Below are 56,240 nucleotides of genomic sequence, written 5' to 3'. Positions count from 1 at the left end.
AGGCTCCTCGGCGACCGCTCGCCGGCCCTGCCGCCACCGGCTCAGCTGACCCAGTTGCCGGGCGTGCATCGCGATGACGCCCTCGGGGTTGTGGGCGAGCATGACCGCGCCGAAGCCGAACATGATGACCGGGACCTCGGCCCACCGCGTCGGCAGATACGTCTGGAACACGCTGGGCAGCACGGCGAACGCCACCCCGGCGACCAGCGCCCCGACCACCGGCCGCGCGCCGACGGTGACCAGGACGGCCAGCCACACCAGTCCGGTGAACGGGTTGAAGGAGTCGGGCAGCGCCGACTGGTAGGCGAGGGCGAGGAGGCCGCCGCCGACCGCGGCGACGAAGGTGGCGACGGCGGAGACCAGGACCTTGACCGGCACGATGCCGAGACCCAGCGTGCGGGAGCCGGTCTCGCTCCACCGGACCGCCGTCACCGCGAGGCCCGCCGTCGAGCGCCGCAGGTTGACCACGAACAGGCCGAGCACGGCGAAGACCGCGAGCGCGAGCAGCGCGAACGTCCGGTTGTCCAGGGCCCATTCGGGGCGCGGCATGAAGATGCCCTGGCCCGAGTTGTAGAAGCGGTCCCGCATGAAGACCAGGTTCTGCGCGAGGAGCCCGAAGGTGAGGGTCACCAGCGCGACGTACAGGTTGCCCAGGCGGATCGTCAGCAGGCCGAGCACCACGCCGACCGGGACCACGCACAGCGCGGCGACGAGGACCGCCGCCAGCGGCGGCCAGCCGGAGTTCGTGGTCAGGTCGGCGGCGAGCAGGGCGCCGAATCCCGCGAAGGTGATCTGGCACAGCCAGATCATGCCGCCTTCGCCGGTGACCAGCGTGCAGGACAGCAGAGCCGTCGCCATCGCGATGCCCGTGGCCGTCAGCCCCGTCCAGAAGTCGTCGAGGACCAGGGGGAGACAGGCCACGACGGCGAGCGTCAGCAGCGGGGCGGCGAAACCCGTCGAGGTGGCGGCGGTGGGGGCGCCCGTGCTCTCCGTGCGGACCGCGCGGTCCAGCACGGTCCCCGTCGGAGCGTCGCCCGCCCTGCCGCGCAGCGCGTGGGCGAGAAGGAAGACCAGCATGAACAGGAAGGGCACGCTCGGCACGATCTGTGCGGCGAGCGCGCTCTGCGGATCGAGGTAGCGCTGGATCACACTGGTGACGACACCCATGGCCAGGGCCACGCCGACGGCCGTCGGCAGACTGCGCAGCCGGGCCGCCACCACGGCCGCGAAGGCGGCCGCCATCAGGAAGGTCATCCCGTCCACCGACAGCCCGGCGGTGGGCGCGACCAGGACCCCGGCAAGCCCGGCCAGCAGCGCGCTGAACGCCCACACCCCGACCGACACGCGCCCGGGACTGACGCCCGACATCGCGGTCAGGGCCTCGGAGTCCACCAGGGCACGGACCTTGAGGCCGGTGTCGGTGTACCGCAGCAGCACGGTGCCGACGACCAGGACCGCGGCGAGACCGGCGTACGTGATCAGCTGGTTCATGTCGACCACCGCGCCGAACGGCCGGTACACCGCGACCGGTTGGGGCGCGAGGCCCGGCGCGGTGACGTTCACCAGCTGCCCGAGCACCAGGTTCACCAGGGGCGGCAGCGCCACCGACAGACCGATCGTGGCGACGATCTTCACCAGCGGCGAGCGCAGCCGCAGATGCCGGAACAGCACCGCGTACAGCAGCACGCCGAGCCCCGGCCCGAACAGGCCGATCGCGACGACGGCGGCGAGCGGAAGCGGCCAGCCCTGCTCGACGTACAGGAAGTAGTAGAAGCGGGCGACGGCGAACGCCATGGCGCCGAAGGCGAAGTTGAAGACGCCCGACGAGACATGGGTGACGACCAGTGAGGCCGCGGCGATGGCGTAGACGGCCCCGAGGGCGAGGCCGGCGATGACGTAGGAGAGCAACGACGGCCTCCTGGAAGGTCGTGCTCGGAAGAGCAGCGGGTACCGATTAAAGTGCGCTCATAAGGGGGTCACGTCAACCCTCAGAGGGCATTTCGCCGCGCGAAGCGGTGACAAAGGATACTTAATATGCTCCACTGTGCCTCGCGGACCACCTGTCGGAACCGTCGCTCGACGGGCCGGGGACGGAGGAGAGCACATGAGAAGAGTCGGTGCCATCGCAACCTGGACCAGCGCCGCCCTGCTGGTGCTCGCGGCCTGCGGCAAGGGCGGATCGACCGGCGCGGACACGAGCGGGCCGGTCAAGGTGGGTGTGCTGACCTCGCTGAGCGGAGCGGCCGCCGCGCACTACGCCGACACGGAGAGCGGGGTGAAGGCGCGGCTCGCGGCCTACAAGGCGGCGGGCGGCAAGTGCGCCGCGCGCGGCTTCGACGTGGAGATGGGCGACGACCAGTCCACACCCCAGGGCGCGCTCACCGCGGCCCAGCGCCTGGTGCAGCAGAAGCACGTGTACGCCGTGCTGCCGGTGAGCACCTACTTCTACGGCGCCGGGCAGTACGCCGGCAGCCAGGCGTCCGGCACCCCGTTCCTCGGCGGCGCCTTCGACGGCGGCGAGCAGTGGTTCGACCCGAAGTACCACAACCTCTTCCCGGCGATGTCCGGCACCGACTACGACCGCGCCGCGACCACGCTCGGCGCGTACTGGAAGAAGCTCGGCGGCACCAAGGTCGCCGTCGTCGCCTACAACACCCCGAGCTCCGCCAAGGCCGCCGAGGGAGCCGCGGTCTCCGCCGAACACGCAGGCCTGACAAGGGGTTACGTCAACGAGCGCATCCCCTTCGGCAGCAGCGACGTCGGTCCGATCGTCCTCGGCATCAAGAAGTCCGGCGCCGACGTGCTCTACGCGCCCGTCATCCCGGAGACGGGCTTCGCGCTCGCCACCGGCCTGCGCCGGGCGGGCGTCAAGATGAAGTCGATCCTGCTGGCCACCGGTTACGGCGCCGACCTCCTCAAGTCCCCGCCGACGCTGAAGGTCGCGCAGGGCGTCGGCTTCATGACCTCGTACGCGCCCGTCGAGACGGACACCAAGGCGACCGAGGCCTGGTCCGCGGCGCTCAAGAAGTACGCCAAGTCCGCCTCCGGCATCCCCTCCTTCTCCCAGGCGGTCGGCTGGATCAGCGCCGACCTGCTGCTGCACGGCCTGGAGAAGGCGGGCTGCACCGCGAGCCAGGACCAGCTGATGGACGCGCTGCGCACCGACAAGAGCTGGACCGCCGGCGGACTCTTCCCGAAGCCCGCCGACTTCGCGAACAAGGGGACCTATTCGGTCGGCGGCCCCGGCGACTGCACCTTCGTATCGCTCCTGAAGGGCGAGAAGTTCGTGCCGGACCCGGCGGGCGCACCGGCCTGCGGTGAGCAGATACCGGGCGTGAAGGTCAGCATCAAGTAAGCACCGAGGGGCGGCACGCCGACCCGCGTGCCGCCCGCCCGGCCGCTCAGCGCGCGGTCCAGCTCACCGTCTTCGTCTGCAGGTACTCGTCGAGCCCGAACTCGCCCCACTCCCGGCCGAGTCCGCTCTGCTTGTAGCCGCCGAACGCGGCCCGGGGGATCACTCCGGCGCTGCTCGCGTTGACGGCGACCGCGCCGGTCCGGACACGGGACGCCATCTCGTACGCGGCCACGGTGTCGGCGCTCCACACGGCGCCGGCGAGGCCGTACGGGCTGTCGTTCGCGATCCGCACCGCCTCCTCGTCGTCGGCGAAGGGGATGACGACACCGACCGGGCCGAAGAACTCCGTGCGCGCGATGGTCATGGAGTTGTCGACGCCGGTGAAGAGCGTGGGTTCGACGAAGTAGCCGCGGTCGAGACCGGGAGGCCTGCGGCCGCCGCAGACGAGCCGGGCTCCCTCCTCCTCGCCGACGCGGATCAGCTTCTCGACCTTGTCCCGCTGCGCCTCGCTGATCAGCGGACCCATGGTGGTTGCCGGGTCGGCCGGATCGCCGACCTTCACCTTCGCGAGGGCCGCGGTCAGCCGGGAGACGAACTCGTCGTGCGCGGACTCGTGGACGATCGTGCGGGTGAGCAGCGAACAGCCCTGTCCCGCATGGGCGGTGATGCCCATGAGCGCCGCGCGCACCGCGCCGTCGAGGTCGCCGTCGGCACGGACGATGTTGACGGACTTGCCGCCGAGTTCCAGGACGACCTTCTTCAGAGAGGCCGCGGCCTGCGCGTAGACCATGCGCCCGACCGTGTCCGACCCGGTGAAACTGACGAGGTCCACCATGGGGTGGGTGGTCAGCTCACGCCCCGCCTCCACGTCACCGGTCACGATGTTGAGCACTCCCGGCGGCAGCCCGGCCGCGTCCGCGAAGCCGCCGATCAGCAGGGACTCCAGGGGAGTCGTGGGCGCGGGCTTGAGCACGGCGGTGCAGCCCGCCGCGAGGGCCGGGATCACCTTCATCATGCTGAGGAAGAAGGGGAAGTTGTACGCCGATATCAGCGCGCACACCCCGAACGCCTCACGACGCAGCACTCCCTGGGTGATGCCCATGCCCGGCGTGATCGTCGGATCCATCGGCCGCTCCCAGTCGAAGCGGGGCATCACCCGCTCGGCCATGTCCCGCAGATGGGCCACCGGAACCCGCGTCTGCAGCGACTCGGCCAGTGCCCGGACCGAGCCCGCCTCGGCCATGTTCACGGCCACCAGCTCGGGCAGCCTGCGCTCCATCTCCTCGGCCATGCGCAGCAGCACGGCCGCCCGCTCGGCGGGCCGCATCCGAGGCCACGGTCCCTCGTCGAAGGCGCGCCGGGCCGCCTCGACGGCCTGCCGTACGTCCGCCGCCGACGAGCCCGGGACCTCGGCGATCGTCTCCTCGGTCGCGGGGTTGCGGACGAGGACCGGGGTGTCCGCCCGGCCGTCGGTCCGGCGCCCGTCGATGTAGAGCCGCGCGGAGAACGAGTACGCCGTCGCCATGTGCCGTCTCCTGATCACCAGCCGATGCGTCAATTTAAGTGTACTGAATTGCTGCTGCTGGAGAAGGGTGATGCGCGGGTCAGTGTGAGGTCAGGGATCTGTCAGCTTCCTGTAGCAAAGCAACCCGCTATTCCGTATGCGTAATTATTGACTCGACCGGTCGGTACAGCTAACTTCGGGCTCAACTGCGGGTTGGGGTTCTGTCACGGACGACGAGGTTCGAAAGAGGTACCACCTGTGTTCAAGGAATTTGTCGTGTCCGGCGATTCGCACATCATCGAGCCGGCCGATCTCTTCAGGGACCGACTGCCGAAGGCCCTGCGCGAGCGAGCGCTGTGGGAAGAGGAGTTCACCCTCGACGAGCCGATCGTCGAGGGCGGTCACACCGAGTTCAAGAAGCTGCACACCATCGGGTTCGACGGCTGGACCATCTCCAAGTACCGGCAGTTCGGGGGCGAGACCCCGGACGGCGAGCCCGAGCACATCATCCGGGACATGAACCTCGACGGCGTCGACGCCTCCGTCATGTTCCCCAACCTGTCGCTGTTCGTGCTCTTCACCGACGACCACGAACTGTCGATGGCCCACGCGCGGGTGTGGAACGACTACATCGCCGAGCGCTTCCTCCCGTACAAGGACCGGCTGCGGCCGACGGCGGCGATCCCGCTCACCGACGTCCCCGAGGCGGTCGCCGAGATCGAGCGCTGCTCCCGTATGGGGCTCGGCGCGATCCTGCTGCCGGAGATCCCGCCCCTGCCGTACTACTCGCGCGAGTACGACCCGGTGTGGGCCGCCGCGCAGGCGCACGGGATGCCGGTGTTCATCCATGTCGCCACCGGCGGGGTGCAGGTCAAGGAGGCCGTGTCCGAGACGGCCGTCACGGTCCGCGGCATGATGACGGCCGTCAACATGGGCAAGGGCCAGCTGACCGACGACATGGTCTCGGGCCGGCTCCTGGCCGGCGGCGGCGGGGACGGCGGCCCGCGCCGCATCGTCGCCCAGCTCGTGGGCGGCGGCGTCTGCGAGCGCTTCCCGGACCTGCACTTCAACCTGATCGAGTACGGCGCCGGCTGGCTGGTGTCGTTCATGGGCTACATCGACAAGGCCTGGCGGACCGGCACCGGCCAGGACGCCGACTGGTGGCTCGGGTTCTGGGACGACAGTCGCGGGCCCAAGGACCAGCCCGCCATGGGGCGCCTGTTCCTGGTCAACGACAAGTGGCCCTACCCGCTCAAGCCCAGCGAGTACATCCGGCGCCAGATCCACATTCAGTTCGCGGACGACCCGATCGCGGTCCAGGCCCGGCACATCACCGGCCTGTCCACGATCATGTGGGGCAACGACTACCCCCATGCCGAGGGCACCTTCCGCAGCAGCGAGGAGTGCGTCGCCGAGAACATCGACGCGTCCGTCTCCGACGAGGACCGCGCGGCCATCCTGGGCGGAACGCTCGCCAAGGTCGTCGGCTTCGACACGAGCAAGAAGCTGGCCCCGGTCTCCGAAGGGGTCTGACGGGTTCGCATCGGCCTCTGGAACGACGACCGGCCCCGGAGCGCACACCGCTCCGGGGCCGGTTCGTCGAGCCGGCTCGGTTCAGTCCGAATGCGTCGGTACGGCGCCGATCAGCGCGAGGGCGGCCCGGGCGTAGGCGGCCCGGCGCCTGGGGCTCACCATGAAGCTCGGGGGTGCGAAGTAGCCGACGTCGCGCGGGAGCGAGCCCGCTCTGCGCGCGAGGGCGTCCTTCGCGTCCGCGGTCGTGCCGCAGACGGCGATCGCGGTGAGCATCTCGTCGGTGACGGCCCGGCCCATGGCATTCGTGTCGCCGGCCCTGAACGCCGCGCGCAGCCGAGCCACCGGCTCCTCCCAGCAGTGGTGGGCGACGAAGGGGTCGTACGTCTTCACCGTGAGGTAGAAGGCGATCATCCGGCGGGCGTCGGCGATGGCCCGCTCCGGCGCGGAGTCGTCGACGGCCGTGATGATCCAGCCGTGTTCGAGCGGCCGGGCGGCCCCCCTCTCGCGCTCGCCCGCACCTCGCTCGACCCCGGGTCGCACGACCTCGTTCCACCAGGAGTCCGTGAACAGCCCATGTCCGATGACCCCGTCGGCGACCCGGCCCGCCGTGGCGGCCATGCGCGTGTTGAACCCGGCCAGCAGGATCGGGATGTCCAGCCGTCCGAGCACCGGAGCACGGACGTCGGCGTCGAGGGCGTAGTACTCGCCGGTGTAGCGGACGCGGTCGCCGTTCTCCGCGTGCAGCCAGGCCCGTACGGCACCGACGGTCTCGGCGATCCGGGCCACGGGCCGTTCCGCGGGTACGCCGAGCCAGTCCCGGTTGATCCGGAAGGCCGCGCTGCCCAGGCCGAGGAAGAGCCGGCCCGGCGCCTGGGCGTGGAGGTGGCGCAGGGCTGTCGCGTGCGCATAGGGCGTACGGGCGAAGGCGTACGCGATGGCGGGCCCCGCCAGGGCGTGCTCGGTGTTCGCCACGATGTCGGCCAGCGTCAGATAGGAGTCGTGGTCGGCGAACTCCCCGGCGCAGAAGGCGCCGACGCCGGCCTGCTCGGCCTCCCGCCCGACGTCCCGGCCGGGCCAGGGCATGCCGAACCGCATGAGAGCCTCCCGATGGTCACCCAGAAGTCGAATCCCGCAAAACAGTACACTTATTTATGTGGGGTGGGGAGAGGTTCGACGGTCGCCTCAACGCAGGGTCCACCGCCCGCGGGGCACCGCCGAGCGGTCCACCTCGGCCTTTCCGATCGGGTTGCCGATCTGGGTGTACGACAGCCCGGTGCGCAGCGCCTGGGTGCGGGTCGAGTCGAGGGACTCCCAGATCGCGCGGACCGTGCCCTGGATCGCGGCGGGCGGCTTGGCGGCGATGATGCGGGCGAGCTCGTCGGCCCGCTCCCACAGCCGCTCGCGCGGCAGCACCTCGCTGACCAGGCCGATCTGCAGGGCGCGCGCGGCGGAGACGCGCTCGTCGAGGCCGAGCAGGGCGATGCGCAGTGTCTCGCCGAGCGGGATCCGCCGGGCCAGGCCGATGGGTTCGAGGGCGGCCGTCAGCCCGTAACTGACGTGCGGGTCGAAGAAGGTGGCCTCCTCCGAGCAGATCAGGATGTCGGACTCGTTGAGCCAGTAGAACGCGCCGCCGGCGGCCATCCCGTGCACCGCGCAGACCAGCGGTTTCCACACCTGGTTGAGCTTCGGCGAGAGGAACTCCCCGGGGTCGGTCTGCGACCAGACGTTGGGGTGCCGGTCGATCCCCTCCTTCACGTCCATCCCTGTGCAGAAGGCCCGGTCACCCGCCCCGCGCAGCACGACGACCCGCACGTCGTCGTCGGCCTTGACGGTGTCCCAGAGGGTCGAGAACTCCTCCAGCATCAGCTGGTTGAAGCCGTTCATGACCTCGGGCCGGTTCAGGGTGATCGTGGCGACGTGGTCCACGACCTCGTACAGCACGGTCTCGAGTTTCATCCGGCAGCTCCGTTCTCGACGCGATCGAGGAAAGTAGTATACTTTTCTCTGGTTACTCGGTGCCACTGACTCGGTACCACGAGAGCCGCGGAGGACACTGCGATGAGGCCACGCGTGGGGCAGATGCTCGCCAGTACGGTCGACACGACGGCGGTGATCGTCGTGCGGTGCCCGGACGAGGACCTGGAGATCACCTGCGGCGGAGCCGCCATGGCCGAGGGGAACGGAGGCGGGCCCGGAGCCACCGGCACCCCCGACCCCGGCCTGATGGGCGGCGCGCTGCTCGGCAAGCGGTACGCCGACGAGGACCTCGGCGTCGAGCTCCTCTGCACGAAGCCCGGCCCCGGCACGCTGGCGGTGAACGGCGTCCCGCTGCCGGTGAAGAGCGCCAAGCCGCTCCCGGCCTCGGACTGAGGGGCGGGCGGCCCGTGAACATAGGCATGCTGTTGGACATGGCCGCCGAGGGCTTCGGCGACCGGATCGTCGTCGGACGCAAGGGCGTAGGGGACGCCGAGCTCAAGGTCTCCGCGCGCATGGACGAGGGGCTGTCCGCCCGGCGACTGCGCGAACTGGCCGCGGGCGGCGCGCACTTGGCGCGGGCGTCCGCGGCCGACGCGATCCTGTACCTCGCGGTGAACGGCCCGGCCCTCCCGGTCGCCCTGTTCGCCGCGGCCCGCGCCGGCGTACCCCTGGTCCCGGTCAACTACCGCCTGGGTGAGGCACAGTTGGACGCGCTGCTGGCCAACCACCCCCGCGCGCTGGGCATCGCCGACGCCGAGCACGCCGGGGCGCTGCGCCGGGCCGGACTGCCGGTGTGCAGCCCGTCGGAATGGCTGGCCCAGGCCGCCGAGAACACCGGACACCCCGTCGACGACGAACCCGTGCAGACCGACGCGCCCGCCGCCCTCATCTACACCAGCGGGACGACCTCCGCGCCCAAGGGCGTGGTCCTGCGTCACCGCAACCTCGTGTCGTACGTGCTCGGCACGGTGGAGTTCGCGGCCGCCGACCCGGACGAGGCGGCGCTGGTGAGTGTGCCGCCGTACCACATCGCGGCCGTCTCCAATGTGCTGACGAACCTGTACGCGGGCCGCCGGGCCCTGACGCTGGAGCAGTTCACCCCGGACGGCTGGCTCGGCCTCGTACGGCAGGAGCGGATCACCAACGCGATGGTCGTGCCGACGATGCTCGCCCGGATCATGGACACGGACGGGCTGGACCGCTCGGTGCCGACTCTGCGCACGCTCGCGTACGGCGGGGCCCGGATGCCGGTACGGGTCATCGAGGCCGCGCTCCGCGAGTGGCCGCACGTGGACTTCGTCAACGCCTATGGACTCACCGAGACTTCGTCCACCATCACCGTGCTCGGACCGGAGGAGCATCGGACTGCCGTGGCGAGCGACGATCCCGTGGTGCGGGCCCGGCTCGGTTCGGCGGGGCTGGCGGTGCCGGGCATCGAGCTGGAGGTGCGCGACCCGGTCGGCGCGGTCGTCGCGGCCGGTGTGAGCGGGCAGATCTGGGTGCGGGGCGAGCAGGTCTCGGGGGAGTACGCCGGCGGCGGGCCCGTGGTCGACGAGCGGGGCTTCTTCCACACCCGCGACCAGGGGCACGTCGACGCCGACGGCTATCTCCACATCGAGGGCAGGGCCGACGACACGATCATCCGCGGCGCGGAGAACATCGCGCCCGCCGAGATCGAGGACGTGCTCCTGCGGCATCCGGACGTGCTCGACGCGGTCGTCGTCGGCGTGCCGGACGAGGAGTGGGGCCAGCGGATCGAGGCCGTGGTCGTGCTGCGGGAGGGCGTGGCGGTCGACGCGGACGACCTGCGCGCGCAGGTGCGCGGCACGCTGCGCGGCTCCAGGACGCCGGAGCGGATCGCGTGCTGGCCCGAACTGCCGCGCACGCCCACCGGGAAGCTCGTGCGCCGGGACGTCGTCGAAGCGCTGACCGCCGAACGCCGCCAGGCCGTCGGCCGACAGGGGTGAGGACATGAGCATCGTCGCCAACAGCGCCGATCCGATCGTGGAGTTGACCGAGCGGACGGCCATCGCGGTGCGCGGCTGGGTCCCGGGGGCCACCGTGGTGTCGGTCGAGCCGCTCACCGGCGGCACGTCGAGTCTTACGTACGTGGCGCGGCTGGCGGGCGTCCCGGCGCCGTACGAGCGTGTGGTCCTCAAGGTGGCGCCACCCGGCCTGCCCCCCGTCCGCAACCGGGACGTGCTGCGGCAGGCGCGGCTGATGCAGGTGCTGGCGGGTGTGCCCGGGGTGCGGGTGCCGAAGGTGCTGTTCCTGGACGAGGGGGAGCCGCCCGTCCGACAGCCGTTCATGGCCATGGAGTTGGTGGCGGGGGAGTGCGTGGAGCCGGTGCTCGTGCCGCGGGGGCGGGTGCCGGCCGGGCAGGTGCGGGCGCGGGCCCTCGACGCGGCGCGGATGCTGGCGCGGCTGCACCGGGCGGATCCCAAGCGGACGCCGCTCGCGGTGGAGCCGGTCGTCACTCCCGGCGCCGAGATCGACCGCTGGGCCCGGGCCTTCACGACCGTCCCCGAGGATCTGCGGGCCGGCTGCGAGAAGGTCGAGGCGCGGCTGCGGGCGACTCGACCCGGGGCGCTGATGCCGGTGTTCACGCACGGCGACTACCGCCTCGGCAACACGCTCTGCGACGGGGTCTCGGTCAACGCGGTCATCGACTGGGAGATCTGGTCCCTCGGCGACCCTCGCGTCGACATCACCTGGCTGACCTTCTTCACGGACGAGGCCCGCCACCCGGCATCCGTGTCGGACGAGCCGACGGGAATGCCGGGCAAGGCGGAACTGATCGACACGTACCAGGAGGTGCGCGGCTCGGCGCTGCCGGACCTGGACTGGTTCGAGGCGCTGACGAAGTACAAGGAGGCCGCGGCAACGGCCCTCCTGATCAAACGGGGCCGCAAGGCGGGCCAGTTGACCGACATGCACCGGCGCATGCTCCCCGCATTGCCGGTGCTGTTGGAAGAGGCGACGGAACTGCTCAGTACAGGCCACCGTCGACTCTGATCAGCGAACCCGTCGTGTAGCTCGACGCATCGCTCGCCAGATACAGCGCCGTGCTGATGATCTCCTCGGGGCGCCCTGGTCTGCCCACCGCGCTCCGTGTGGTCTGTCGTTTCTCCTCCGTCCATGCCTTGGAGATGTCCGTCAGGAACGGGCCCGCCGAGATGGTGTTCACCCGTACCTTCGGGCCGTACTCCAGGGCGAAGACGGTGGTCAGGGTGTTCAGGGCCGCCTTGGCGCCGGCGTAGGGGCCGAAGCGGGGTTGGGGGAACAGGGCGCCGGAGGACGACACGTTGATGATCGAGCCGCCGTCTCCCTCCGCCATCCGTTGGCCGATCAGTGACGCCAGACGGAACGGGCCCTTGAAGTTGACCGCGATGACCTTGTCGAAGAGTTCCTCGCTGGTCTCCGCCGAGGAGGGGGCCAGCGGGGACATGCCGGCGTTGTTGACGAGGACGTCGACCTTGCCGAACTCCTCGTAGGCCGCGTCCGCGAGGCGGGACAGGTCGTCCCAGTGGCCCACATGGGCCGCCACCGGCAGCGCGCGGCGGCCCAGGTCACGTACCTCCGCCGCCGCCGTCTCGCACGCGTCCAGCTTGCGGCTGGCGATCACCACGTCCGCGCCCGCCGTGGCGAACGCCCGCACCATCTCCCGGCCCAGCCCCCGGCTCCCGCCCGTGACGAGCGCGACCTTCCCGGACAGGTCGAACAGGTCGGCCGGAGCGATGGACTTGGCGTCGCGCTCACCGCTCATGCGTCCACCCGGCCGGACAGCGCATCGTCGTTGATGATGTGCGCGTACCGCTTCCGCGCGGCCTCCAGCTTCGGTGGGATGTGTTCGCTCGGGAACAGGCCCTCCGCCGGGCGGTAGTTCTTCAGCAGCTGCTTCGCGATCGTGGTGCGGTGCACCTCGGTCGGGCCGTCGGCGAGGGCGAGGTTCGGTGCGGCCATCCACCATTTGGCGAGCGGGAGTTCGCCCGTGGTGCCGAGCGAGCCGTGCACATGGACCGCCCGCTGGATGATGTCGTGCAGTACCTTCGCCGTCTGCACCTTGCACATCGCGATCTGGGTACGGGCCGCCCCGTGCGGCTGCGTGTCGATGATCCACGCGGTGTGCAGCACCAGCAGCCGGAACTGCTGCAACTCCACCCAGGAGTCCGCGATGAACTGCTGCACCGCCTGCTTGTCCGCCAGCAGGGTGCCCTGAGTCCGGCGGGACAGCGCGCGCTCGCACATCATGTCGAAGGCGCGGGTGCACTTGCCGACCGTCCGCATGGCGTGGTGCACCCGGCCGCCGCCGAGGCGCGCCTGCGCCACCTTGAAGCCCTCGCCGGGGCCGCCGAGCATGGCATCCAGCGGGACGCGGACCTGGTGGTAGCGGATGTAGGCGTGGATGCCCTCGTCGAGGTTCTCCCGCTCGTCCATCGTGCCGACGTTGCGCTTGATCTCGATGCCGGGCGTCTCGGACGGGACGATGAACATCGACATGCGTTTGTGCGGGGGCGCGTCCGGGTCCGTGACGGCCATGACGATCAGGAAGGCCGCGTAACGGGCGTTGGAGGAGAACCACTTCTCCCCGTCGATCACCCACTCGTCGCCGTCCCGCCACGCACGGCAGACGAACTCCTTGGGGTCGGCGCCCGCCTGCGGCTCGGTCATCGAGAACGTGGAGACGATCTCGCCGTCGAGGAGCGGCTGGAGGTACCGGGCCTTCTGCTCGGCCGTGCCGAACATGGCGAGGATCTCCGCGTTCCCGGTGTCCGGGGCGGCCGTGCCGAAGACGGTCGGGGCCCAGTAGGAGCGGCCGAGGATCTCGTTGAGCAGCGCGAGCTTCACCTGGCCGTAGCCCGGCCCGTCCAGTTCGGGGCCCAAGTGGCAGGCCCACAGGCCCTGTTCGCGGACCTGGTCCTGCAGCGGCCGCAGGATCGCGCGGGCCTTCTCGTTGCGGGTGTCGTACGGGTCGCCGCCGTGCGGGAAGAGCAGGTCGAGCGGCTCGACCTCCGTACGGACGAAGGCCGCCGCCCAGTCCAGCTTCGCCTGGAAGTCGGGTTCGATCGTGAAATCCAGCATGCCGAAAACAGTATACTTTTTGAGGCTCACGGTCCATACTCAGGGGCAGACTCGGCGCATTGGGTATGCGCAATAGCCTGAGCCGTGGAGGTGTTGGTCGGATGCAGAGGCCGATGGAGGGCGTACGGGTGCTCGAAGTCGCCCAGTTCACCTTCGTCCCGGCGGCGGGTGCCGTGCTCGCCGACTGGGGTGCCGACGTGATCAAGATCGAGCACGCCGAACGGGGCGACGGCCAGCGCGGGCTGAGCCGGGTGCTCGGCTACGCCACCGCCAGCGAGGGGTCGTCCTTCTTCCCGATCATGGAGGGGCCCAACCGCGGCAAGCGCAGCGTGGGCCTGGCCCTGGAGAGGCCGTCCGCTCGGCCGGTCCTTGAGGAGCTGATCCGCCGCAGCGACGTGTTCCTGACCAACTTCCTGCCCGAGGCGCGGGCGAAGCTGCGCATCGACCTGGAGGACGTCCGGGCGATCAATCCGGACATCATCTACGTCCGCGGCAGCGGCTTCGGCGTCCGCGGCGAGGAGGCCGGCAAGGGCGGCTACGACAGCACGGCCTTCTGGGCACGCGGCGGCAGCGCCGCCGGCGTCACCCCGCCCGGCGCGGAGCGGATGACCCGGATGCCCGCCGGTGCCTACGGCGACTCGATGGGCGGCATGACCATCGCCGGAGGCATCGCCGCCGCCCTGTACTCCCGGGCCACCACCGGCGAGCCGTCCGTGGTGGACGTGTCGCTGATCGGCGTCGGCGCCTGGGCGACACAGTTCACGGTCAACCTGGCCCTGCTGAACGGCGGCCCGCTCCCCGTGGCCACCGCGCCCCGGTACGGCTCGGCCACCAACCCGCTGATCGGGGCCTACCTCACCGCCGACGGCCGCTGGATCGAGCTGTCCATGCTGCAACCGGGCCGGTACTGGGGCGAGTTCTGCAAGCTGGCCGGCCGCGAGGAACTCGCCGCCGACGAACGCTTCGACAGCACCGAGAAGCTGATGGCCAACGCGGCCGAGGCGGCCGACCTCGTCGCCGGGATCATCGCGTCCCGGCCCTACGACGAGTGGGCCGCGATCCTCGCCCGCGGCGAGGGCCAGTGGGCGGCCGTGCAGAACGCCTGGGAGGTCGGCCAGGACCCCGCCCTGCGGGCCAACGGTCTCATCGCCCCCGTCGTGGACGCCGACGGCGTCGACCGCGAACTGGTCGCGAACCCCGTCCAGTTCGACGAGACCCCGGTCGACCTCACCCGGGCACCCCAGTTCGCGGAACACACCGACGAGGTCCTGCGCTCCCTCGGCCTCGGCGACGAGGAGCTGATCGCCCTGAAGATCGACGGCGCGGCGACCTGACCGACGTACGACGAGAGGAGCCGTGATGAGTACGACGCTCGAACCCGAGGGAACCCACGCGGGCCTGCCCGCCTACCGCTTCGACAACCGGCTCGGCGGCCCGGTCCTCAGCCACCACGAGCGCTGGGACGAGATGGCCGGCACGCACGGCGGCTTCCGCTCCACCGTCGCGCGAGGCTTCTGGGTCGTCACGGACGGCCCCGCCGTACAGCAGGCGCTCCAGGACTGGCGGACCTTCTCCAGCACGTCCGTGACCGTGCTGGAACCCGACCCCAAGTTCCTGTGGATCCCCGAGATGCTGGACCCGCCCACGCACTCCGTGTGGCGGCGCCTGCTGGGCCGCTTCTTCTCCCCGGGCGCCGTCGCCGCCCGGGAGCCGGAGGTCCGCCAGGTCGCGGGCGAGATGATCGACGAGCTGCGGACCCGCGACAGCGCCGAGGTGCTCGACGAGTTCGCGCGCCGCTTCCCGACCCTGATCTTCATGCGCCTGATGGGCCTGCCGGAGGAGGACCTCGAGACCTTCCTCGCCTGGACCCACGAACTGCTGCACCTCTCGCACCGCGAAGACCCGGACGGCGCCCGGCAGTTGACCGCCATGGCGGAGGTGTCGGCCTACTTCGAGGAGCAGATCGCCCTGCGCCGCAAGGCACCGCGCGACGACCTGCTGTCCACCGCGATGGCCTGGACGATCGACGGCGAACCGATCGACGACCGGGACATGCTCGCCTTCTGCGTCCTGATGTTCCAGGCGGGCTTCGACACGGTCCCGATCTCCGTCGGCTGGGCGCTCTACCACTTCGCCTCGCACCCCGAGCAGCGCGCGGAGATCGTCGCCGACCCCTCCCTCATCGCGACCGGCGTCGAGGAGATCCTCCGCGTGTACTCACCCGTCGTCCCGGCGCGCAAGGCGACCCGGGACGTCGAGATCGGCGGCTGTCCGGTCAAGGCCGGCGAGATGGTGATGCTGCCGATCGTGGTCGCCAACCGCGACCCCGAGCGCTACGACCACCCGCTGGAGGTGGACCTGCACCGAAAGGCCACCAACCACATCGCCTTCGGCTCGGGCCCGCACCGCTGCCTCGGCTCGCACCTGGCCCGCCTCGAACTCAACGTGGCCGTCGAGGAGTGGCACCGCCGCATCCCCGACTACCGCATCGCCGACGGCCAGGAGCTGTGGCAGCACGGCAACATGTACGGCATCAAGTCGCTGCGTCTGGAGTGGTGACGGGCATGACCCCTCGCCTCACGACCCCTCCCCTCGACGCGGCGGATCTCTACCACACCGGCATCGTCGTCCCGGACCTGGAGATCTGGAAGGCCCGGATGACCGAGGTCGCCGGATACCGGTGGACCGAGACCCTCTCCGCACGGCTTCCGGTCCGGCTGGCCGACGGCGAGCGGGTGCTGGACCTGCGCTACGCCTACTCCCTGGACGCCCCGCACATCGAACTCGTACAGGAGATCCCCGGGACCCCGTGGACGGCGACCGAGCACATCGCCACCCACCACCTCGGCTACTTCTGCGACGACGTCACGACGACGTCGAAACGCCTGGAGGAGTCCGGCTTCGCCCTGGAGGCGTGCGCGATCGTCGACGGCGAACCGTCGATCTTCGCCTACCACCTCGCCCCGTCCGGCATACGGATCGAGATCGTGGACCGGGCCCGGATCCCGGACCTCGACGCCTACCTCCGCTCGAAGGCGCCGACGTGGCACTGACGTTCACCGACGAGCACACGGCACTCCGCTCGACCCTGCGCCGCTTCCTCACGGACAAGGCACCGAGCGAGGCGGTCCGCAGGGCCATGGACTCCGAAGAGGGCCACGACCCGCTGCTCTGGCGGCAGATGGCCGGTCAACTCGGCCTGCACGGACTGCCGTTGCCCCAGGAGTACGGCGGTTTCGGCGGCGGCCCGGTCGAGTTGGGCATCGTCCTGGAGGAGCTGGGGCGGGCCCTGCTGCCCTCGCCCTACTTCGCCACCGTGGCCCTCGCCGGACAGGCCCTCGCCGCGTCCGGCGACGAGACGGCGAAGGCCCGCTGGCTGCCCGCGATCGCCGACGGCTCGCTCACCGGCACGCTCGCGCTGGCCGAGGAGAGCGGGTCGTGGAACATCGGCGACGTCACGGCCGAGGCCATCCACGGTGACGCCGGCTGGCGGGTGTCGGGCACCAAGATGTTCGTGATCGACGGCCACAGCGCCGACCTGCTCCTCGTCGTGGCCCGTTCCGATGCAGGCCCTGGTCTGTACGCCGTGGAGGGCACGACGACCGGTGTCTCCCGCGCCCGCCTGGAGACGCTCGACCCCACGAGACGGCTCGCGCGCGTCGACCTCGACGGCGCTCCGGCCACCCGGGTCGGCCCCGAGGGGGACGCCACCGCCTATCTGCGCACGGTCACCGATCTCGCGGCCGTCGCGCTGGCCGCCGAACAGGTCGGCGGGGCGCAGGCCTGTCTGGACGCGTCCGTGGAGTACGCGAAGACCCGGGTGCAGTTCGGCCGGCCCATCGGGTCCTTCCAGGCGATCAAGCACAAGTGCGCCGACATGCTGCTGAAGGTCGAGGCCGCGCGGTCGGCGGCGTACCACGCGCTGTCCGTGGCCGCCGACACCCCGGACGAACTGCCGGTCTCCGCCGCGCTCGCCGCCGCCTGCTGCGCGGACGCCCACACCCACGCCGCCAAGGAGAACATCCAGATCCACGGCGGCATCGGCTACACGTGGGAGCACGACGCGCACCTCCACCTCAAGCGCGCGAAGTCCTCCGAGCAGCTCTTCGGCAGCCCGGCGACGCACCGCGGGCGGCTGGCCGAGCTGGTCGAATCTCTCCGGCCACCGCGACGAAAGGCTGAGTACGTGGGAATTCGCGACCGCCTGTCCCGGCTGCTGACCGAAGCGGCCGCCGACGCCGAGGCGATCGAGCACCAGGGCGAGTGGTGGACCTGGGGCCAGGTCCAGAAGACCGCCCGGCAGGTCACCGACGCCCTGGACGCGGCGGGCCTGGACGCCGGCGCCCGCGTCGGGGTCGTACTGGAGAACCGGCCCGAACACGTCGCCGTGGTCGCCGCCGTGATCGCGTCCGGACGCTGCCTGGTGATGCTCAGCCCGCTGCAGCCGGCCGCGCGCCTCGCCGCCGACATCGCCCGCTGCGAGCCGCCCGTCGTCGTCGCCGGCACCGAACCCCTCGCCCGCGAGGGCGTGTTGGCGGCCGTCACCGCCCATGGGGCGGCCCTGGAACTCGGCGCGGACGGCACCGTGCAGCACGTCGGCGGTACGGCACCCGCCGACGCCCCCGGCAACCCCGGTGTCGCCGTGGAGATGCTCACCTCCGGCACCACCGGCCCCCCGAAACGCGTCCACCTGCGCACCGGCCAGCTCGACCAGGCCCTGGTGTCCGGCGGGCAGATCCCGAAGGCCGAGCGGCTGCTGTCCTCCTCGGCCGCGCTCGTGGCCGCACCGCTCGTGCACATCGGCGGACTGTGGCGGGCGCTCGGCTGTCTCGCCACCGGGCGCCGCATGATCCTGATGCCCAAGTTCGCCGTCGAACCCTGGGTGAGGGCAGTCGAGGAGCACCGGCTGCGGGCGGCGAGCCTGGTGCCGGCGGCGATCCGCTCGGTGCTCGACGCGGGCGTGCCGAAGGAACGGCTGGCCAGCCTCCAGGTCGTCACCTCCGGTACCGCGCCCTGCCCGGCCGAACTCGCCGACGCCTTCTTCCGGACGTACGGCATCCCCGTCCTGATGACCTACGGGGCGACGGAGTTCGCCGGTGCGGTGGTCGGCTGGACGCTGCCCCTGCACGACCGGTGGTGGCAGCGCAAGGCGGGCAGCGCCGGGCGGGCCTTCGACGGGGTGGAACTGCGGGTGACCGGCGACGACGGGACCGAGCTGCCCGTCGGCAGGACCGGCCGACTGGAGGTCCGTACCGAGCAGAGCACCCGGGGCGGCCGGGCGTGGACGCGGACCAGCGACCTCGCCCGCATCGACGCCGACCGGTTCGTCTGGATCGAGGGGCGCGCGGACGACGCCATCATACGGGGCGGCTTCAAGGTGCAGCCGGAGACCGTCAAACGCGTACTGGAGTCGCACCCGGCCGTACGGGAGGCGGCCGTGGCAGGGCTCCCGGACTCCCGCCTCGGCGAGGTGCCGGTCGCGGCCGTGGAGGTGGAGCCGGACCGACTCGCGCCGGAGCCAGCCGAGTTGACCGCGCTGTGCCGCTCGCGCCTGACCCCGTACGAGGTCCCGGCGCACATCGTCGTCCTGGAAGCCCTGCCCCGCACCCCGTCGAGCAAGGTGAGCCGCGTGGAACTGCTGGGCCTGGTCCGCGACCGGCTGGGACAGAAGGAGGAACAGCGGTGACGGAGACCAAGGAGCGGTTCGGCGTCCTGACCGACGAGGCGGTCGAGCGCTCCCGCCGCCGCCTCGGCATCCCCGAGCCCCAGCGCAACCCGCCGCACAACTACGAGGTGACCCGGGACGGCGTACGCCACTTCGCGTACGGCTACGGCGACGACAACCCCCTGTACTGCGACCCGGACCACGCGGCCAAAACCCGCTGGGGTTCGCTCGTCGCCCCGCCCACCTTCCTCTACACGATGGGGGAGGACGCCGCCCCGAAGCCCGACCCGGAGACCAAGGCGCTGCTCAGGGGCGACCCCTTCGCCGGGCTCGGCTCCTACCAGGCGGTGATGGAGTTCGAGTGGTGGCGCCCGCTCCAACTCGGCGACCGCTGCCGGGTGTTGCAGACCCAGGTGGGCGTGCACCTCAAGCCCAGCAGCTTCGGCGGGCGCACCGCACACGTGGTCCGCGACTACCTCTACGCCAACGGGCGCGGCGAGATGCACGCGCTGCGGCGGGGCACCTGGATCAACGCCGAGCGGCACACCTCGAAGAAGAAGGCCAAGGAGGCTCTCGTCCAACAGCCTTATACGGAGGAGCAGTTGGCCGCGATCGACGCCGCCTACGCGGCCGAGACCCGGCGCGGTGCCGAGCCGCGGTACTGGGAGGACGTCGAGATCGGGGACGAGCTCCAGCCCCGTGTGAAGGGCCCGTTGACCACCACCGACGTGGTCGTCTGGCATCTGGGCTGGGGCATGCAGCTCACCCCGCCCGGGGCGTTCGGGATCGCGGCGAAGGTCCGGCGCAAGGCGCCCGGCCTGTACCCGCCGAACCCCATGAACATCCCCGACACCGTGCAGCGCCTGCACTGGGAGCCGGAACGGGCAAGGGAGTTGGGCCTGCCGAACCCCTACGACTACGGCGGTATGCGCGAGACCTGGCTGTGCCATCTGCTCACCGACTGGATGGGCGACGACGGCTGGCTGTGGAAACTCCGCTGCGAGCACCGCAAGTTCAACTATCTCGGCGACACGACGTGGGTGCGCGGCACGGTCGTCGGCAAACGGGAGACCGACGGCCGATACGAGGTGGACGTCGACGTGCGGTGCGAGAACCAGCGCGGCGAGGTCACCACCCCGGGCACGGCCGTCGTCCTGCTGCCGACCCGCCACCGCCCCGTCGAACTCCCGGCGCCGCCCGCCGCCGACCTCGACGGCATGGTCGCCCATGAACTGACCCGATTCGCCGTGACCGGCGAGCAACAGCACGAAGCGAGGAGGTAGGCGTGTCCGACGAGGTGCTGGTGGAACGCCGTGGCGCGGTCCAGGTCATCACGATCAACCGCCCGACGGTGAAGAACGCGCTGGACAGGGCGGTGGCCGACGGAGTGGCGGCCGCGGTGGACGAGCTCGACGAGTCGGACGAGCTGCGGGTCGGCGTGCTCACCGGAGCGGGCGGGACCTTCTCGGCCGGGATGGACCTCAAGGCGTGGCTGCGCGGGGAGACGCCCGCGATCGAGGGACGGGGCCTGTGCGGGATCAGCATGACCCCGCCGCGCAAGCCGCTGATCGCCGCCGTCGAGGGCTGGGCCCTGGCCGGCGGCTTCGAACTCCTGCTGGCCTGCGACCTGGTCGTCGCCGCCCGCACGGCACGGCTGGGCGTGCCCGAGGTGACCCGGTCGCTGGTCGCCCGCGCCGGTGCCGCGCTCCATCTGCCGCGCAGGATCCCGTACGCCATCGCCGTGGAGCTCCTGCTCACCGGTCAGCCGATCGACGCCGAACGGGCCGCCGCGTACGGTCTGATCAACCGGCTCACCGACGAGGGCGGGGCGCTCGAAGGGGCCCTGGAACTCGCCGGGACCATCGCGGCGAACGGCCCCCTGGCGGTCGCGGCGACCAAGGAGATCGCCCGCTCGACCGCGGACTGGACCCTGGAGGAGGCCTGGGGCAAGCAGTTCGACATCGCCGAGCCGGTCTTCCAGTCCGAGGACGCGAAGGAGGGCGCGGTGGCGTTCGCGGAGAAGCGGGCGCCGGTCTGGAAGGGACGCTGAGCATGGGGGATGGACCCCTCGCCGGCGTCCGTGTCCTCGAACTCGGTGGCATCGGCCCCGGTCCCTTCGCCGGGATGCTCCTGGCCGACCTGGGCGCGGAGGTCGTCCGTGTCGACCGGCCCGGGCGGGCCGGTGAACCCGACGCGGGCGGGCCGGCGGACGTGCTCAACCGGGGCAAGCGGTCCGTCGTACTCGATCTCAAGGACCCGTCCGCGACCACCGCCCTCCTCCAACTCGTCGAGCGGGCAGACGTGTTGACCGAGGGCTTCCGCCCCGGCGTCACCGAGCGGCTCGGTATCGGCCCGCACGACTGCCTCGCCCGCAACCCCCGCCTGGTCTACGGCCGGATGACCGGCTGGGGCCAGAACGGCCCCTTGGCTGCCGCGGCCGGACACGACCTCACCTACATCGCGCTGACCGGCGCCCTCGGCGCCATCGGCGACCCCGACGGCCCACCCCAGATCCCGCTCAACCTCGTCGGCGACTTCGGCGGCGGCGGCTGCTACCTCGTGATCGGCGTGCTCGCCGCCCTGCACGCGGTCGCCCGCACCGGCCAGGGCCAGGTCGTCGACGCGGCCATCGTCGACGGCACCGCCCACCTCCTCGCCAGCACCTTCGCCAAGCTCGCCCGCGACGAGTGGACAGACGAGCGCGGAGTGAACCGCTTCGACGGCGGCTGGCCCTTCTACGCCGTCTACGAGACCAGGGACGGCCGCCATGTGGCCGTCGGCGCCCTGGAGCGCAAGTTCTACGGCAGCCTCGTACGACTGCTCGGCCTGGACGTGGACCCCGACCGGCAGCACGACCGCTCGACGTGGCCGGAGCTGCGGCGGTCGCTCGCCAAACGCTTCGCCGAGCGGACCCGTGACGAATGGGCCGAGCTGTTCGAGGGCACCGACGCCTGCGTGGCACCCGTACTGACCCTCACCGAGGCCGCAGCGCACCCCCATCTCGCCGCGCGCGGAAGCCTGTTCACCCGCGACGGAGTGGTCCAGCCCGCCGCCGCCCCCCGCTTCTCGGCGACCCCGTCGAGCCCCGGCCGCAACGCGCCGCCCGTCGGCGCCGACACCCGAGCCGTGTTCCGCGACTGGGGCGTACCGCTCCCCGACTGACCGACCCGAACAAGGAGTTGTCATGCGAGACGCCGTCATCGTCGACGCCGTACGCACCCCGATCGGCAAGCGCAACGGCTCGCTGGCGTCGGTGCACGCGGCGGACCTGTCGGCCGAGGTGCTCAAGGCGCTCGTCGAGCGCACCGGCATCGACCCCGGCACGGTGGACGACGTGGTCTGGGGCTGTGTCACCCAGATCGGCGACCAGTCCAGCAACGTCGGCCGGTTCGCCGTGCTCGCCGCCGGCTGGCCCGAACACGTCCCCGCCGTCACCGTCAACCGTGCCTGCGGCTCCAGCCAGCAGGCCGTCGACCAGGCCGCGCACGCCGTGATGTCCGGCCAGTACGACATCGTCGTCGCGGGCGGCGTCGAGACGATGAGCCGGGTGCCGCTCGGCTCGCACCGGACCACGGGACAGCCGTACGGGCCCAAAGCCATTGCCCGGTACGACGGTTTCGAGTTCAGCCAGGGCGTCGGCGCCGAACTCATCGCGGAGCGCTGGGAGTTGAGCCGTACCCGCCTCGACGAGTTCGCCGCCGAGTCGCACGCCAAGGCCGCCGCGGCGATCGACGCGGGCGTCTTCGACGACCACGTCGTGCCGGTCGAGGCCGACGGCACCAAGTTCACCGTGGACGAGGGGCTGCGGCGGGGCACGTCGGTCGAGACGCTGGCGAAGCTCAAGCCGTCGTTCAAGGAGGACGGCGTGATCCACGCCGGCAACGCCTCCCAGATCTCCGACGGCGCCGCGGCCCTCCTCGTCACCACCCCGGAGAAGGCCCGCGAACTCGGCCTCACCCCGATCGCCCGCTACCACACCGGCGCGGTCAGCGGCGCCGACCCGATCACCATGCTGCTCGGCCCGATCCCCGCGACCGAGAAGGTCCTGCGCCGCGCCGGGCTCACCATCGAGGACATCGGAGTGTACGAGGTCAACGAGGCCTTCGCACCGGTGCCGTTGGCCTGGCTCGCCGAGATCGGCGCCGACCCCGAGCGGCTCAACCCGCTGGGCGGCGCGATCGCCGTCGGCCATCCCCTCGGCGGCTCCGGCGCCATCCTCATGACACGGCTGCTCGCCCAGATGCGGCGCGAGAACCTCCGCTACGGCCTGCAGACCATGTGCGAGGGCGGCGGCACCGCGAACGCCACCATCCTGGAACTGCTGCGCTGAAGGCGAAGTGGGCGGACCCCGCCGAGGGCCCGCCCACTCCGAATCTGCTTCAGTCCTCGAACGTGACGACGACCTTCTCCGCCGCCCCGGGCGTCAGCGCCAGCTCGAAGGCCCGGTGCACCTCGCCGAACGGCACCCGGTGACTGATCAGCTTCGCGAACCGGTCCCGGTGCTCGGCGAGTTCGGCCGTCACCTCGAAGATCTCGGTCGGATAGCCCTGCGAGGCGATCAGCGTCAGCTCGCTGCGCAGCATCCCGCCCAGGTCGATCTCTGAAGACGGCTTCTGTACGCCGACCATGACCAGCTTGGCGCCCCACTTGGCGGCGTCCACGGTGGCGTTGAAGACGGCGGCGACCCCGGCCGCGTCGATGTAGATGTCGGTCCCGGGACGGGGCTGTCCCAGGGCGTTGGCGGCCTCGCCGTGCAACTCCGTGAGCCGCGCGGTGAGTTCCTCCTTCGCCGAGTCGACGACGGCGTCCGCACCCACGGCCAGCGCGGTCTCCAGACGCTCCGGAACGACGTCCGCGACGACCACGTGCTCCACCCCGCGCAGCTTGAGCCAGATGGTGACACCCAGCCCGATCGGCCCGGCACCGAAGACGAGGACCTTGTCGCCGGGCCGCGCCTCCGAGCGGTTGACGCAGTGCCGGGCCACCGCCATCGGCTCGTTCAGCGCGGCCACGTCGAAGGGCAGGTCGTCCGGGAAGACCGCCACGCTCCGGCCCACCACGGCGTCCTCGACGAGCAGATACTCGTCCATCCCGCCCAGTTCGCCGCCGCAGCCGATGATGCCGGACGGCGCGCCCTGCGGGTTGACGACCACCCGGTCGCCCACCTTCAGGTCCGTGACCTCGGCGCCCACGGCGACGACCTCACCGGCCGGCTCGTGCCCGAGCGGCAGCGGCACCACCGAGCCGTCGGGGGTGTAGGGCGTGCCGCCGGACTGCACGAAGAACGTGTCGGTGCCGCAGATGCCACAGGCGCGGATCCGCAGCAGCGCGTCCCGGGGGCCGGGGACGGGCCGCTCGATCTCCACCACCTCGACGGCGTTCCTCGCACCGGTCCGGACGGACTTCATCGTGGCGCTCACCAGGTGACCGGCAGCTCGTAGATGCCGTACGCCTGGGAGTCCTCCTTGAACTTCAGCTCCGAGACATCGACCGCGAGCCGCAGCGTCGGGATCCGGCGGAACAGGGTGGCGTAGACGACGGTCAGCTCGACGCGGGCCAGCTGCTGGCCGACGCACTGGTGCGGGCCCCAGCCGAAGGCGTGGTGGTGCGAGGCCTTGCGGGTGAGGTCGAGCTTCTCGGGCTCGGGGAACGCCTCCGGGTCCCAGTTGGCCGCCGGCAGCGAGGCGATGACGCCCTCGCCCGCGCGGATGACCTCGCCCTCGAACTCGATGTCGCCGACCACCGCCCGCCGGGCCAGCAGATGCGGGATGGTGAGGTAGCGCAGCAGCTCCTCGACGGAGTTCTGCACGTACTTCGGGTCCTCGGCGTGCTCCCGCAGCCGCGCGAGCTGCTCGGGGTTCTCCAGCAGCAGCGCGGTGCCCAGCGTGATCATGTTGGCGCTGGTGTCATGGCCGGCGACCAGCAGGATGTGCCCGAGCGCCGCCGCGTCGGGCATGGCGAGCACGCCCTCCTGGATCTTGGCGGCGAGGTCGGAGAGGACGTCCTCGCCGGGGTTCTCCATCTTGGCCTCGATGAGGCCCGTGATGTAGGCGCGCAGTTCCTCGTTGGCCCGGGCGGCCTGCTCGGGCGTGTGGAACCGCGCGTTGGTGGTGCCCGCGTGCTCCTGGAAGAAGTCGTGGTCCTCGTAGGGCACCCCGAGCAGCGCGCAGATCATCAGCGACGGCAGCGGCAGCGACAGCGCCTCGTTGAGGTCGACCGGCTTGGGGCCCGCCAGCATCTTGTCGATGAGGTCGTCGGTGATCTGCTGGATCTCCGGACGCAGCTTCTCCATCCGGTTCCGGGTGAAGGAATTCGTGAGCATCCGGCGCCACCGGGTGTGCTCGGCCCCGTCGGTGTTGTTGATCATCGGCTTCATCTCGGCCGCGTGCGCCTTCATCGCCTCGGTCGTGTGCGGGTATCCGTCCGCACCGATGTTGGCGCTGAGCCGCGGGTCCGTCATCAGCGCGCGCTGCGCGGCGTGCGTCGTGACGAGCCACGGGGTGGTGCCGTCCCACGTCCTGGCCCGCCGCACGGCCTTGCCGGACTCGTGCAGCTTGAGCAGCTCCGGCGGCGGCGCGAACGGGCACTGGCTCGATCGGGGCGTCGGAAACTCCGGCGGTTCCTCGGTGGTGGCGGTTGCCGCCGTGCTCTCGGTCATGGGCTTCCTCGCCTCTCGTCGTGGTGCTCGACCGGGCAAACATAACGTGGACCGATCGGTACAATCAATCGTCCGGTAGTGGGAAGCGGATATTTGCCCGCGCCTATCGACCAGGCGGTCTATTTACCCGGGGTGCTGGACGCCCGCGCCGTCAGCGCGACTCCCGGGGAAGCCCCAGCCCCCGCTCCGCCACCTGCGTCCGCAGCACCTCGTTCGCCCCGCCGGCGATCGTGTACGCCCGCGAGTACAGATGGGCGTCCTGCCACCACCCCTCGGCCACCGCCGCCGGGTCCTCCTCGGTCAGCAGGCCGTCCGTGCCCTGCAGCCGCAGGCCGAAGTCGGCCAGGTCGTGGTTGAGTTCACTGAAGAAGATCTTGCCGAGCAGGGCGTCGGCCGGCCCTTCCGTGCCGTGCAGCATCCGGGACTGGGCGAGACCGATCAGCGCGGCGTTCACCTGGACCCGGGCGGCGAGCTCGCCGATCCGCTGCCGGGTGGCGGAATCCTCGAACGCGCCAGGCGTCCGCTCCGCCAGCCGTACCAGATCGTCCAGTACGGCGGCCAGCTCGGCGCCCCGCGCCGCCACCCCGGAGCGCTCCCGGCCGAGGCTGCTCATCGCCACCCGCCAGCCGTCGTTCACCGCGCCGATCACATTCGCGGCCGGGATCCGGACCCCGTCCAGGAAGACCTCGTTGAAGTCGGTCGTCCCGGTGATCTCGCGCAGCGGCCGCACGTCGACCCCCGGGCTGCGCATGTCGAGGGCGAACGCGGTGATGCCCTTGTGCTTCGGGGCCTCGGGATCGGTGCGCGCGAGCAGGTAACCCATGTCCGCGTGCTGGCCGTTGGTCGTCCACACCTTCTGGCCGTCGACCACGAACACCGCGTCCTCGCCCTCGCCCTCCAGACGTGCCCGGGTCCGCAGCGCCGCCAGGTCGCTGCCCGCCTCCGGCTCGCTGAACAGCTGGCACCACACGTCCTCGCAGCTGCGGATGCGGGGCAGGAAACGGGCCCGCTGCTCGTCCGTGCCGAAGTCGATGACCGCCGCCGAGGCGAGCGAGGCCGCGCCCACGGGCGGCCAGGTGCGGGCGCGGGCGATCTCCTCGGCCACCACGGACGGTTCGAGCGGGTGGGCGTCGGGCCGGCCGCCGTACTCGACGGGCCAGTCGATGCCGAGGAAACCCGCCTCGAACAGCCTTGCCGTCCACTCCCGGATCGCCGGCATCAGGGTCGGATCGGGTGCACGCACCCCGGAGTGGGCCTTGACGCCGGGGGCGTGCTGCGCGACGAACGCGCGCACCTTGCCCCGGAACGCCTCCAGCTCGGGCGTGGACTCCAGTCGCATCGCTGCCGGCTCCTCGTCGTCCTGCGGCCACGGCTTGAAATGAGTATACTTTAACCATGGTGTTGGCCTGTCGGCCAGTGCCGGGTGTCCGTGCCCAATAGACTGGGGATCCGCAATTCCCCTCAGAGGAGTAGGCCCATGGCGACTGCCGTCGACCGCGAGCCCGCCGACGGCGAGAGTGGCGCCCTGGTCGGCAAGCTGGCCGCGCAGACCGCGCAGCGCATCGAGGCGTCCGTGATCCGCCAGGGCTGGCCGGTGGGAGAGTCGCTGGGCTCCGAGACGGACCTGCGGGAGTGGCTCGGAGTCAGCCGCGCCGTGCTGCGCGAGGCGGTACGACTGGTCGAGCACCACCAGGTCGCGCGCATGCGGCGCGGCCCCGGCGGCGGCCTCATCGTCAGCGCCCCCGACGCGGGACCGGCCACCCGCGCCATGGTGATCTACCTCGAATACGTCGGCACCAGCGTCACCGACCTGCTCCAGGCCCGCCGGCTCCTCGAACCCATCGCCGCCGGCCTCGCCGCCAACCGGATCACCGAGGAGGGCATCGCCACGCTGCGGACCACGCTGGAGTCCGAACTCGCCCACTGGGACGACCCGTCCGTCCACTCGCAGGACCCGCTGCACCCGGTGCTCGGACAGCTGTCGGGCAACCCGGTCCTGCACCTGTTCATCGACGTGCTCACCCGCCTCACCGCCCGGTACGCGCACCTGTCCCGCCGTATCTCCAAGGCGGAGATGCACGCGGCGAAGGAGACCTCGCACCGCGAGCACCGGGCCGTCGTCGACGCCGTCATCGCCGACGACGGCGCCCGCGCGCAGACCGAACTGACCGTGCATCTGGAGTCGGTGGCCGCCTGGATCGAGAAGCACCGGGTCCGCCGCGGCCAGCGGATCTCCGGGAACGTCGTCGAGCCCGAACTGTCCGAGGGCCCGCGCGCCAAGCTCGCCGAGGTCGTCGCCGCCCGGATCCACGACGACATCGCCGCCCGCGGCTGGCAGACCGGCATGGTCCTCGGCTCGGAGACCGACCTGCTGGCCCGCTACGAGATCAGCCGGGCCGTACTGCGCGAGGCCGTACGGCTGCTGGAGTACCACTCGGTCGCCCGCATGCGCCGCGGCCCCGGCGGCGGCCTCGTCGTCACCGAGCCCGAACCCCAGGCCAGCATCGACACCATGGCCCTCTTCCTGGAGTACCAGGGCGTCACCGCCGACGACCTGCGGATCGTCCGCAACGCCATCGAACTGGGCATCGTCGCCCGGGTGACCGCCCGGCACGCGCAGGGGGACACCGAGGTCGCCGAGCGGCTCGCCAAGGCGGTCCGCTGGACCACCGAGGGCCCGGCCGACGACCTCCGCAAGGCGGACCTGTTCCACTCCGAACTCGCGGCCCTCGCGAACAACCCCGTGCTCTCCCTCTTCCTCTCGATCATCACCGAGCTGTTCCGCCGGCACGCCTCCGGCCAGGACCGGCCGCTGCCCGGAGACGCCGCCGCCGACGAGGTCCGCCACGTCCACCAGCGCATCCTCGACGCGATCGTCCAGGGCGACGCGGGCGTGGCCCGCCACCGGATGCGGCGGCATTTGGATGCACTCATTCCATGGTGGCACTGATCAGACGCTGATCACTCTGGACCAGCAAGCCTAATTACGTATACTCAATAGGGTCCCGATCGAAGGAGATTCGATGCGCCGGACCCTGTTCGCACAGGACCACGAGGACTTCCGTCTGCTGGTCCGCGACTTCATCGCCCGTGAGGTGCTTCCGGAGTACGAGGACTGGCGCCGCGCCGGACTCGTCCCCCGCGAACTGTTCACCTCGCTGGGCAAGCTCGGCATCATCGGCACGGCGATACCCGAGGAGTACGGCGGAGGCGGCCAGGACGACTACCGGTTCAACGTCGTCATCCAGGAGGAGTGCGCCCGCGCGGGTGTGACCCTCGGCGGTCTGCGCACGCACCTCGACATCGTCGTCCCGTACTTCACGGGCCTCGCGAACACGGGCCAACGGGAGCGCTGGTTCCCCGGGTTGGCCTCCGGCGAGCTCTACACCGCGATCGCGATGAGCGAACCGGGCACCGGCTCCGACCTGGCCGGCATCAGGACGCGGGCGGTGCGCGACGGCGACCACTTCGTCCTCGACGGCGCCAAGACCTTCATCACCGGCGGTCACCACGCCGACCTGGTGATCGTGGTCGCCCGCACCGCCACCGACCCGGACGACCGGCGGGCCGGCCTCTCCCTGCTCGTCGTGGAGAAGGGCATGCCCGGCTTCACCGTCGGGCGGAAACTGGAGAAGATCGGCCTCGCCGTCCAGGACACCGTGGAGCTGTCCTTCGACGCCGTCCGGGTCCCCGCCGCCAACCTCCTCGGCGAGGAGGGCGGCGCCTTCACCCACCTCGGCCGCAACCTCGCCCAGGAGCGCCTCGCCATCGCGGTCGGCGCCGTCGCCCAGACCCGCAACGCGATCGACCTGACCATCGGCTACGTCCGCGACCGCACGGTGTTCGGCAAGCCGGTCGCCCACTTCCAGAACACGAAGTTCGAACTCGCCGCCATGGCAACCGAGTTGGAAGCGGCGCAGACCCTGCTGGACGCGGCCGTCAGCGCGCTCGTCGCCGGTGAGCTGAGCCCGGCCGACGCGGCGAAGACCAAGCTGTTCTGCACCGAGACGCAGGGCCGCGTGGTCGACCGCTGCCTCCAACTGCACGGCGGCTACGGCTACATCCTCGAGTCCCCGATCGCCCGGCTGTACGCCGACGCGCGGGTGACCCGCATCTACGGCGGCACCAGCGAGGTGCTGAAGACCATCATCAGCAAGTCCCTGGGCCTGTAAGGAGTTTGATGTGAACATCGACGGTTCGTCGGCGCTGGTCACCGGAGGCGCCTCCGGCCTGGGCCTGGCCACCGCGCGCCGCATCCTCGACCGCGGCGGCCGGGTCGTGCTGGCCGACATCTCCGAGGAGCAGGGCGTCAAGGCGGTCGCCGACCTAGGCGACGCCGCCCGCTTCGTCCGCGCCGACGTCACCGACGAGGCCTCGGTCACCGCCGCCCTCGACGCTGCCGAGGAACTCGGCCCGCTTCGCTTCGTCGTGCACTGCGCGGGACGTGGCGGCGACCGTACCCGCATCATCGACCGCGACCGCACACCCGGCGGGCTCGACACCTTCGCCGAGGTCATACGGGTCAACCTCATCGGCACCTACAACGTGCTGCGCCTGTCCGCCGCCCGCCTCTCCGGCAACGAGATCGTCGACGGCGACCGCGGAGCCGTGGTCCTCACCGCCTCCGTCGCCGCATTCGACGGCCAGATCGGCCAGACCTCCTACACCGCCTCCAAAGCGGGCGTCCACGGCCTGACGCTCGTCGCCGCCCGCGACCTGGCCAGCTGGCAGATCCGCGTGAACACCATCGCCCCCGGCATCATGGACACCCCCATGCTGGGCCGCCTGCGCGAGGACATCCGCGACGGACTCGCCGCCTCCGTGCCCCACCCCAAGCGCCTCGGCGACCCCGACGACTTCGCCCGGCTCGCCGTCGAGATGCTGGAGAACCCCTACCTCAACGGCCAGACCGTCCGCCTCGACGGCGCCATCCGCATGGCCCCACGGTGAACGACGCCGACTTCCGGGCCGAACTGCGCGCCTTCCTGACGGACCATCACCCAGGCCGCCGCCCCAAGGACCCCGCCGAACGTCTCGCATGGCAGAAGAAGTGGCTGGCCACGCTCTACGACGCCGGGTACGCGGGCCCGAGCTGGCCGCGCGAGTACGGCGGCATGGACCTGCCGTTCGCCCGCCAGGTCGTCTACCAGGAGGAGTACGCGCGAGCCCGGGTCCCCGGGCCGCTCGGTACCGGGCTCGGCATCGCGGCGCCCACGATCATCAAGTACGGGACGCCCGAGCAGAAGGACCGCTTGCTGCGTCCGATGCTGCGCGGCGACACGGTCTGGGCGCAGGGCTACTCCGAACCGGAAGCGGGCTCGGACCTGCCCGCGTTGCGCACCACGGCGCGCCGCGAGGGCTCGGAGTACGTCGTCAACGGCCAGAAGGTGTGGAACAGTTCGGCCGACATCGCCGACATCCTCTTCACCCTCGTCCGCACCGGCCCGCCCGACTCCCGCCAGGACGGCATCAGTTACCTCCTGATCGACGCCCACGCCCCGGGCATCACCGTGCGCCCGCTGCGCGACCTGACCGGTGACGCCCACTTCTGCGAGATCTTCTTCGACGACGTGCGGGTCCCGGTCGCCGACCGGATCGGCGAGGAGAACGGCGGCTGGCCCCTCGTCCGCACCAGCCTCGGCCACGAACGTGCCGCCGGAGCGATGAACCAGGCCGCCCTGTACCGCCGCGTCCTCGACGAGCTGATCGAGCTGGCGCACGAACGCGGCGCCACCGCCGACCCCCTGGTGCGCGACCGGCTCGCGGACTTCGAGATCCGCGTGACGATCATGCGGCTCACCGGGATGCGGACCATCGCCGACATCATGGCGAAGGGCGAACCCGGCCCGGCGTCCTCCACATCACGCCTGTTCATCGTGACCTTCGAGCAGGAACTGCACGAGTTCGCCCTGGAGTTGCTCGGCCCGTACGGCATCCTCGGCCGGCGCGACCCCCACGCGGTGCAGCGCGGCCGCTGGGTGTGGGGCTTCCTGCGCACCCGGGCCTCGACGATCGGCGCGGGCACCGCCGAGATCCAGCGCAACACCATCGCCGAACAGGTACTGGGCCTGCCCCGGGACCCGGCGATGCCGACCACCGGGAGGACACGATGAAAGCGGCGCGCTGCACGGAGTACGGGCCCCCGGACGGCCTTGAGGTCGTCGACCTGGACGACCCCGAACCCGGACCCGGCGAGGTCCTCGTCCGGGTGCACGCGGCCGCGGTCAACTTCCCGGACGTCCTGTTCGTGGCCAACCGCTACCAGGTCCCCGCGCCGCTGCCGTTCACGCCCGGCAGCGAGTTCGCCGGAGTGGTGACCGCGCTCGGCCCCGGAGTGACCGGGCCGGCGGTCGGCACACCCGTGGCCGGGGCCGTGCTGACGGGCGCCTTCGCCGAGCAGGTGGTGGTGCCCGTCACCGGCCTGCGCCCGGTCCCCGAGGGACTCGACCTGGTCCACGCGGCCGCCTTCCACGTGACCTACGCGACCGCCTACCACTCCCTGGTCACCGTCGGACAGGGCGCGGCGGGGGAGTGGGTGGCGGTGCTCGGCGCCGCGGGCGGGGTCGGCAGCGCGGCCGTCGACATCGCCACCCGGCTCGGCATGCGCGTCGTCGCGGCCGCCTCCAGCGAGGAGCGGCTGCGGGTCGCCCGCAAGCTCGGCGCGGAGGGCGGGGTCGACTACGTCCGCGAGGACCTCAAGACCCGGATCCGCGAACTGACCGGCGGCGAAGGCGCCCACCTCGTGGTCGACCCGGTGGGCGGCGACCACGCGGAGGCCGCCCTGCGCGCACTGCGCCGGGGCGGCCGATTCGTCACGGTCGGATACGCCGACGGGAAGATCCCGCGGATTCCGCTGAACCTCGTCCTGCTCAAGGACGCGGTGGTACGGGGCTTCGAGATCCGTATGCTGCGGCAGTACGCCCCGGACGCGGTGGCCGCGGGCGACCGGGCGCTCGCCGGGATGGTCCGGGACGGCATGCGCCCGCTGGTCTCCCGCGTCCACCCCCTCGACGAGGTCGCGGCCGCCCTGACCGATGTGGCCGAGCGGCGCACCACGGGCAAGGTGGTCATCGAGATGCGCTGAGCGTTCCCCTGGATGTGCCGATGGGCGGCTTCGCCGCGGGCCGCGATGGGCCTTATTTCGCCCGCGGCGCCGTCGTGGCTGGTCGCGCAGCTCCCCGCGCCCCTTGGCGTCGCTGCCCCACCGCAGCCGACTTCACCAGGTGCGCTTAGAAGGTGGGGAGTTGGGGGCGCTTCTTGACGTAGCCGCCGGCGTCCACGCGCATCTGCATGCCGCTGACGTACTTCGACTCGTCCGACACCAGGAACAGCACCATGTCGGCGATGTTCTCCGGCTCGACATAGGGAATGCCGAACCCGGTCGTCGCCGGGAAGGACGTCAGCGCGTCCTCGCGGGTCGGGTTCTCCAGGTCGGGCCGGAAGGACCGGTACATGAGGTCGCAGTTGAGCATGCCGGTGTTGACGTTGGTCGGGTGCACCGCGTTGACCCGGATCCGCCGGGGCAGGAGGACGGTCGCCAGGTCGTGGACGAAGGACGCCACTTGGCGTTTGGCGAAGGAGTAGCCCAGCCCGCCGGGCCCGTTGGCCGGATTGTCGACGCTGGCCGGGATCAGCGCGGCGATCGAGCCCGTCGCGACGATCGAGGCGCCGTCGGGCAGATGGGGCAGGGCCGCCTCGACGGCGTGCACCACTCCGTTGAAGTCGACCGTGATGGCGTCTATGAAGGCCTGCGCGGTCTGCTGGGGGCCCAGCGGGGCGATCCCGGCCTGCGCGACGACGGCGTCCAGCCGCCCCAACTCGGCGACCCCCTCGGCGACGGCCGCCTTGAGCGCGGCGGAGTCCCGTACGTCCGCGGTGCGGGCGACGATCCGCCGGCCGAGCTTCTCGACCTCCCGGACCGTCTCGTCCAGGTCCTCCTCGGTGGCCAGCGGATAGCCGTTGGTGGGGATGTCCGCGCACAGGTCCACCGCGATGATGTCGGCCCCCTCGGAGGCGAGGCGTACCGCATGGGCCCGGCCCTGGCCCCGCGCGGCCCCGGTGATGAAGACGACCTTGTCCTGCACTCGACCCATGGGGTCTCCTTCCGTCGCATAAAAGAGTAGCCTGAATAGTGGCGCAGTGGGCCTGACGATTCCGATGATCGCCGAGCTGTACGGGACTTTGGTGATCCCTTCCGCTGAGTGGGATCAGTTCAGTGCACACAATGCGCCCGGTGCTAGAGAGTCTCCGAGACCGAGGGAGCGCAAGCATGCCGTTGCAGCCGTGGATGAAGTTGCTGTCGACCGACGACCATCTGATCGAACCCCCACGACTGTGGTCGGACCGGCTGCCCGCGAGGTACCGGGAGGCGGGTCCACGGATCGTCGAGCAGACGCGGGGCGAGGGCCGGGAACCGGCCGAGGTGTGGGTGTACGAGGACCGGATCTACCCCTACATCGGCCTCAACGCGGTCGCGGGCAAGAGCCCCGAGGAGTTCGGCCTCGAACCCACCCGCTACGACGAGATGATCCCGGGCTGCTACGACCCCAAGGCCCGTATCCGCGACATGGACCTCGACGGAGTGTGGGGCGCCCTGTGCTTCCCGTCGTTCCCGGGGTTCTCCGGCCATGTCTTCCTGGACGGCAAGGACCGTGAACTGGCCCTGCTGTGCGTGCGGGCGTGGAACGACTTCGTCCTCGACGAGTGGTGCGCCACCGCGCCGGGGCGGCTCATCCCGCTGGCCATCATGCCGATGTGGGACGTCGACCTCTGTGTCGCGGAGGTGCACCGCGTCGCCGCCAAGGGCGCCAAGGCGATCTCCTTTCCGGAGAACCCGGCCCCGCGCGGGCTGCCGTCCTTCCACACGGACTACTGGGACCCCTTCTTCACCGCCCTGGAGGAGACCGACCTCCCGCTGAGCCTGCACTTCGGCACCTCGGGCCAGGCCCCGAAGACGGCCCCCGAGGCCCCGTTCGCCGTGACCATCGCGCTGTTCGGCTGCAACGCCATGTACGCCACCGCCGACATCCTCTTCTCCCCGGTGCTGCACAAGCACCCCAAGCTGAAGATCGGCCTGTCCGAGGGCGGCATCGGCTGGATCCCGTACCTGCTGGAGCGGATCGACGGCACCTGGGAGCGTCACCGCTTCTACCAGAACGTCAACCAGAGCGTGCGGCCCTCCGAGCTGTTCCACAAGCACTTCCACGGCTGCTTCATCGACGACCGGTTCGGCGTGGAGGTACGCCACCACGTCGGCGTCGACAAGATCACCTGGGAGTGCGACTACCCCCACTCCGACTCCTACTGGCCCAAGTCCCGCGCCTACGCGGCCGAGGTCCTGGCCGACGTACCCGACGAAGAGGTGCACCAGATCGTGGAGTTGAACACCCGCCGCCTCTACAACCTCCCCGCATGAGCCGCCGTCCGGAGTCCGAGCGCTCCGACTGGACCGACCTGGACCTGCTCACCCGTGAGGAGGCCCACGGGCGGCTGCTCGCCGAGATCGCCGAGACGGACGTACGACTGGCCGGTCTCGGTGAGTCCGACGCGGCCGAGCGTGCGCTCCTGGAGGCCCGGCTGCGGGCCCTGCGGGAGGCCGCCGAGGATCTGATCGACCACTCGAAGAAGAACTGAGGTGCCCATGGGGCGGGTAGCGGGCAAGGTCGCGCTCATCACGGGAGGGGCCCGGGGCCAGGGCCGCTCCCATGCCGTGCGGCTGGCCGAGGAAGGGGCGGACATCGTCGTCACCGACGTCTGCCACGACATCAGCGACGAACTGCCGTACCAGCTGGCGACGAAGGAACAGCTGGAGGAGACCGCCGAGCTGGTCCGGGCGACCGGCCGGCGGTGTGTCGCCGTACAGGCCGACGTCCGGTCGATCGAGGAGATGCGCGCCGCGGTCGACGCGGCCCGGGCCGAGCTGGGGCGGCTCGACATCGTGGTGGCCAACGCCGGCGTGATGAGCATCGGAGCCGCCTGGGAACTGTCCGACGAGGCCTGGGACGTCAACATCGACGTCAACCTCAAGGGCGCCTGGAACACGGTGCGGGCCACCGCCCCCTGGCTGATCGAGCAGGGGGAGGGCGGCTCGATCGTCATCACCAGCTCGGCAGCCGGCATCCGGGGCCATGTGCCCTACGCCCACTACGTGGCCGCAAAGCACGGGGTGGTGGGCCTGATGAAGGCCCTCTCCAACGAACTCGCCCCGCACCGCGTCCGGGTCAACACCGTCCACCCCACCGGCGTCAGCGAGACCGGCATCACGGTCGGCGTGCCGATCGAGGAACTCGCCGCGCGGGAGCCGCTGTTCGGGCTCGTCGCGATGAACCCCCTGGCCCCGTACGTCGAGCCGCGGGACATCTCGAACGCCGTCCTGTTCCTGGCCTCGGACGAGGCGCGCTACGTCACCGGACTGCAGTTCACCGTCGACGCGGGCTCGACCAACAAGCCGTAGAAGGGAGTGGGTTGAATGAAGGTCAGGATCGACACGTCGGCGTGCTCGGGGCACGCCCGGTGCGCCGCGGCGGCACCGCGGCTGTTCCGTCTCGACGAGGACGGCTATGCCCTGCCCGTCGACGGGGACGTCCCGGAAGAGCTCCAACAGGCCGCGTACGACGGGGAGTCGGCCTGCCCGGAGCGGGCGATCACCGTCGAGTGAACGCGAGTGGGCCCCACGGTCCCTGGCCGTGGGGCCCACTCGCGCTCACCGTGCCGGTCAGCCGGCCGGCTGCGGCGGCGGCGTGAAGTGGTGGCCCCAGAACGCCCCGTCGGTGATCTCGTAGACCGGCACCGGCTCCGGCACCTTCAGGCCGTTCCAGCCGAACTCGACGGCGTAGTTCTCCGGCGACCACACATAGAACGACACCATGTGGTCGTTGGTGTGCTTGCCCAGCGAGTGCATCATCGGCACCTCGTACTTGGCGGCCCGGTCCAGGGCGCGGCCGACGTCGTCGAGGGTCGCCGCCTCGACCATGAAGTGCAGCAGCCGCCCGGGACCCGGCATCGGCGTGACGCCGAGCGTGTGGTGGCGCGGGTTGCAGCCCATGAACCAGGTCGTGCCGCCCGGCGAGCGCATGGTGTTGCGCTCGATGAACCCGAGCACGTCGACGTAGAAGTCGAACGTGGTGCGCGCGTCCTCGGCGGAGATGATGGCGTGCCCGAAGCCCATGTCACCCGTGACGAACTGCGAGACCAGCGGGGTGTGCACCGGAACGTGGTCGAGTGTGCGGCCGTAGAACAGCTCGACCGGGTTGCCGCCCGGGTCGTTGAACTTGGCGAAGCCGGTGACCTTCCGCTCCGCCGCCTCCGCCTCGGTGCCGGCCGTCACCTTGATCCCGGCCTTCTCGACGTCCGCGACCAGCTTCGCCAGCTCCCGCTCGTCGAGCACCTCGAAGCCCAGCGCCGTCATCCCGGGCTGGGCCCCCGGCGAGACCACGATCCGGTTCGGGTGGTCGTCCATCCGGAAGGTGAGCGACCCGGACTCGCTCTCGACGGGCATCAGGCCGAGGAAGTCGGCTCCGAACTCCCGCCACTTGTCCAGGTCGTTGGACTCCAGACGCAGGTACCCGAGTGAGCGAACACCCATCAGGCCCTCCCCTCACATTTGGTCAGGTCCCAGGCGGCCCGTCGGGCCCCCGGTATCGGTACAACCGCGACGCTAGACAGCCCGGCCCGCCCGCCGCGGGGACCGTCCCACTGATCGGGAGACGTACGACGAAGGGCTCCCCGCCGGTGCGACGGTGACCCGCATGACACTCAGCCACGAGGACACCCTGCGCGAACTGCCCACCGACGAAGGCACCCTGCGCTATCACGAGGCCGGTGACGGGCCCCCGCTCCTCCTGCTGCACGGGTCGGGCCCGGGTGTGACCGGCTGGCGCAACTACCGGGGCAACCTTCCCGTGCTGGCCGAGCACTTCCGCTGCCTGGCGCTGGAGTTCCCCGGCTTCGGAGTGAGCGACCCGACCTCCGAGAACCCCATGGCGGCCGGCCCGAAGGCCGTGCTGCGTTTCCTGGACGGCCTGGGCCTCGACCGCGTCGACGTCATCGGCAACTCCATGGGCGGGTTCATCGCCACCGGACTCGCGGTCGCCCACAAGGACCTCTTCCGCAGGATCGTCACCATCGGCGGGGTCGGCCGCAACATCCTCTCCCCGGGTCCCAGCGAAGGCCTCAACCTGCTGGTCGAGTTCGCCGAGAACCCCACCCGGGACAACCTCGTTCAGTGGCTGCGGTCGATGGTCCACGACCCGGCCCTGCTCACCGAGGAGCTGATCGAGGAGCGCTGGGCGAGCGCCACCGAGCCGGCGACGCTGGAGGCCTCCCGCCGGATCTACGGCCGCCAGGCTATGGCCGCGATGCAGGCCGCCCAGTCCCAGTCCGACCAGCCGATCTGGGCCGCCCTCCACAAGATCACCGCGCCCACCCTGCTGACCTGGGGCCGGGACGACCGGGTCACCCCGCTGGAGAACGCGCTGCTGCCGATGCGCACGATCCCCAAGGCCGAGCTGCACGTGCTGCCGGACTGCGGACACTGGGCCATGATCGAGCAGAAGCAGGCCTGGGAGAGCACGGTGCTGGCCTTCCTGACGCGCCCGGACGCCCCCTGAGGGCGCCCGTGCGTCCGCCCGCCGCCCCCACCTCCGCCGGCCAGGCCGCCCGCCGCGTCCGCATCCTGCGCGCCGCCTCCGAACTCGGCTCCCGCGACGGGCTGGACGGCATCCAGATGCACGACGTCGCCAAGGAGGCGGGCGTCGCCATCGCCACCCTGTACCGCTACTTCCCGTCCAAGCCCTTCCTGTTCCTGGCCGTCCTGGAGTGGCACATCGAGGAGTTCCTCGGGGACGGTGACGGCGGCCTCGGCGCCGACGTCGGGGACACCCTCGTCGCGCTCAGCGGGAAGCTGCTCGGCAACCGGCAGCTGGCCTCGGCGGTGGCGCTGGCATCCTTCACGGAGTACGCGGCTGCCGTCCCGGCCCGGATCGACATCGTCGAACGCCCGCTGGGACAGCGCCTGTTGAGACTCCTCGGGGACCGCAAGGACGCCCCCAGCAGGGTGCGCCTGCTCGTCTACACCTGGTGGGGCCTGTTCGTGGGCATGCTGACCGAGGAGATCTCCACCGCCCGCGGCGAGGCGGACCTCCGGCTGGCCGCCCGGCTGATCGCGGCGCCGTAGCGCACACGACAGCGCCCGGGACACCCGCCGTGTCCCGGGCACACTCGCATCGCGTCAGTCCGTCGGACCCGCCATGTCCAGCACGGCCAGGTACCCGAACGCGAGGCTCGATCCGATCGGCGTGCCCGCGCCCGGATACACCCGCCCCGACATGGCGGCCGCGGTGTTCCCGGTCGCGTACAGGCCCTCGATCGGCTGCCCGTCCGGGCGCAGGACGCGCGCGTGGACGTCGATGCGCAGACCGCCCTTGGTGCCGATGTCGGACGGGACGATCGTCGCCACGTAGAACGGCGGCTCGTCGATGGGCAGCAGCAGCGGGTTCGGCCACTCGGGCGCGGGGGTCGCCGGGAAGTTCTGCCGGGGGTCGGCCGGGAACGGGACGATGTGGTGGAACATCTGGTCCCACGGTGTCTCGCCCCGGTGGAACCGCGCGTCCACGCCGGTCTTCGCGTACCCGTTGAACTCCTCGACGGTCCGCTTCAGCGCGTCGAACGGCACGTCGATCAGCCGCGCCAGCTCCTCCAGGCTGTCGGCCTTCTTCAGCGCCCCCGACGCCAGCCATGCCTCGGGCCCCGGCGTCGCCGGCGGGAAGCCGATGCCGTCCCGGTCCAGCTGCCGCTGGTCGAAGATCCAGTGCGCCGGGATATGGCTCACGCCGGTGCTCGCGTGCAGCCGTACGATCTCGTGCGCGGCCTGGTCGTACGGCCGTGTCTCGTTGACGAAGCGCTCGCCCGCGGCGTTGACCCAGATGCCGCCCCGGGTGCCCGTGTGGAAGACCGGCAGGCCGTCCGGGTGGACCAGGCCCGGCACGAACCAGGCCTCCTCCAGCAGATCGGTGTCCGCGCCGACGGCGAGGCCGGCCCGCAGGGCGTCACCGGTGTTGGCCGGCGCGCCGTCGGACCACTCCCCGGTGAGCGGCGGCTGGTGCTTCTCGCGCAGCTCACGGTCGCGCTCGAAGCCGCCGGCGGCCAGCAGCACGCCCCGCCGGGCCCGGATCGTCTCCCGCCCCGCCTCGCCGGTGACCTCCACGCCGACGACCCTGCCGTCCTCGACGACCAGGTTCTCCAGCGCGGTGCTCAGCCGCAGTTCGCCGTTGCCCGTCTCCAGGAACGCCGACAGTGCCCTGCCGATCAGCGCACGGCCACCGCTGAGCACCGGACCCTCGTCGAAGCCGAACCGCTCGGTGGGCAGCGAGTCGCGTACCAGCGCCCGGCGCTCCTTGAGCTCGGTGACCTCGACCGGCGGCGGGAAGATCGTGTGCCCCGTGGGCGAGGCCCCCGGCGCCGACGCGTAGTAGTCGGGAACCGGGCCGTGCACGAAGGACTGGAACCAGGGGTTCTGCTCCAGCTCGTCGATCAGCCGGGGCCCGGCCGCCAGATACGCGTCCTGCAGCGCCTCCCGCGACGAGTCGTCCACCACGCTGCGCAGATACGTCCGCACCTGCTCGACGTCGTCCCCGAATCCGGCCCGGGCCAGCGGCGCCGACCCCGGGAACCACAGACCCGCGCCGGAGTACGCGACGGTGCCGCCGACCCGGTCGGTCTTCTCGACGACGAGCGTGCGCAGTCCGCGCGACGCCGCGACGTACGCCCCGACCAGGCCTCCGCCCGACCCCACGACGATCACGTCGTAGGCATCCTCGTTGATGCTCATCCGAACCTCCTCATGAGTGCCGACGTTCTGCGTGGGGGGTGGGTTCGCCGGACGACGGTAACGAGGCTGCGGGAGCCCGTCGTTGTGGCATCTCGCTCAGCGAGACCCGCGCGGGCCGCCGCCTTCGAGTCCCGGTGAGCGGAACGTCCGAAGCTCCTGCCGGCCCGTGCGGAACAGGCTGAAGGCCGGCACGAGTTGAGGATGGCGATGACAGACCTCTGGGAACCGGCGGCCGTCGCGGACCGTGAGACCGCCGTTGCGGAAGCGGCCGTACGACTCACCCGCGCGGCCCGCGACCACAAGCCCTGCACACCCGTACGGGACCTGCTGGGGGCGAAGGACATCAGCCTCGCGTACGCCGTCCAGCGACGCGTCGTCGGTGAGCGGATCGCCGCCGGGGCACGGGTCGTCGGCCGCAAGATCGGGCTGACCTCCGAGTCCGTGCAGCGTCAAGTCGGCGTCGACCGGCCCGACTTCGGTGTCCTGCTCGACGACATGGACGTCACCGGACTCCCGGCCGTCCCGAGCGGCCGGCTGCTGCAGCCCAGGGTCGAGGCGGAGATCGCGTTCGTCCTCGCGGAGGACCTCGACGAGGACGACCTCGACGTCGAGCGGGTCCGGGCGGCGGTCGGACACGCCGTGGCCGCGCTGGAGATCGTGGACAGCCGGGTCGCCGACTGGGACATCGCGATCACCGACACGGTCGCCGACAACGCCTCCAGCGGGCTGTTCGTCCTGGGGCAACAGCGGCTCGGCATCGGCGAGTTCGAGCCACGGGACGTGACCATGCGGCTGTACGCGGACGGGAAGCTCGCCTCCGAGGGCGACGGCGCGGCCTGCCTCGGCGACCCGCTGGCCGCGCTGCTCTGGCTGGCCCGTACCGCCCGCGAGTTCGGCGACCCGCTGCGCGCCGGGCAGATCGTGCTCTCCGGCGCCCTCGGCCCGCTCGTGCCCACCCCGCCCGGCATCACCGTACGGGCCGAGATGTCGGCCCTGGGTTCGGTGACCGCGACCTTCTCACCCGAGGAACACAAAGGATGACGAAGACCAAGGTGGCCGTAATCGGCTCCGGCAACATCGGCACCGACCTGATGATCAAGGTCCTGCGCCTGTCCGACACCCTGGAGATGGCCGCGATGGTGGGCATCGACCCGGACTCGGACGGACTGGCCCGCGCCGCCCGCCTCAAGGTGCCCACCACCCATGAGGGCGTGGACGGCCTGATCCGCATGGACGGCTTCGACGACATCGACATCGTCTTCGACGCCACGTCCGCGAAGGCTCACGTCGAGAACGCCAAGAAGCTCGCCCCGTACGGCAAGCGGCTGGTCGACCTCACCCCGGCGGCCATCGGGCCGTTCGTGGTGCCGCCCGTCAACCTCGACGAGCACCTGTCGGCCGGGGACAACGCTGTCGACAACTTCAACATGGTCACCTGCGGCGGCCAGGCGACCATCCCGATCGTGCACGCGGTCAGCCGGATCACCCCCGTGCCCTACGCCGAGATCGTCGCGTCCATCGCCTCGAAGTCGGCCGGGCCCGGCACCCGGGCCAACATCGACGAGTTCACCGAGACCACCTCCGGCGCCATCGAGAAGGTGGGCGGCGCCCGCCGCGGCAAGGCGATCATCGTCCTCAACCCGGCCGAACCGCCGCTGATCATGCGGGACACGGTGTACTGCCTGATCGGCGACGCCGACCACGGGGCCGTGCGCGCCTCAGTGGAGGAGATGGTGGCCGCGGTCGCCGAGTACGTGCCCGGCTACCGGCTCAAGCAGCAGGTCCAGTTCACCCCGGTCCCGGCCGGCGACCCGGTCCACACGCTGCTGCCCGACGGCATCTCCGAGAAGCCGACCACCAAGGTCTCCGTCTTCCTGGAGGTCGAGGGCGCCGCCCACTACCTGCCCGCCTACGCCGGCAACCTCGACATCATGACCTCGGCCGCCCTGCGCGTCGCCGAGCGCATCGCCGGGCGCGAGACCACCGAGGTGACCAAGTGACCGAGACCCCCAGGCTCTACGTACAGGACGTCACCCTCCGGGACGGCATGCACGCCATCCGGCACCGCATCACGCCCGAGTTCGTGTCGAAGATCTCCGCCGCGCTCGACCGGGCCGGAGTCGACGCCATCGAGGTCGCCCACGGCGACGGGCTGGCCGGCGGCAGCCTCAACTACGGGCCGGGCAGCAACACCGACTGGGAGTGGATCGAGGCGGCGGCGGACGCCATCGAGCGCGCGGTCCTCACCACCCTGCTGCTGCCCGGCATCGGCACCATCGTGGAACTGAAGCGGGCCTACGCCATGGGTGTCCGCTCGGTGCGCATCGCCACCCACTGCACCGAGGCCGACGTCGCCGCCCAGCACATCTCCACCGCCCGCGAACTCGGCATGGACGTCTCGGGCTTCCTGATGATGGCCCACATGGCATCCCCCGAAGTCCTGGCCGGCCAGGCCAGGTTGATGGAGTCGTACGGCGCCCACTGCGTGTACGTCACCGACTCCGGCGGCCGGCTCACCATGGACGGCGTCCGCGACCGCATCCGCGCCTACCGGGACGTCCTCGACCCCGGCACCCAGATCGGCATCCACGCCCACGAGAACCTCTCCCTCTCCGTGGCCAACTCCGTGGTCGCCGTGGAGGAGGGCGTCACCCGGGTCGACGCCTCCCTCGCCGGACAGGGCGCCGGCGCGGGCAACTGCCCCATCGAGCCCTTCGTCGCCGTCGCCAACCTCCACGGCTGGAAGCACGACTGCGACCTGTACGCCCTCCAGGACGCCGCCGAGGACCTCGTACGGCCGCTCCAGGACCGCCCGGTGCGCGTCGACCGGGAGACCCTCACCCTCGGCTACGCGGGCGCCTACTCCAGCTTCCTGCGGCACGCCGAGACCGCGGCCGAGCAGTACGGCCTCGACGCCCGCACCATCCTGGAGGAGGTCGGCAGGCGCGGCCTGGTCGGCGGCCAGGAGGACATGATCGTCGACATCGCCCTGGACCTGACCACGCGAGGCTGACTCGGGATTGCCTCCGACAATTAATAGACCGGTCGCCCCAATTAATCGGTGCACGACTCTTTCTCTGCGGTCGGCGTCATTGATACCTTGACGCCGGCGCCGAACCAGAATTGATTTCAGGTAGAGCAGAGAGGCACCGACGATGACGTCTGCCGCCCCTGAGCTGAGCGTTGCGCTGCCTCCGTCGATGATGGAGCGAGTGACGCTCATCATGGACCTCTTCGAGAGTCCGCAGACCCACCTGACCCTCGAAACGGTCTCCCGCCGCACCCAGCTGCCCCGGTCGACCACGCACCGGATCCTCGACCAGCTGGTCCGGCTCGACTGGCTGCGGCACACGGTGGCCGGATACACCCTGGGCAACAGAGCGCTCGGGCTGGGCGGCCGGGAGATCGGGCACAGCGCGCTGCGGGCCGCCGCCGCGCCGCACCTGCTGGAACTGGCCGTGCGCACCAGGATGGTCGTCCACCTGGCCGTGCTCGACGGGCCGGAGATCTACTACCTGGACAAGGTGGGCGGCCGGGCCGCGGTCGACATCCCCTCGCGGGTCGGCGGCCGGGCGGTCGCGCACTGCACCGGGCTCGGCAAGGCCATGCTGGCCTGGCTGAGCCCGGAGGAGATCGACGCGCGGTACGCGCAGAGCATGGAGCGCCGGACCCACCAGAGCATCGGCCATCTCGACCAGCTGCACCGAGAGTTGCGGCTGGTGCGCCGCCGGGGCGGCCTGGCCATCGACCGCGGGGAGTGCTTCCCCGACCTCGGCTGCGTGGGCCTCGCCCTGCGCGGACCGGAGGGCCCGGTCGGCGCGATCTCGGTGGTGGGCGACGGCCGTTCCTCACTGGAACTCGTGGCCCCGCTGGTGGTGAACACCGTGCGGGCCGTCGCGGACGACCTCTACGGAACTCCGGAGCCGCACCGCCGGGAAGTCCCGGAGGTCAGCGCCTGACAGGAAAGCCGCCCCAGGGGCGACTGGGGCGGCTTTCCGTGCCGGAGTCACCAGGCGGTCCAGCCCCCGTCCACCGTCACCGTCGTACCCGTGACATAGCGGGAGGCGTCCGAGGCCAGGAACACCGCGGCGCCGCCCAGTTCCCCGGCGTCGCCCACGCGGCCCAGGGGAGTGCTCCGCACGATCCGCTCACCCCAGCGGCTGTCCAGGAGCCCGGAGCTCAGGTCCGTACGGAAGTAGCCCGGCGCAAGGGAGTTGACCCGCACCCCGCGGTCGGCCCACTCGACGGCGAGCGCCTTGGTCAGCGCTTCCACCCCGCCCTTGCTGGCCGCGTACGCGGCGATCCGCTCGAAGCCGGTGCGCGCGTGCACCGACGAGACGTTGACGATCGACCCGGACCCCTGCTCCAGCATCACCTTCCCGGCCTCGCGGCAGCAGTAGAAGGTGCCCTGGAGGTTGATGTCGAGCACCCGCCCGAAGTCCTCGTCGGTGACGAACTCGCTGCGCGTGAAGTGCGGGCTGATCCCGGCGCAGTTGACGACGGCGTCCAGCCGCCCGGTCGCGCCGGTGATCCGCTCGACCGTCGTACGCACGGCGTCCGAGTCGGCGACGGAAGCGGGCAGCACCAGTACCTTGCCGCCGTGCCCCGCGAGTTCGGCCTCCAGGCTCTCCAGGTCGGCGGCGGTCCGGGCGGTCACCGCCACGTCCGCCCCGGCCTGGAACAGCGCGACCGCGATCGCCCGCCCGAGCCCCTTGCCCGCACCGGTCACCCAGGCGGTACGGCCGTCCAGGCGCAGGTCGGTGTTGACGTCGGCCATGGATCAGTCCTCCACGGGGATGTCACGCAGGGTCCGCTTGAGGACCTTGCCCGAGGGCGTACGGGGGAGCTCGCCGACGACGTCGAAGCGCACCGGCACCTTGAACTTGGCAAGGCGCCCCGCGCAGAACTCCCGCAGCTCGTCCGGCCCGGCGTCCGCGCCCGGCCGGAACACCACGAAGGCGCGCGGGACTTCGCCCCAGCGGGGATGGGTCAGCCCGACCACCGCGGCTTCGAGAACAGCAGGGTGCTCGTACAGCACCCGCTCCACTTCGGGAGTCGCGATGTTCTCCCCTCCCGAGACGATCATGTCCTTCTTGCGGTCGTCGATGTAGAGGAAGCCGTCCTCGTCGACGTGCCCGATGTCCCCGGTGTGGAACCAGCCGTTCTGCAGGGCGGCGGCCGTGGCCTTCTCGTCGCGCCAGTAGCCGGCGAAGACCTTCGGGCCGCGCAGCGTGATCTCGCCCAGCTCGCCCGCCGGCAGCTCCTTGCCGGTGTCGTCGACGATCCGCACGCGCGTGTGCGGCACCGGGCGCCCGACCGAGCCCAGCTTGGACAGCGCGTGCTCGCGGTCGAGGAAGGTGTCGCCGGAGACCGTCTCGGTCAGCCCGTAGGCGTCGGCGAACCAGGCGTTGGGGAAGGCGTTCATGATGCGCCGCAGCACCGGCTCGGGGGTCTTCTCGCCGCCGCCGAGGACGAAGCGCACCGAGGAGGTGTCGTACGACTCCCGGTCCGGGACCTCCAGGACCGCGTTGACCATCGCGGGTGCGAGCCACGCGTTGGTGACCCGGTGCTCCTGGATCGCCCGCAGGACGCCCTCCGGGTCGAACTTCCGCTGGAGCACCACGCCGCCGCCCGCGTACAGGACGCCCAGGGCCGGCATGTCCAGGCCGCCCACGTGGTACAGCGGGCCGCAGACCAGCGTCGTGTCGGCCGCGGTCAGCCCGAAGTGGACGATGTGCGCGAGGTTCTTGGCCTGCACGTTCCCGTACGTGATGCGCACGCCTTTGGGCCGCGACGTCGTTCCGGACGTGTACATCAGACGCTGGAGGTCGTCGGGTCCGACGTCCACGGCGGCCACTTCCGCTCCCTGGTGCCGGTCCAGCAGTGCCTCGTAACCGGTCCACTCGGGCGCGGGGGCACCGCCGTCCACCAGGATCCGGTGCTCCAGGGCGGGGGTCTTGGCGGCGATGCGGTCCGTCGCGCGCAGGAACTCCGGCTCGGTGACGATCGCCTTCGCCTCGGCGTGATCCAGGATGTACGCCCATTCCTCCTCGGACAGGCGGTAGTTCAGCGGCAGGAACACCGCCCCGACGCGACCTGCCGCATAGACCAGCTCGATGAACTCGGGCCGGTTGTAGAGGAGCAGAGCCACGACGTCGCCGCGCCCGACGCCCAGCTCCGTCAGACCGGCGGCCAGCCGGTTCACCCGTTCATGGAGCTCGCGCACCGTCAGGCGGCGGTCGTCCTGTGTCACGGCCACGGCGTCGGGCCGCTGGGCCAGGTGGTAATCGAGGATGCTCGAAAAATTGTGCACGGCGACTCTCCGGCTCGGCGGCCGGGAATGTCCCGACCGGTCGGTTGCCCGCTACCAAGATTTAGTGTACCTCTTGGTCTATAAAACGTTGAGCCGCACTTTACGACGGAGCCCACTGGTCGACAACCATCCAGACGGCCCCGATGTCGCTTCCACCCGGAGGAGGGCCCCTTGCCTCGTATCCGCCTCGAGACCGACGGACCCGTCGTCACGGTCCGCCTCGCCCATCCGCCGATGAACGCCTTCGACACCGTCCAGCGCGGCGAGCTGGCCGCGGGCGTGCGCAGGCTGGCGGACGACTCCAAGGTGCGGGCGGTGGTGCTGTACGGCGGGGAGCGGCTGTTCGCCGCCGGGGCGGACGTCAAGGCACTGGCCGCGATGGGCCCCGAAGAGGTCCGGGGCTGGAACCGCGCGCTGCAACGCACCTTCGACGAGGTGGCCCGCCTCCCCGTCCCGGTCATCGCGGCGATCACCGGCTACGCCCTCGGCGGCGGCCTCGAACTGGCCCTCGCCGCCGACTACCGGGTGGCAGCCGACGACGCGGTCCTGGGCCAGCCGGAGGTCCAGCTCGGCATCATGCCCGGCTCGGGCGGCACCCAGCGCCTGACCCGCCTGATCGGCCCGTCGCGCGCGAAGAACCTCCTGATGACCGGCCGAAGGGTCGGCGCCGAGGAGGCCTTGCGTCTGGGCCTGGTGGACGAGGTGGTCCCCACGGCAGAGGTGTACGAGACCGCCCTCAGCTACGCCCGCCGCCTGGCCGAGGGCCCCGCGGCGGCCCTGGAGGCGATCAAGGAGGCAGTGGACCAGGGCGCCGACACGTCCCTGTCGACCGGCCTGGCCCTCGAACGCTCCCTGTTCACAGGCGTGTTCGGTACCGCTGATGCGGGGGAGGGGCTGCGCTCCTTCCTTGAACACGGCCCCGGAAAGGCACGTTTCGGTGCGGCCACACCTGACGACCGTAAGGAGGACGGGTCATGAAGGCACTGCGCTGGCACGGTGCGCGCGATCTTCGGCTGGAGGAGGTTCCCGACCCACCGGAGCCCGGGCCGCACGAGGCAGTCGTCGAAGTGTCCTGGTGCGGAGTCTGCGGCACGGACCTGCACGAGTTCCTCGAAGGCCCCCACATGATCCGCGAGGGCCCCCACCCACTCACCGGCGAGGCCCCACCCCTCGCCCTCGGCCACGAACTGAGCGGCACGGTGGTCGCGTTGGGCACCGAGGTCCCCGGAATCGCGATCGGCGACCGGGTGACGGCCGACCCCGTCTGGCGGTGCGGCGTCTGCTTCTGGTGCACCCGAGGCGAGTACCACATCTGCCCCAAGAGCGGTTCCGTCGGCCTGGCTTCCCCCGGCGCCTTCGCCGACCGCGTCACCGTCCCGATCGCCGGCCTGACCCGGCTCCCCGACAACGTCAGCGACGAGATGGCGGCCGCCGCCGAACCCCTCGCCGTCGGCCTGCACGCCGTCACCCGGGCCGGCGTCCGCCCCGGCGACAACGTCCTCGTCGTCGGCGGCGGCCCGATCGGCGTAGCCGTGGTCCTCGCGGCCCGCATCGCCGGCGCGGCCGGACTCTACGTCAGCGAACCCCTCGCAGGGCGCCGCGAGTTGCTGCTGAACCTCGGCGTCACCGAGGCCTTCGACCCGCGCGAAACGGACGTACGCCGAGAGCTGTTCCTCAAGACCGACCGCATCGGCCCGGACGTCGTCATCGACGCGACCGGGGTCCCCGCGCTCGCCGCCCAGGCCGTGGCCACCGTCCGGCGCGGCGGACGGGTCGTGCTCGCCGGAGTCGGCCACGGCAGCGTCGAGTTCGACATGGGACAGCTCGTCTTCTACGAGCGTTCCGTGCTCGGCACGCTCGGCTACAACTTCGACATCCCCCGTGTGATCGACCTGATGAGCACCGGGCGCCTGGACGCCACGCCGCTGATCACCGGACGTTTCTCGCTCTCGGAAGGAGCCGGGGTCTTCGCGGACCTGGCGGCCGACCGCGCAAAGCACCTGAAGGTGCTGCTGACCCCGAAGGGATAAGTGACATGGATTTCGACCTGCCGGAGGAGACGCGGGACCTGCAGGACATGGTCCGGGAGTTCGCGGCCAAGGAGATCACCCCGAACGCGGCCGAGTGGTCGGAGAACGAGGAGTTCCCGACGCACGTCTTCACCAAGCTCGGCGAACTCGGCCTGATGGGCATGCTCGTGCCCGAGCAGTACGGCGGCGCGGGCTCCGACATGGTGTCGTACGTGGCCGTCATGGAGGAACTCGGCGCCGCCGACCAGTCGGTGGCCTCCACCTGGAACGCGCACTCGACCATCGCCACCATCCCGCTGCTGGCCTACGGCACCGAGGAGCAGAAGCAGCGCTGGCTGGCACCCCTGGCGCGCGGCGAGGCCCTCGGCGCCTTCGGCCTGACCGAGCCGGGCGCCGGGTCCGACGCGGCCGGCATCGCCACCACGGCGCGCCGCGAGGACGGCGGCTGGGTGATCAACGGCACCAAGATGTTCATCACCAACGCCGGCACCGACATCAGCCAGGGCGTCACCCTGCTCGCCACCACCGGCAAGGACGAGGACGGGCGGAAACGCTTCGCCACCTTCTACGTCCCGACCGGCACCCCGGGCTACACCTGCGGCGCCAAGCTGAAGAAGCTCGGCTGGCACGCCATGGACACCCGGGAACTCGTCTTCGACGACGTCCGGGTCTCCGACGACCACCTCATCGGCGACGAGGGCAACGGACTGCGCCAGTTCCTCTCCGTCCTCGACAAGGGCCGCGTCAGCGTCGCCGCCCTCGCCCTGTCGCTCGCCAAGGCCGCACTCGCGCTCGCCGTCAAACACGCCACGGAACGGCACCAGTTCGGCCGCCCGCTCTCGTCGTTCCAGGCGGTGGCCCACAAGATCGCCGACATCGGCACGGAGTTCGAGGCCGCCCGCTGGATGGTCTACCGGGCCGCCTGGCTCGCCGACCAGGGGCGGCCGTACAGCAAGGAGGCCGCCATGGCCAAGCTGTACGCCTCCGAGGTCGCCAACCGGGCCGCCTCCCAGGCGGTGCAGATCCACGGCGGCTACGGCTATGTCCGGGAGTCGGAGATCTCGCGGTTCTACGCCGACGCCAAGATCCTGGAGATCGGCGAGGGCACGAACGAGATCCAGCGGGACGTCATCGCCCGGGCGCTGGTGAAGCAGGCATGACAGGCGAAGGGGCCCGCGGCGACCATCGCGGGCCCCCGGCTCAGGCGGCCGGCGGCTCGGACCGCCACTCGGCCTCGGGGTCCAGCGGCAGGTCCGGGCGCTCCCGTTTGAACGCCGCCGCCTTCTCCTCCACGTCCGGCAGGACCGCCCCCGGCGCGCCGAAACCGCGCAGCAGGGTGTCGCAGTACTCGCGCGAGAGCTGCGCGGCGTCCCAGCGGCCGCCCGGCTTCGCCCACTGGTAGGTGTGGTTGTGGAGGTTGAGGAACTGAAGGGTGGCCAGCCGCGGCGGCATCGCGCGGAAGGTGCCCTGCTCGACGGCCTCCGTGAGCAGCCCGCGCACCAGCCGCTCGAACTCGGCGCGCTGGCCGAGCAGGGTGTGCAGATGGTCGCCGGTGAGACTGCGGTAGTCGTGCTCGTAGACCCAGATGTGGTCGAGCCTGTGGAAGATGGTCGTCAGCAGCGACTCGGACAGCAGGCGCAGCCGCACCAGCGGATCCGTGTCGAGCGCGACGATCTCCCGGGCTCTGGAGAGCAGCGGGGACATCACCCGGGACTGGATCTCGATCAGCAGGTTCTCCTTGGAGCCGATGTAGTAGTACAGCGCTCCCTTCGCGAGCCCGACCGCGCGGCCCAGGTCGTTGACCGAGGTCGCCGCGTAGCCCTGGCGGGCGAACAGCTCGGCGGCCGTGTCGATGATCTTCTGGCGCCGGACCTGGTAGTCCGGCCCGTGGCCCGGTGGTCTGGGCATTGCTTCGCTCCCCGCCCGACTTCGTTTTCCGCTCTGTCTCAAGAAGTTTGCTAGACCAGACGGTACATTAAAAACAGGACTCAGGCGGAGCGGCTGTGTGCCGCCCGCGCGAGCAATGCGAGGACGCGCATGACGACCGATGCAGCAGTGCAGGCGGGGCCCGCATCCGGGCACACGGATCAGCTTCTGGAGATGTATCGCCGGATGCGCCGAATCCGGCGTTTCGAGGAGCGGGCGTCCGAGCTGTACAAGGCGACCGAGATTCCCGGCTTTCTCCATCTGTCCATCGGGCAGGAGGCGAGCGCCGTCGGCGCCTGCTGGCCGCTCGGCCCCCGGGACGGCATCACCTCCACCCACCGCGGCCACGGCCATGTGCTGGCCAAGGGCCTGGACGTGGCGCCGATGATGGCCGAGCTGATGGGCAAGGAGGCGGGCACCTGCCACGGCCGCGGCGGCTCGATGCACATCGCCGACCCCGGTCTCGGCATCTACGGCGCCAACGGCATCGTCGGTGCCGGACTCCCCATCGCCGCGGGCGTCGCCACCGCGGCCAAGCTGCGGGACGCGGGCGACGTGGTGGTGGCCTTCTTCGGCGACGGCGCGGTGGCGCAGGGCATGTTCCACGAGGCGGTGAACCTGGCCGCCGTATGGGATCTGCCGGTCGTCTTCCTGTGCGAGAACAACCACTATTCGGAGTTCTCGCCCGCCTCGGAGCAGCACCGGGCCACGCTGTCCGCCCGCGCGGCGGGTTACGGCATCGGGTACGCGCACGTCGACGGCAACGACGTACTCGCGGTGGCCGGCCTGATGACCGACGTGGTGGCGCGGCTGCGGGCGGGCGGCGGTCCGGTGCTGGTGGAGGCGGAGACCTACCGCTGGCACGGCCACTACGAGGGCGACCCGGAGCGCTACCGCAGCGCCGAGGAGGTCGCCGAGGCCAAGGAGCGCGACCCGCTGCTGGTGGCCCGCCGCCATCTGGCCGCCGCCGGGGTGCCGGCCGCGCAGGCCGACGCGGTCGACGAGGAGATCGACAAGGAGATCGAGGCGGCGGTGCAGTGGGCCAGGAGCCTGCCCGAGCCGGCCCCGGAGACCCTGTACGACTTCGTCTCGGCCCCGCGCCCCGCCCTGCCCGAGCCCGTGCCCGCGGCGGGCGAGGTCTTCCGGTCCATGGACGCCGTACGCCTGGCCCTGGAGCACGAACTGACCGCCGACCCAAGCGTGTTCGTCGCCGGCATCGACGTCGGCGCGGGCGGCAACGTCTTCGGGCTCACCCGGGGCCTCGCCCAGGCGTTCCCGGGCCGGGTGCGCGACACCCCGATCAGCGAGAGCGCCATCATCGGTACGGCGGTCGGGGCGGCGATGGCCGGCATGAAGCCGGTCGTCGAGGTGATGTACATGGACTTCATCGGCGTCTGCCTCGACATGCTGCTCAACCAGGCCGCCAAGCTGCGCTTCATGACCGGCGGCCGGGCCTCCATGCCCCTGGTGGTGCGCACGCAGTTCGGCGCGGGCCGCTCGTCGGGCAGCCAGCACTCGCAGAGCCTGGAGGCGCTGCTCGCGCACATCCCCGGGCTGACCGTGGTGATGCCCTCCAACCCGGCCGACACCTACGGCCTGCTGCGGGCGGCCATCCAGGACCCGAACCCGGTGGTCTTCGTCGAGAACCGGCTGCAGTACGGCCTCAAGGGCCCCAAGCCCCCGGCTGACCACCTGATCCCGCTCGGCAGGGCGAAGGTCGTCCGCGAGGGCACCGACGTCACGCTCGTGTCCTGGTCGCGGATGGTCCAGGACGCCCTGGCCGCCGCCGAGTCGCTCGCCGCGGAGGGCGTGAGCGTCGAGGTGATCGACCTGCGCACGATCGCCCCGCTGGACCGCGAGACGGTCCTCGCCTCCCTCGCCAAGACCAACCGCCTGGTCATCGCGCATGAAGCGGTACGGGACTTCGGCGTCGGTGCCGAGCTGTCCGCGCTCGCCGTCGACGAGGGCTTCTGGCACCTGGACGCGCCCGTCACCCGGGTCGCGGCGCCCCCGATGCCCGCGCCGTACGCGCCCTCGCTGGAGCGGCTGTGGCTGCCCTCGCGGGACACCATCGCCGACACCGTCCGCCGTATCGCCGCGGTGTGAACGCGGGCACGACGAAGGGGTGGCCCCCAGGACGTCCTCCTGGGGGCCACCCCTTCGTGGCTTCCGCCGCCGGCCCGCCGCAATCGGCAGGACTGTTCGCAGGCCGGCGGCGGTCCGCTCGTGGCCGTGGATCAGACGGTCGCGACCGGGGTCAGCGGGCTGCCCTGGGTGCCGGGCAGGTTCAGCGGGGGAGCGGTGAGCAGGAAGCGGCTGCGGTCGTGCTCGCGCAGCCAGGCCGCCAGGTCGTGCAGGTACCACAGCTCACCGAGCGGGACGCCCAGCTTGAACAGGCACAGGTGGTGGATCGGGAGCAGGGTGTGGCGGCCCTGGGCCTTGGTGGTGGCCACGCCCTCCACCGCGTAGTTGTCCGCGATCAGCGCGGACATCTGCGACTCGGCGATCCAGTTCAGGATCTCCGGGTCGTCCGCGTCGAGGTAGGCGGCGGTCTGGTGGATGGCCACCGGGTCGGGGTTCTTGTTCCAGGCGAGCACCTGGGTGGCGAAGCCGGTGTGCAGCAGGACCATGTCGCCGGGCTCCACGGTCACGTTGTCCGCGGCCATGATGTCCTGGAGCTGCTTGTAGCTGACGGGCTGGTAGTCCGTGCCCAGGTGGTGGGCGATGTCGATCAGGACGCCGCGGCCCTGGACGCCGTGCTGCGCCATGTGCTCCAGGCCGAGGTGGCGGGCGAAGCTGATGCTTCCGCTGCCGTCGCCCTTGGCGTCCTCCTGCGGTCCCACCAGGTCGGTGCCGGGCCGGTAGCCGTTGTAGTAGACCGGCTCGGCCTCGCCGTCGCCGTCGGCGTCGAACTCGGCGCCCTGGTGGGCGAGGGAGTCCCACTGGGTCGAGTACTGCAGCCAGAGGGTCACCACGTCGTCGGACCAGACGTCGATCAGGGAGGGATCGATCTGGTCGCGCGCCACGACGTTGTAGAAGACGTCCTGCTTGTGCTCGAGGTCCTCGGTGGGCCGCAGGATCGGCGGGTAACGGCGCTGGTTGAGGGCAGTGCCGCCCGGATAGTCGAGCGGCAGGCTCAGGCTGAAGGTGACCCCGTGCTCGACCTCCCGCACGCCCTGCAGCACCTTCTCGGCCGTCAGCAGGTTGATGCGGCCCAGCTCGTCGTCGTCGCCCCACTCGCCCCAGGTCGAACCGGGCGGCCGCTGCTTCCAACGCTTCGTCACGATAAAACTCCTCCTTGGACGACGGTCCCCGTCGACGGTCGTGCCCGCATGCTATTTCTAATGTACCGGGCGGTCAACAACTCGGACGGCTTTCCATTCGGGCCTTCATATTGCACCTCCGGATCAATAGACTGACTGGTCGAAACACCTACCACTGGGAGCTGCAATGAGCGAATCCACACAGGCGTGGGTCGCGGCCGGGGTGCGTGCCGTGATCGGGGCGCACACCCAGGCCCAGGACGCCGGGCGCACCGACGACGTCGTGGCGCTGTACACGCCCGACGGGGTCCTGGAGCTGCCGGGCGCGGACCCGGTCCAGGGGCACGACGCCCTGCGCGAGGCCTTCAAGGGATGGGCTCCCACGCAGCCCCAGCTGCACATGGTGACCAACACGACCGTCGACTCCGCCGGTCCCGACGAGGCGACCGCCGCCAGCGACGTGGCCTTCTTCCAGCGCGGCGAGGCGGGCTGGGCGCCGCTGGTCGTGGGCCACTACGTGGACACGTTCCGCCAGGTCGACGGGGCCTGGCTGATCCAGCGGCGCGTGACCACGTACCAGACCTGACCCGCCCCTGCCCTGCCGTATCCCCATCGAGCCCACCGGGAGACAAGACACATGACCATCACCGCCGAATCCGCGCTGGCCGGCGTCCAGAAGATCATCGCCACCTACGCCCAGAACATCGACTCCGGGAACACCGACGTCGTCGCCGACCTGTTCACCGAGGACGGGGTCGCCGAGATCGAGGGCCAGGGCACCTTCGAGGGCCGCGAGACCATCCGCAAGGTCTACGGCCAGTTCTCGCCGCAGGCCCCGCAGCTGCACCTCGTCGGCAACACCGTGCTCACCTCCGAGCCCGGCGAGGAGGTCACGGCCACCAGCAACCTGGTGTTCTTCGCGCGCGGAGAGGAGGGCTGGGGCGTGCAGCTGGTCGGCACCTACGAGGACACGGCGGTCCTCGTGGACGGCGAGTGGAAGTTCCGCAGGCGCGTCACCAAGTTCCTGTAGCCGAGCGCCCCGTACGGCCGGACGCCGGTGCCCCCGATCGACGGGCGGCACCGGCGTTCCGCTTGCTCAGGCCCGCTGCCGCTGAGCCGCCTTGGCGAAGTCGAAGGCCGGGAAGCCGTTCTCGACGGACTCGCGGATCAGCTCCTGGAGCTTGTACCGCCCCATCGGGTTGAGCAGCTGCTTCACGGCCTTGCCGGGGATGTTGGCGCCGTAGAAGTAGCTGCTCTTGAGGAAGGACAGCTGGGCCTCGTTGCCGTTGACGAGGTCCGTCCACTCCTGCTCGGCCGCGTCCGTGACCGCGACGACCTCGTGGCCGTGTTCGCGGGCGTGGACGAGCAGGTCCATCACGTAGTCGACCTGGTCGCCGGAGTAGCGCGGGTTGTTGCCGAGGGCGCCGTGCGGGCCGCCGGGGAAGTAGAAGTTGGGGAAGCCCGCGGTCGCGATGCCGAGGTAGGTGGACGGGCCGTCCGCCCAGTACTCCTTGAGCCCGAGACCTCCCCGGCCCTGCACCCCGAGCCGGTTGAGCGCGCCGGTGCCGAAGTCGTAGCCGGTCGCCCAGATGATGATGTCGAACTCCTGGTGGCCCTCGGAGGTCTCGATCCCGGTCTCGGTGATGCGGACGATCGGCGTCTCGTTGATGTCGACCAGCTCGACGTTCGGCTTGTTGTACGTCTCGTAGTAGCCGGTACCGAACGGGGGCCTGCGGCCGCCGTAGCCGTGGCCCTTGGGGATCAGCTTCTCGGCCGTCGCCGGGTCCTTGACGATCGAGCGGATCTTGTCCGCGATGAACTCGCAGAACTCCTCGTTGACCGTGGGGTTCGTGGTCATGTCGTAGTAGTGCTCGGAGAGCTTGGTGAAGCCGGGGCTGTTCCACTTCTGCTCGTAGAACTCCTGGCGCTGCTCCGGGGTGTCCTCCAGGCCCGAGCGCATCGTGATCTGGTGCAGGAAGCCGCTTGGCGAGGTGTTGAGGGTGTCCCGGATGGTCTCGAAGTCGCCCTTGAGCGCGGCCTGTTCCTCGGCGGTGATGGGCCGGTTGTTGAGCGGGGTGAGCCAGTCGGCGACCTTCTGGTAGACCGC

At 71.1% G+C, this 56,240-nt stretch carries 51 protein-coding genes and 1 pseudogene (2 of these 52 running past the window's edge); 35 read left to right on the top strand and 17 right to left on the bottom strand.

All coding sequences use genetic code 11. The features are described from left to right. Positions 1-1,908: the 5' portion of an ABC transporter permease gene (locus ABZ848_RS09905; RefSeq protein WP_360828140.1), read on the bottom strand. The gene continues 27 nt to the left of window position 1, outside the view; the window shows 1,908 of its 1,935 coding nt (coding positions 1-1,908); its start codon is at positions 1,906-1,908; the stop codon falls past the left edge of the window. Positions 1,909-2,104: 196 nt separating this feature from the next. Here ABZ848_RS09905 and ABZ848_RS09900 point away from each other — a divergent pair, with 196 nt between their 5' ends. Next, positions 2,105-3,355, top strand: a complete 1,251-nt coding sequence (locus ABZ848_RS09900; protein ID WP_360828137.1) for an ABC transporter substrate-binding protein — start codon at positions 2,105-2,107, stop codon at positions 3,353-3,355. A 46-nt stretch (positions 3,356-3,401) separates the two neighbouring features. On the opposite strand, the gene ABZ848_RS09895 is transcribed toward ABZ848_RS09900, so the two are convergent. Further along, positions 3,402-4,880 carry an aldehyde dehydrogenase family protein gene (locus ABZ848_RS09895; protein WP_360828134.1) on the bottom strand — a complete coding sequence of 493 codons (1,479 nt, stop codon included), beginning with the start codon at positions 4,878-4,880 and terminating at the stop codon, positions 3,402-3,404. A gap of 255 nt (positions 4,881-5,135) precedes the next feature. On the opposite strand from ABZ848_RS09895, the gene ABZ848_RS09890 reads away from it, so the two are divergent. Continuing rightward, positions 5,136-6,392: an amidohydrolase family protein gene (locus tag ABZ848_RS09890; RefSeq protein WP_360828131.1), complete on the top strand. Its 1,257-nt coding sequence runs from the start codon at positions 5,136-5,138 to the stop codon at positions 6,390-6,392. Between the two features lie 81 nt (positions 6,393-6,473). Here the strand turns inward: ABZ848_RS09890 and ABZ848_RS09885 are convergent, their stop codons facing one another. After that, positions 6,474-7,487, bottom strand: coding sequence for an LLM class flavin-dependent oxidoreductase (locus ABZ848_RS09885; RefSeq protein WP_360828128.1), 1,014 nt, complete (start codon positions 7,485-7,487; stop codon positions 6,474-6,476). A gap of 87 nt (positions 7,488-7,574) precedes the next feature. Beyond that, the gene (locus tag ABZ848_RS09880) at positions 7,575-8,348 is read right to left on the bottom strand and encodes an enoyl-CoA hydratase/isomerase family protein (RefSeq protein ID WP_360828125.1); all 774 of its coding nucleotides are present in this window, start codon (positions 8,346-8,348) and stop codon (positions 7,575-7,577) included. A gap of 102 nt (positions 8,349-8,450) precedes the next feature. On the opposite strand from ABZ848_RS09880, the gene ABZ848_RS09875 reads away from it, so the two are divergent. The 3 genes from ABZ848_RS09875 to ABZ848_RS09865 are packed head-to-tail and all read left to right on the top strand — an operon-like array spanning position 8,451 to position 11,384. After that, a complete protein-coding gene (locus tag ABZ848_RS09875) occupies positions 8,451-8,762 on the top strand; it encodes a hypothetical protein (protein WP_360828123.1) in 312 nt (103 codons plus the stop codon). 14 nt (positions 8,763-8,776) lie between these two features. After that, positions 8,777-10,336, top strand: a complete 1,560-nt coding sequence (locus ABZ848_RS09870) for a long-chain fatty acid--CoA ligase (protein WP_360828120.1) — start codon at positions 8,777-8,779, stop codon at positions 10,334-10,336. 4 nt (positions 10,337-10,340) lie between these two features. Further along, positions 10,341-11,384, top strand: a complete 1,044-nt coding sequence (locus ABZ848_RS09865; RefSeq protein ID WP_360828117.1) for a phosphotransferase family protein — start codon at positions 10,341-10,343, stop codon at positions 11,382-11,384. Here ABZ848_RS09865 and ABZ848_RS09860 read toward each other — a convergent pair. Further along, positions 11,359-12,135, bottom strand: coding sequence for an SDR family oxidoreductase (locus ABZ848_RS09860; RefSeq protein WP_360828114.1), 777 nt, complete (start codon positions 12,133-12,135; stop codon positions 11,359-11,361). The genes ABZ848_RS09865 and ABZ848_RS09860 overlap by 26 nt on opposite strands. After that, positions 12,132-13,451, bottom strand: coding sequence for an acyl-CoA dehydrogenase family protein (locus ABZ848_RS09855; RefSeq protein ID WP_360828111.1), 1,320 nt, complete (start codon positions 13,449-13,451; stop codon positions 12,132-12,134). Before ABZ848_RS09855 ends, ABZ848_RS09860 begins: the two co-directional genes overlap by 4 nt. Before the next feature lie 101 nt (positions 13,452-13,552). Here ABZ848_RS09855 and ABZ848_RS09850 point away from each other — a divergent pair, with 101 nt between their 5' ends. From ABZ848_RS09850 to ABZ848_RS09810, 9 genes and pseudogenes are all read left to right on the top strand, one after another. Further along, complete coding sequence (locus tag ABZ848_RS09850) at positions 13,553-14,785, top strand: CoA transferase (protein WP_360828108.1); 1,233 nt, start codon at positions 13,553-13,555, stop codon at positions 14,783-14,785. Between the two features lie 25 nt (positions 14,786-14,810). Beyond that, positions 14,811-16,010, top strand: coding sequence for a cytochrome P450 (locus ABZ848_RS09845; RefSeq protein ID WP_360828105.1), 1,200 nt, complete (start codon positions 14,811-14,813; stop codon positions 16,008-16,010). 5 nt (positions 16,011-16,015) lie between these two features. Then, complete coding sequence (locus ABZ848_RS09840) at positions 16,016-16,504, top strand: VOC family protein (protein WP_360828102.1); 489 nt, start codon at positions 16,016-16,018, stop codon at positions 16,502-16,504. Continuing rightward, positions 16,495-17,601, top strand: a pseudogene (locus ABZ848_RS09835) (acyl-CoA dehydrogenase family protein); the annotation flags it as partial. The gene ABZ848_RS09840 and the pseudogene ABZ848_RS09835, both read left to right, overlap by 10 nt. A 36-nt stretch (positions 17,602-17,637) precedes the next feature. After that, positions 17,638-19,137, top strand: coding sequence for a fatty acid--CoA ligase family protein (locus tag ABZ848_RS09830; RefSeq protein ID WP_360828628.1), 1,500 nt, complete (start codon positions 17,638-17,640; stop codon positions 19,135-19,137). Further along, positions 19,134-20,399, top strand: coding sequence for a MaoC family dehydratase N-terminal domain-containing protein (locus tag ABZ848_RS09825; protein WP_360828100.1), 1,266 nt, complete (start codon positions 19,134-19,136; stop codon positions 20,397-20,399). Before ABZ848_RS09830 ends, ABZ848_RS09825 begins: the two co-directional genes overlap by 4 nt. 2 nt (positions 20,400-20,401) lie before the next feature. After that, positions 20,402-21,166 (top strand): crotonase/enoyl-CoA hydratase family protein, encoded by a 765-nt coding sequence (locus tag ABZ848_RS09820; RefSeq protein WP_360828097.1) that lies wholly within the window; start codon positions 20,402-20,404, stop codon positions 21,164-21,166. A 2-nt stretch (positions 21,167-21,168) separates the two neighbouring features. Further along, the gene (locus ABZ848_RS09815; RefSeq protein WP_360828094.1) at positions 21,169-22,278 is read left to right on the top strand and encodes a CaiB/BaiF CoA-transferase family protein; all 1,110 of its coding nucleotides are present in this window, start codon (positions 21,169-21,171) and stop codon (positions 22,276-22,278) included. A 22-nt stretch (positions 22,279-22,300) separates the two neighbouring features. Continuing rightward, on the top strand, positions 22,301-23,446 hold the full coding sequence (locus tag ABZ848_RS09810; protein ID WP_360828091.1) for a thiolase family protein: 1,146 nt from the start codon (positions 22,301-22,303) through the stop codon (positions 23,444-23,446). A 49-nt stretch (positions 23,447-23,495) separates the two neighbouring features. Here the strand turns inward: ABZ848_RS09810 and ABZ848_RS09805 are convergent, their stop codons facing one another. From ABZ848_RS09805 to ABZ848_RS09795, 3 genes are all read right to left on the bottom strand, one after another. Beyond that, complete coding sequence (locus ABZ848_RS09805; RefSeq protein WP_360828625.1) at positions 23,496-24,524, bottom strand: zinc-binding dehydrogenase; 1,029 nt, start codon at positions 24,522-24,524, stop codon at positions 23,496-23,498. An 8-nt stretch (positions 24,525-24,532) separates the two neighbouring features. Further along, positions 24,533-25,774 (bottom strand): cytochrome P450, encoded by a 1,242-nt coding sequence (locus tag ABZ848_RS09800; protein WP_360828088.1) that lies wholly within the window; start codon positions 25,772-25,774, stop codon positions 24,533-24,535. A 151-nt stretch (positions 25,775-25,925) separates the two neighbouring features. Then, positions 25,926-27,113: an acyl-CoA dehydrogenase family protein gene (locus ABZ848_RS09795; protein ID WP_360828085.1), complete on the bottom strand. Its 1,188-nt coding sequence runs from the start codon at positions 27,111-27,113 to the stop codon at positions 25,926-25,928. 138 nt (positions 27,114-27,251) lie between these two features. Between ABZ848_RS09795 and ABZ848_RS09790 the strand changes: the two genes are divergently transcribed. The 5 genes from ABZ848_RS09790 (at position 27,252) to ABZ848_RS09770 (ending at position 32,858) form a co-directional block, all read left to right on the top strand. Next, positions 27,252-28,724: an FCD domain-containing protein gene (locus ABZ848_RS09790; protein ID WP_360828082.1), complete on the top strand. Its 1,473-nt coding sequence runs from the start codon at positions 27,252-27,254 to the stop codon at positions 28,722-28,724. Between the two features lie 73 nt (positions 28,725-28,797). Then, positions 28,798-29,946 carry an acyl-CoA dehydrogenase family protein gene (locus ABZ848_RS09785; protein WP_360828079.1) on the top strand — a complete coding sequence of 383 codons (1,149 nt, stop codon included), beginning with the start codon at positions 28,798-28,800 and terminating at the stop codon, positions 29,944-29,946. A gap of 10 nt (positions 29,947-29,956) precedes the next feature. Further along, positions 29,957-30,724, top strand: coding sequence for an SDR family NAD(P)-dependent oxidoreductase (locus ABZ848_RS09780; protein ID WP_360828076.1), 768 nt, complete (start codon positions 29,957-29,959; stop codon positions 30,722-30,724). After that, a complete protein-coding gene (locus ABZ848_RS09775; RefSeq protein WP_360828073.1) occupies positions 30,721-31,887 on the top strand; it encodes an acyl-CoA dehydrogenase family protein in 1,167 nt (388 codons plus the stop codon). The genes ABZ848_RS09780 and ABZ848_RS09775 overlap by 4 nt, the downstream gene beginning before the upstream one ends. After that, positions 31,884-32,858 carry an NADPH:quinone oxidoreductase family protein gene (locus tag ABZ848_RS09770; protein WP_360828070.1) on the top strand — a complete coding sequence of 325 codons (975 nt, stop codon included), beginning with the start codon at positions 31,884-31,886 and terminating at the stop codon, positions 32,856-32,858. Before ABZ848_RS09775 ends, ABZ848_RS09770 begins: the two co-directional genes overlap by 4 nt. Before the next feature lie 145 nt (positions 32,859-33,003). On the opposite strand, the gene ABZ848_RS09765 is transcribed toward ABZ848_RS09770, so the two are convergent. After that, a complete protein-coding gene (locus ABZ848_RS09765) occupies positions 33,004-33,867 on the bottom strand; it encodes a mycofactocin-coupled SDR family oxidoreductase (protein ID WP_360828067.1) in 864 nt (287 codons plus the stop codon). A gap of 176 nt (positions 33,868-34,043) precedes the next feature. On the opposite strand from ABZ848_RS09765, the gene ABZ848_RS09760 reads away from it, so the two are divergent. The 4 genes from ABZ848_RS09760 to ABZ848_RS09745 are packed head-to-tail and all read left to right on the top strand — an operon-like array spanning position 34,044 to position 36,431. Next, a complete protein-coding gene (locus ABZ848_RS09760; protein WP_360828064.1) occupies positions 34,044-35,189 on the top strand; it encodes an amidohydrolase family protein in 1,146 nt (381 codons plus the stop codon). Then, complete coding sequence (locus ABZ848_RS09755; protein WP_360828061.1) at positions 35,186-35,407, top strand: hypothetical protein; 222 nt, start codon at positions 35,186-35,188, stop codon at positions 35,405-35,407. The genes ABZ848_RS09760 and ABZ848_RS09755 overlap by 4 nt, the downstream gene beginning before the upstream one ends. A 7-nt stretch (positions 35,408-35,414) precedes the next feature. Continuing rightward, a complete protein-coding gene (locus ABZ848_RS09750; RefSeq protein WP_360828058.1) occupies positions 35,415-36,227 on the top strand; it encodes a mycofactocin-coupled SDR family oxidoreductase in 813 nt (270 codons plus the stop codon). Positions 36,228-36,242: 15 nt separating this feature from the next. Further along, positions 36,243-36,431, top strand: coding sequence for a ferredoxin (locus tag ABZ848_RS09745; protein ID WP_360828055.1), 189 nt, complete (start codon positions 36,243-36,245; stop codon positions 36,429-36,431). 57 nt (positions 36,432-36,488) lie between these two features. Here ABZ848_RS09745 and ABZ848_RS09740 read toward each other — a convergent pair whose 3' ends face one another. Next, positions 36,489-37,358: a VOC family protein gene (locus ABZ848_RS09740; RefSeq protein WP_360828052.1), complete on the bottom strand. Its 870-nt coding sequence runs from the start codon at positions 37,356-37,358 to the stop codon at positions 36,489-36,491. A 163-nt stretch (positions 37,359-37,521) separates the two neighbouring features. Here ABZ848_RS09740 and ABZ848_RS09735 point away from each other — a divergent pair, with 163 nt between their 5' ends. Further along, positions 37,522-38,382, top strand: coding sequence for an alpha/beta fold hydrolase (locus ABZ848_RS09735; RefSeq protein ID WP_360828049.1), 861 nt, complete (start codon positions 37,522-37,524; stop codon positions 38,380-38,382). 8 nt (positions 38,383-38,390) lie between these two features. Further along, on the top strand, positions 38,391-38,948 hold the full coding sequence (locus tag ABZ848_RS09730; protein ID WP_360828046.1) for a helix-turn-helix domain-containing protein: 558 nt from the start codon (positions 38,391-38,393) through the stop codon (positions 38,946-38,948). 54 nt (positions 38,949-39,002) lie between these two features. On the opposite strand, the gene ABZ848_RS09725 is transcribed toward ABZ848_RS09730, so the two are convergent. Then, positions 39,003-40,601 carry an FAD-binding protein gene (locus tag ABZ848_RS09725; RefSeq protein WP_360828043.1) on the bottom strand — a complete coding sequence of 533 codons (1,599 nt, stop codon included), beginning with the start codon at positions 40,599-40,601 and terminating at the stop codon, positions 39,003-39,005. Between the two features lie 207 nt (positions 40,602-40,808). Here ABZ848_RS09725 and ABZ848_RS09720 point away from each other — a divergent pair, with 207 nt between their 5' ends. The 4 genes from ABZ848_RS09720 to ABZ848_RS09705 all read left to right on the top strand — a co-directional run bounded on the left by ABZ848_RS09720 (position 40,809) and on the right by ABZ848_RS09705 (position 44,560). Beyond that, positions 40,809-41,642, top strand: coding sequence for a fumarylacetoacetate hydrolase family protein (locus ABZ848_RS09720; RefSeq protein WP_360828040.1), 834 nt, complete (start codon positions 40,809-40,811; stop codon positions 41,640-41,642). Continuing rightward, complete coding sequence (locus ABZ848_RS09715) at positions 41,639-42,601, top strand: acetaldehyde dehydrogenase (acetylating) (RefSeq protein ID WP_360828037.1); 963 nt, start codon at positions 41,639-41,641, stop codon at positions 42,599-42,601. Before ABZ848_RS09720 ends, ABZ848_RS09715 begins: the two co-directional genes overlap by 4 nt. Then, on the top strand, positions 42,598-43,614 hold the full coding sequence (gene dmpG, locus ABZ848_RS09710) for a 4-hydroxy-2-oxovalerate aldolase (RefSeq protein WP_360828034.1): 1,017 nt from the start codon (positions 42,598-42,600) through the stop codon (positions 43,612-43,614). The genes ABZ848_RS09715 and dmpG overlap by 4 nt, the downstream gene beginning before the upstream one ends. A gap of 190 nt (positions 43,615-43,804) precedes the next feature. Continuing rightward, entirely contained in the window at positions 43,805-44,560 is a 756-nt protein-coding gene (locus ABZ848_RS09705) for an IclR family transcriptional regulator (protein ID WP_360828622.1), read from the top strand. Positions 44,561-44,607: 47 nt separating this feature from the next. On the opposite strand, the gene ABZ848_RS09700 is transcribed toward ABZ848_RS09705, so the two are convergent. Beyond that, positions 44,608-45,378 (bottom strand): glucose 1-dehydrogenase, encoded by a 771-nt coding sequence (locus ABZ848_RS09700; RefSeq protein ID WP_360828031.1) that lies wholly within the window; start codon positions 45,376-45,378, stop codon positions 44,608-44,610. Between the two features lie 3 nt (positions 45,379-45,381). Continuing rightward, on the bottom strand, positions 45,382-46,914 hold the full coding sequence (locus ABZ848_RS09695) for a long-chain fatty acid--CoA ligase (protein ID WP_360828028.1): 1,533 nt from the start codon (positions 46,912-46,914) through the stop codon (positions 45,382-45,384). Positions 46,915-47,085: 171 nt separating this feature from the next. Between ABZ848_RS09695 and ABZ848_RS09690 the strand changes: the two genes are divergently transcribed. The 3 genes from ABZ848_RS09690 to ABZ848_RS09680 are packed head-to-tail and all read left to right on the top strand — an operon-like array spanning position 47,086 to position 50,104. Then, positions 47,086-47,892 (top strand): enoyl-CoA hydratase-related protein, encoded by an 807-nt coding sequence (locus ABZ848_RS09690; RefSeq protein WP_360828025.1) that lies wholly within the window; start codon positions 47,086-47,088, stop codon positions 47,890-47,892. Continuing rightward, a complete protein-coding gene (locus tag ABZ848_RS09685) occupies positions 47,889-48,944 on the top strand; it encodes a 2,3-butanediol dehydrogenase (protein WP_360828022.1) in 1,056 nt (351 codons plus the stop codon). The genes ABZ848_RS09690 and ABZ848_RS09685 overlap by 4 nt, the downstream gene beginning before the upstream one ends. A 5-nt stretch (positions 48,945-48,949) precedes the next feature. Beyond that, positions 48,950-50,104 carry an acyl-CoA dehydrogenase family protein gene (locus tag ABZ848_RS09680; RefSeq protein ID WP_360828019.1) on the top strand — a complete coding sequence of 385 codons (1,155 nt, stop codon included), beginning with the start codon at positions 48,950-48,952 and terminating at the stop codon, positions 50,102-50,104. Positions 50,105-50,144: 40 nt separating this feature from the next. Here ABZ848_RS09680 and ABZ848_RS09675 read toward each other — a convergent pair whose 3' ends face one another. Beyond that, positions 50,145-50,852, bottom strand: coding sequence for a TetR/AcrR family transcriptional regulator (locus tag ABZ848_RS09675; RefSeq protein WP_360828016.1), 708 nt, complete (start codon positions 50,850-50,852; stop codon positions 50,145-50,147). Positions 50,853-51,056: 204 nt separating this feature from the next. On the opposite strand from ABZ848_RS09675, the gene ABZ848_RS09670 reads away from it, so the two are divergent. Then, positions 51,057-52,976, top strand: a complete 1,920-nt coding sequence (locus ABZ848_RS09670; protein WP_360828013.1) for a dehydrogenase E1 component subunit alpha/beta — start codon at positions 51,057-51,059, stop codon at positions 52,974-52,976. 131 nt (positions 52,977-53,107) lie between these two features. Here the strand turns inward: ABZ848_RS09670 and ABZ848_RS09665 are convergent, their stop codons facing one another. Then, positions 53,108-54,154 (bottom strand): cyclase family protein, encoded by a 1,047-nt coding sequence (locus tag ABZ848_RS09665; RefSeq protein ID WP_360828010.1) that lies wholly within the window; start codon positions 54,152-54,154, stop codon positions 53,108-53,110. A gap of 166 nt (positions 54,155-54,320) precedes the next feature. On the opposite strand from ABZ848_RS09665, the gene ABZ848_RS09660 reads away from it, so the two are divergent. Together ABZ848_RS09660 and ABZ848_RS09655 are read left to right on the top strand one after the other, a co-directional pair. Further along, positions 54,321-54,719, top strand: a complete 399-nt coding sequence (locus ABZ848_RS09660) for a nuclear transport factor 2 family protein (RefSeq protein ID WP_360828007.1) — start codon at positions 54,321-54,323, stop codon at positions 54,717-54,719. Between the two features lie 51 nt (positions 54,720-54,770). Next, complete coding sequence (locus ABZ848_RS09655) at positions 54,771-55,163, top strand: nuclear transport factor 2 family protein (protein WP_360828004.1); 393 nt, start codon at positions 54,771-54,773, stop codon at positions 55,161-55,163. A gap of 66 nt (positions 55,164-55,229) precedes the next feature. Here ABZ848_RS09655 and ABZ848_RS09650 read toward each other — a convergent pair whose 3' ends face one another. Further along, positions 55,230-56,240, bottom strand: the 3' portion of a protein-coding gene (locus ABZ848_RS09650) for an NAD(P)/FAD-dependent oxidoreductase (protein ID WP_360828001.1). The gene runs 630 nt beyond the window's last position; the window shows 1,011 of its 1,641 coding nt (coding positions 631-1,641); its start codon lies off the right edge, out of view; the stop codon is at positions 55,230-55,232.

The sequence above is a fragment of the Streptomyces sp. NPDC047081 genome (assembly GCF_040643775.1).
Taxonomy (GTDB): Bacteria; Actinomycetota; Actinomycetes; order Streptomycetales; family Streptomycetaceae; genus Streptomyces.
The sequence above is the reverse complement of the archived record's forward strand: the minus strand, read 5'-3'. Positions and strand labels throughout refer to the sequence as shown.

Bases quoted from the DNA above. Each gene is read 5' to 3' on its own strand.
- ABZ848_RS09900 (WP_360828137.1), top strand. From the start codon at position 2,105: ATGAGAAGAGTCGGTGCCATCGCAACCTGGACCAGCGCCGCCCTGCTG.
- ABZ848_RS09895 (WP_360828134.1), bottom strand. From the start codon at position 4,880: ATGGCGACGGCGTACTCGTTCTCCGCGCGGCTCTACATCGACGGGCGC.
- ABZ848_RS09885 (WP_360828128.1), bottom strand. From the start codon at position 7,487: ATGCGGTTCGGCATGCCCTGGCCCGGCCGGGACGTCGGGCGGGAGGCC.
- ABZ848_RS09880 (WP_360828125.1), bottom strand. From the start codon at position 8,348: ATGAAACTCGAGACCGTGCTGTACGAGGTCGTGGACCACGTCGCCACG.
- ABZ848_RS09875 (WP_360828123.1), top strand. From the start codon at position 8,451: ATGAGGCCACGCGTGGGGCAGATGCTCGCCAGTACGGTCGACACGACG.
- ABZ848_RS09865 (WP_360828117.1), top strand. From the start codon at position 10,341: ATGAGCATCGTCGCCAACAGCGCCGATCCGATCGTGGAGTTGACCGAG.
- ABZ848_RS09860 (WP_360828114.1), bottom strand. From the start codon at position 12,135: ATGAGCGGTGAGCGCGACGCCAAGTCCATCGCTCCGGCCGACCTGTTC.
- ABZ848_RS09855 (WP_360828111.1), bottom strand. From the start codon at position 13,451: ATGCTGGATTTCACGATCGAACCCGACTTCCAGGCGAAGCTGGACTGG.
- ABZ848_RS09850 (WP_360828108.1), top strand. From the start codon at position 13,553: ATGCAGAGGCCGATGGAGGGCGTACGGGTGCTCGAAGTCGCCCAGTTC.
- ABZ848_RS09845 (WP_360828105.1), top strand. From the start codon at position 14,811: ATGAGTACGACGCTCGAACCCGAGGGAACCCACGCGGGCCTGCCCGCC.
- ABZ848_RS09840 (WP_360828102.1), top strand. From the start codon at position 16,016: ATGACCCCTCGCCTCACGACCCCTCCCCTCGACGCGGCGGATCTCTAC.
- ABZ848_RS09815 (WP_360828094.1), top strand. From the start codon at position 21,169: ATGGGGGATGGACCCCTCGCCGGCGTCCGTGTCCTCGAACTCGGTGGC.
- ABZ848_RS09810 (WP_360828091.1), top strand. From the start codon at position 22,301: ATGCGAGACGCCGTCATCGTCGACGCCGTACGCACCCCGATCGGCAAG.
- ABZ848_RS09805 (WP_360828625.1), bottom strand. From the start codon at position 24,524: ATGAAGTCCGTCCGGACCGGTGCGAGGAACGCCGTCGAGGTGGTGGAG.
- ABZ848_RS09800 (WP_360828088.1), bottom strand. From the start codon at position 25,774: ATGACCGAGAGCACGGCGGCAACCGCCACCACCGAGGAACCGCCGGAG.
- ABZ848_RS09795 (WP_360828085.1), bottom strand. From the start codon at position 27,113: ATGCGACTGGAGTCCACGCCCGAGCTGGAGGCGTTCCGGGGCAAGGTG.
- ABZ848_RS09790 (WP_360828082.1), top strand. From the start codon at position 27,252: ATGGCGACTGCCGTCGACCGCGAGCCCGCCGACGGCGAGAGTGGCGCC.
- ABZ848_RS09785 (WP_360828079.1), top strand. From the start codon at position 28,798: ATGCGCCGGACCCTGTTCGCACAGGACCACGAGGACTTCCGTCTGCTG.
- ABZ848_RS09770 (WP_360828070.1), top strand. From the start codon at position 31,884: ATGAAAGCGGCGCGCTGCACGGAGTACGGGCCCCCGGACGGCCTTGAG.
- ABZ848_RS09765 (WP_360828067.1), bottom strand. From the start codon at position 33,867: ATGGGTCGAGTGCAGGACAAGGTCGTCTTCATCACCGGGGCCGCGCGG.
- ABZ848_RS09760 (WP_360828064.1), top strand. From the start codon at position 34,044: ATGCCGTTGCAGCCGTGGATGAAGTTGCTGTCGACCGACGACCATCTG.
- ABZ848_RS09755 (WP_360828061.1), top strand. From the start codon at position 35,186: ATGAGCCGCCGTCCGGAGTCCGAGCGCTCCGACTGGACCGACCTGGAC.
- ABZ848_RS09750 (WP_360828058.1), top strand. From the start codon at position 35,415: ATGGGGCGGGTAGCGGGCAAGGTCGCGCTCATCACGGGAGGGGCCCGG.
- ABZ848_RS09745 (WP_360828055.1), top strand. From the start codon at position 36,243: ATGAAGGTCAGGATCGACACGTCGGCGTGCTCGGGGCACGCCCGGTGC.
- ABZ848_RS09740 (WP_360828052.1), bottom strand. From the start codon at position 37,358: ATGGGTGTTCGCTCACTCGGGTACCTGCGTCTGGAGTCCAACGACCTG.
- ABZ848_RS09735 (WP_360828049.1), top strand. From the start codon at position 37,522: ATGACACTCAGCCACGAGGACACCCTGCGCGAACTGCCCACCGACGAA.
- ABZ848_RS09725 (WP_360828043.1), bottom strand. From the start codon at position 40,601: ATGAGCATCAACGAGGATGCCTACGACGTGATCGTCGTGGGGTCGGGC.
- ABZ848_RS09720 (WP_360828040.1), top strand. From the start codon at position 40,809: ATGACAGACCTCTGGGAACCGGCGGCCGTCGCGGACCGTGAGACCGCC.
- ABZ848_RS09715 (WP_360828037.1), top strand. From the start codon at position 41,639: ATGACGAAGACCAAGGTGGCCGTAATCGGCTCCGGCAACATCGGCACC.
- ABZ848_RS09705 (WP_360828622.1), top strand. From the start codon at position 43,805: ATGGAGCGAGTGACGCTCATCATGGACCTCTTCGAGAGTCCGCAGACC.
- ABZ848_RS09700 (WP_360828031.1), bottom strand. From the start codon at position 45,378: ATGGCCGACGTCAACACCGACCTGCGCCTGGACGGCCGTACCGCCTGG.
- ABZ848_RS09685 (WP_360828022.1), top strand. From the start codon at position 47,889: ATGAAGGCACTGCGCTGGCACGGTGCGCGCGATCTTCGGCTGGAGGAG.
- ABZ848_RS09680 (WP_360828019.1), top strand. From the start codon at position 48,950: ATGGATTTCGACCTGCCGGAGGAGACGCGGGACCTGCAGGACATGGTC.
- ABZ848_RS09675 (WP_360828016.1), bottom strand. From the start codon at position 50,852: ATGCCCAGACCACCGGGCCACGGGCCGGACTACCAGGTCCGGCGCCAG.
- ABZ848_RS09670 (WP_360828013.1), top strand. From the start codon at position 51,057: ATGCGCCGAATCCGGCGTTTCGAGGAGCGGGCGTCCGAGCTGTACAAG.
- ABZ848_RS09660 (WP_360828007.1), top strand. From the start codon at position 54,321: ATGAGCGAATCCACACAGGCGTGGGTCGCGGCCGGGGTGCGTGCCGTG.
- ABZ848_RS09655 (WP_360828004.1), top strand. From the start codon at position 54,771: ATGACCATCACCGCCGAATCCGCGCTGGCCGGCGTCCAGAAGATCATC.